Source organism: Pontibacillus yanchengensis Y32 (assembly GCF_000770635.1).
Lineage (GTDB): Bacteria > Bacillota > Bacilli > Bacillales > BH030062 > Pontibacillus > Pontibacillus yanchengensis.
This window is the reverse complement of sequence record NZ_AVBF01000026.1, coordinates 1-52,477: the sequence shown is the minus strand read 5'-3', so window position 1 is coordinate 52,477 and position 52,477 is coordinate 1. Positions and strand designations below refer to the sequence as shown.

Annotated in this window: 42 protein-coding genes and 1 riboswitch; of the genes, 34 read left to right on the top strand and 8 right to left on the bottom strand. The window is 39.6% G+C overall.

Annotation, left to right across the window (positions count from 1 at the left end; all coding sequences use genetic code 11):
* Positions 1-154: 154 nt before the first annotated feature.
* Positions 155-1,678, top strand: coding sequence for a glycine betaine uptake BCCT transporter (locus N782_RS10775; protein ID WP_036819447.1), 1,524 nt, complete (start codon positions 155-157; stop codon positions 1,676-1,678).
* A 304-nt stretch (positions 1,679-1,982) separates the two neighbouring features.
* Here the strand turns inward: N782_RS10775 and N782_RS10770 are convergent, their stop codons facing one another.
* From N782_RS10770 to desA, 3 genes are all read right to left on the bottom strand, one after another.
* The gene (locus N782_RS10770) at positions 1,983-2,582 is read right to left on the bottom strand and encodes a response regulator transcription factor (protein WP_036819444.1); all 600 of its coding nucleotides are present in this window, start codon (positions 2,580-2,582) and stop codon (positions 1,983-1,985) included.
* Positions 2,579-3,715 (bottom strand): sensor histidine kinase, encoded by a 1,137-nt coding sequence (locus N782_RS10765; RefSeq protein ID WP_036819440.1) that lies wholly within the window; start codon positions 3,713-3,715, stop codon positions 2,579-2,581. Before N782_RS10765 ends, N782_RS10770 begins: the two co-directional genes overlap by 4 nt.
* Positions 3,716-3,858: 143 nt before the next feature.
* Complete coding sequence (gene desA, locus N782_RS10760; RefSeq protein ID WP_036819438.1) at positions 3,859-4,923, bottom strand: Delta(5) desaturase DesA; 1,065 nt, start codon at positions 4,921-4,923, stop codon at positions 3,859-3,861.
* Positions 4,924-5,230: 307 nt separating this feature from the next.
* Between desA and N782_RS10755 the strand changes: the two genes are divergently transcribed.
* From N782_RS10755 to arcC, 6 genes are all read left to right on the top strand, one after another.
* Positions 5,231-5,935, top strand: a complete 705-nt coding sequence (locus N782_RS10755) for a Dps family protein (RefSeq protein ID WP_036819435.1) — start codon at positions 5,231-5,233, stop codon at positions 5,933-5,935.
* 293 nt (positions 5,936-6,228) lie between these two features.
* Complete coding sequence (gene arcA / locus N782_RS10750; protein WP_036819430.1) at positions 6,229-7,461, top strand: arginine deiminase; 1,233 nt, start codon at positions 6,229-6,231, stop codon at positions 7,459-7,461.
* A gap of 19 nt (positions 7,462-7,480) precedes the next feature.
* Positions 7,481-8,518, top strand: coding sequence for an ornithine carbamoyltransferase (argF, locus tag N782_RS10745; RefSeq protein WP_036819428.1), 1,038 nt, complete (start codon positions 7,481-7,483; stop codon positions 8,516-8,518).
* Positions 8,478-9,833, top strand: a complete 1,356-nt coding sequence (locus N782_RS10740; RefSeq protein WP_036819425.1) for a M20 family metallopeptidase — start codon at positions 8,478-8,480, stop codon at positions 9,831-9,833. Before argF ends, N782_RS10740 begins: the two co-directional genes overlap by 41 nt.
* Positions 9,834-9,855: 22 nt before the next feature.
* The gene (locus N782_RS10735; RefSeq protein WP_036819423.1) at positions 9,856-11,337 is read left to right on the top strand and encodes a YfcC family protein; all 1,482 of its coding nucleotides are present in this window, start codon (positions 9,856-9,858) and stop codon (positions 11,335-11,337) included.
* Between the two features lie 72 nt (positions 11,338-11,409).
* A complete protein-coding gene (gene arcC, locus N782_RS10730) occupies positions 11,410-12,372 on the top strand; it encodes a carbamate kinase (protein ID WP_036819421.1) in 963 nt (320 codons plus the stop codon).
* A gap of 33 nt (positions 12,373-12,405) precedes the next feature.
* Here arcC and N782_RS10725 read toward each other — a convergent pair whose 3' ends face one another.
* A complete protein-coding gene (locus N782_RS10725) occupies positions 12,406-13,104 on the bottom strand; it encodes a Crp/Fnr family transcriptional regulator (RefSeq protein WP_036819417.1) in 699 nt (232 codons plus the stop codon).
* Positions 13,105-13,378: 274 nt separating this feature from the next.
* On the opposite strand from N782_RS10725, the gene N782_RS10720 reads away from it, so the two are divergent.
* From N782_RS10720 to N782_RS10705, 4 genes are all read left to right on the top strand, one after another.
* Positions 13,379-15,748: an immune inhibitor A domain-containing protein gene (locus tag N782_RS10720; RefSeq protein ID WP_036819469.1), complete on the top strand. Its 2,370-nt coding sequence runs from the start codon at positions 13,379-13,381 to the stop codon at positions 15,746-15,748.
* A gap of 259 nt (positions 15,749-16,007) precedes the next feature.
* Positions 16,008-16,310: a hypothetical protein gene (locus N782_RS10715; RefSeq protein WP_036819416.1), complete on the top strand. Its 303-nt coding sequence runs from the start codon at positions 16,008-16,010 to the stop codon at positions 16,308-16,310.
* A gap of 545 nt (positions 16,311-16,855) precedes the next feature.
* Complete coding sequence (locus tag N782_RS10710) at positions 16,856-17,449, top strand: hypothetical protein (protein WP_036819415.1); 594 nt, start codon at positions 16,856-16,858, stop codon at positions 17,447-17,449.
* A 16-nt stretch (positions 17,450-17,465) separates the two neighbouring features.
* Positions 17,466-18,047, top strand: a complete 582-nt coding sequence (locus tag N782_RS10705) for a hypothetical protein (RefSeq protein ID WP_036819414.1) — start codon at positions 17,466-17,468, stop codon at positions 18,045-18,047.
* A gap of 36 nt (positions 18,048-18,083) precedes the next feature.
* Here N782_RS10705 and N782_RS21040 read toward each other — a convergent pair whose 3' ends face one another.
* Together N782_RS21040 and N782_RS10700 are read right to left on the bottom strand one after the other, a co-directional pair.
* The gene (locus N782_RS21040) at positions 18,084-18,212 is read right to left on the bottom strand and encodes a DUF4023 family protein (protein WP_084103059.1); all 129 of its coding nucleotides are present in this window, start codon (positions 18,210-18,212) and stop codon (positions 18,084-18,086) included.
* A 272-nt stretch (positions 18,213-18,484) separates the two neighbouring features.
* Positions 18,485-18,979, bottom strand: a complete 495-nt coding sequence (locus tag N782_RS10700; RefSeq protein ID WP_237582644.1) for a VC0807 family protein — start codon at positions 18,977-18,979, stop codon at positions 18,485-18,487.
* Positions 18,980-19,136: 157 nt separating this feature from the next.
* On the opposite strand from N782_RS10700, the gene N782_RS10695 reads away from it, so the two are divergent.
* The 11 genes from N782_RS10695 (at position 19,137) to N782_RS10645 (ending at position 35,260) form a co-directional block, all read left to right on the top strand.
* A complete protein-coding gene (locus N782_RS10695) occupies positions 19,137-20,492 on the top strand; it encodes a dipeptidase (protein ID WP_084103058.1) in 1,356 nt (451 codons plus the stop codon).
* Positions 20,493-21,194: 702 nt separating this feature from the next.
* The gene (gene glgB, locus N782_RS10690) at positions 21,195-23,108 is read left to right on the top strand and encodes a 1,4-alpha-glucan branching protein GlgB (RefSeq protein ID WP_036819410.1); all 1,914 of its coding nucleotides are present in this window, start codon (positions 21,195-21,197) and stop codon (positions 23,106-23,108) included.
* Positions 23,105-24,265, top strand: coding sequence for a glucose-1-phosphate adenylyltransferase (locus N782_RS10685; RefSeq protein ID WP_036819408.1), 1,161 nt, complete (start codon positions 23,105-23,107; stop codon positions 24,263-24,265). Before glgB ends, N782_RS10685 begins: the two co-directional genes overlap by 4 nt.
* A 13-nt stretch (positions 24,266-24,278) precedes the next feature.
* Positions 24,279-25,385 carry a glucose-1-phosphate adenylyltransferase subunit GlgD gene (gene glgD, locus N782_RS10680; protein WP_036819406.1) on the top strand — a complete coding sequence of 369 codons (1,107 nt, stop codon included), beginning with the start codon at positions 24,279-24,281 and terminating at the stop codon, positions 25,383-25,385.
* 85 nt (positions 25,386-25,470) lie between these two features.
* Entirely contained in the window at positions 25,471-26,925 is a 1,455-nt protein-coding gene (gene glgA / locus N782_RS10675) for a glycogen synthase GlgA (RefSeq protein ID WP_036819403.1), read from the top strand.
* A 28-nt stretch (positions 26,926-26,953) separates the two neighbouring features.
* Positions 26,954-29,392, top strand: coding sequence for a glycogen/starch/alpha-glucan phosphorylase (locus N782_RS10670; RefSeq protein ID WP_036819465.1), 2,439 nt, complete (start codon positions 26,954-26,956; stop codon positions 29,390-29,392).
* Between the two features lie 22 nt (positions 29,393-29,414).
* Complete coding sequence (locus tag N782_RS10665; protein ID WP_052111297.1) at positions 29,415-31,331, top strand: glycoside hydrolase family 13 protein; 1,917 nt, start codon at positions 29,415-29,417, stop codon at positions 31,329-31,331.
* Between the two features lie 231 nt (positions 31,332-31,562).
* A complete protein-coding gene (locus N782_RS20730) occupies positions 31,563-32,000 on the top strand; it encodes a type IV pilus modification PilV family protein (protein WP_052111296.1) in 438 nt (145 codons plus the stop codon).
* The gene (locus tag N782_RS10655) at positions 32,001-32,420 is read left to right on the top strand and encodes a PilW family protein (protein ID WP_036819402.1); all 420 of its coding nucleotides are present in this window, start codon (positions 32,001-32,003) and stop codon (positions 32,418-32,420) included.
* A 6-nt stretch (positions 32,421-32,426) separates the two neighbouring features.
* Positions 32,427-33,914 carry a DUF7305 domain-containing protein gene (locus N782_RS10650; RefSeq protein ID WP_036819400.1) on the top strand — a complete coding sequence of 496 codons (1,488 nt, stop codon included), beginning with the start codon at positions 32,427-32,429 and terminating at the stop codon, positions 33,912-33,914.
* A gap of 119 nt (positions 33,915-34,033) precedes the next feature.
* Positions 34,034-35,260, top strand: coding sequence for a CHAD domain-containing protein (locus N782_RS10645; protein ID WP_036819399.1), 1,227 nt, complete (start codon positions 34,034-34,036; stop codon positions 35,258-35,260).
* A gap of 55 nt (positions 35,261-35,315) precedes the next feature.
* Here N782_RS10645 and N782_RS10640 read toward each other — a convergent pair whose 3' ends face one another.
* Positions 35,316-36,488, bottom strand: a complete 1,173-nt coding sequence (locus tag N782_RS10640) for a DUF2515 family protein (RefSeq protein WP_237582643.1) — start codon at positions 36,486-36,488, stop codon at positions 35,316-35,318.
* A 312-nt stretch (positions 36,489-36,800) separates the two neighbouring features.
* Between N782_RS10640 and N782_RS10635 the strand changes: the two genes are divergently transcribed.
* The 10 genes from N782_RS10635 to N782_RS10585 all read left to right on the top strand — a co-directional run bounded on the left by N782_RS10635 (position 36,801) and on the right by N782_RS10585 (position 47,345).
* A complete protein-coding gene (locus N782_RS10635) occupies positions 36,801-37,712 on the top strand; it encodes an AEC family transporter (protein WP_036819393.1) in 912 nt (303 codons plus the stop codon).
* Positions 37,713-38,719: 1,007 nt separating this feature from the next.
* Positions 38,720-38,827: riboswitch (SAM riboswitch) on the top strand.
* Between the two features lie 96 nt (positions 38,828-38,923).
* Positions 38,924-39,643: a phosphoadenylyl-sulfate reductase gene (locus tag N782_RS10625; RefSeq protein WP_036819390.1), complete on the top strand. Its 720-nt coding sequence runs from the start codon at positions 38,924-38,926 to the stop codon at positions 39,641-39,643.
* Positions 39,644-39,666: 23 nt separating this feature from the next.
* Positions 39,667-40,740: an inorganic phosphate transporter gene (locus N782_RS10620; protein WP_036819388.1), complete on the top strand. Its 1,074-nt coding sequence runs from the start codon at positions 39,667-39,669 to the stop codon at positions 40,738-40,740.
* Positions 40,741-40,761: 21 nt separating this feature from the next.
* Entirely contained in the window at positions 40,762-41,922 is a 1,161-nt protein-coding gene (sat, locus tag N782_RS10615) for a sulfate adenylyltransferase (protein WP_036819386.1), read from the top strand.
* Entirely contained in the window at positions 41,922-42,521 is a 600-nt protein-coding gene (gene cysC / locus N782_RS10610; protein ID WP_036819385.1) for an adenylyl-sulfate kinase, read from the top strand. The genes sat and cysC overlap by 1 nt, the downstream gene beginning before the upstream one ends.
* Positions 42,522-42,554: 33 nt before the next feature.
* The gene (cobA, locus tag N782_RS10605; RefSeq protein WP_036819383.1) at positions 42,555-43,340 is read left to right on the top strand and encodes a uroporphyrinogen-III C-methyltransferase; all 786 of its coding nucleotides are present in this window, start codon (positions 42,555-42,557) and stop codon (positions 43,338-43,340) included.
* A gap of 13 nt (positions 43,341-43,353) precedes the next feature.
* Positions 43,354-44,085 carry a sirohydrochlorin chelatase gene (locus N782_RS10600; protein ID WP_036819381.1) on the top strand — a complete coding sequence of 244 codons (732 nt, stop codon included), beginning with the start codon at positions 43,354-43,356 and terminating at the stop codon, positions 44,083-44,085.
* The gene (locus N782_RS10595) at positions 44,082-44,708 is read left to right on the top strand and encodes an NAD(P)-binding protein (RefSeq protein ID WP_036819379.1); all 627 of its coding nucleotides are present in this window, start codon (positions 44,082-44,084) and stop codon (positions 44,706-44,708) included. Before N782_RS10600 ends, N782_RS10595 begins: the two co-directional genes overlap by 4 nt.
* Positions 44,709-45,292: 584 nt before the next feature.
* On the top strand, positions 45,293-45,727 hold the full coding sequence (locus N782_RS10590; protein ID WP_052111295.1) for a MarR family winged helix-turn-helix transcriptional regulator: 435 nt from the start codon (positions 45,293-45,295) through the stop codon (positions 45,725-45,727).
* A 1-nt stretch (position 45,728) separates the two neighbouring features.
* Positions 45,729-47,345: an MDR family MFS transporter gene (locus tag N782_RS10585; protein ID WP_036819371.1), complete on the top strand. Its 1,617-nt coding sequence runs from the start codon at positions 45,729-45,731 to the stop codon at positions 47,343-47,345.
* 102 nt (positions 47,346-47,447) lie between these two features.
* On the opposite strand, the gene N782_RS10580 is transcribed toward N782_RS10585, so the two are convergent.
* Positions 47,448-48,188: a Cof-type HAD-IIB family hydrolase gene (locus N782_RS10580; RefSeq protein ID WP_036819369.1), complete on the bottom strand. Its 741-nt coding sequence runs from the start codon at positions 48,186-48,188 to the stop codon at positions 47,448-47,450.
* A gap of 182 nt (positions 48,189-48,370) precedes the next feature.
* Between N782_RS10580 and N782_RS10575 the strand changes: the two genes are divergently transcribed.
* Positions 48,371-50,098 carry a nitrilase-related carbon-nitrogen hydrolase gene (locus N782_RS10575; RefSeq protein WP_036819367.1) on the top strand — a complete coding sequence of 576 codons (1,728 nt, stop codon included), beginning with the start codon at positions 48,371-48,373 and terminating at the stop codon, positions 50,096-50,098.
* A 134-nt stretch (positions 50,099-50,232) separates the two neighbouring features.
* Positions 50,233-52,056 (top strand): alkaline phosphatase, encoded by a 1,824-nt coding sequence (locus N782_RS10570; RefSeq protein ID WP_084103056.1) that lies wholly within the window; start codon positions 50,233-50,235, stop codon positions 52,054-52,056.
* The last annotated feature ends 421 nt before the right edge of the window (positions 52,057-52,477 follow it).

Below are 52,477 nucleotides of genomic sequence, written 5' to 3'. Positions count from 1 at the left end.
AACATAAAACTATCTCTTTATATAACAACAACAAACTTTAACACAGCCTTATTCTAAGCCACAGCAACTCCGTTGAATAAGAACCCACCTTCTAAAGGATAATAAAGTTAATGTAAAAGACTTTATTCGTCTGAAGGAAGGAGGTCTGTCCGTAATGCTCAAGAAATTTACTCCGGTATTCAAAATATCAGCAGGTATTATGTTAGTTCTTGTTGTGATAGGAGTCGTTTGGCCGGATGGATTAGAACGTATTACAACGAATGTTCAAGCCTTTATAGCAAGTAAACTAGGGTGGTACTACCTTATTGTGACCACTATCTTTGTTCTTGTTGCGTTGGTCTTTTTATTTACACCAGTTGGAAAGATCAAACTAGGTAAACCAGGGGAGAAACCTGAATTTTCACGGCCTACGTGGATTGCTATGTTGTTTAGTGCTGGTATGGGAATTGGACTCGTATTCTGGGGAACAGCTGAACCTATTAGTCACTATGCAGTCAGTTCGCCTACTGGTGAAACAGGTACAGATCAAGCCATAAAAGATGCGATGCGATTTACGTATTTTCATTGGGGCATCCACGCCTGGGGGATTTATGGAATAGTCGCTCTTGTACTGGCTTATTTTAATTACCGACACGACAAGCCTGGCCTTATTAGCGCTACGCTTGAGCCCGTGATTGGAGATAAAGCAAATGGCACTACTGGAAAAGTGATTGATATTTTTTCGGTCATTGCTACGGTAATTGGGGTTGCTACAACACTTGGGTTTGGAGCAGTACAAATAAATGGGGGCTTGGCATATTTATTTGATATCCCTAGTAACTTTTTTATGCAACTGATCATTATTATAATTGTTACCGTTCTATTCATGATTTCAGCATGGACGGGATTAGGAAAAGGAATTAAAATTTTAAGCAATGCAAACATGGGATTAGCAGCACTACTGTTTCTGTTAATTTTCTCATTAGGACCTACAATGTTCATATTAAACATGTTCACCAATTCGATTGGTACTTATATTCAACAGTTGCCTGCCATGAGTTTTCGTATCGCGCCGCTCAATGAGGAAACAAGAGAATGGATTAAATCATGGACAATCTTTTATTGGGCATGGTGGATTGCCTGGTCTCCGTTTGTTGGAATCTTTATTGCTCGAGTTTCAAAGGGGCGTAGCATTCGGGAATTCGTATTTACGGTATTACTTGTTCCTTCCGTTATTGGTTTCTTATGGTTCGCGACTTTTGGTGGCACAGCGATTCATCTTGAACATACTGGTGTGGACACGATTTCGAAGCTTGCTACAGAAGAATCACTGTTTGGTGTATTGGCAAATTACCCATTAGGAATTGTGGCTTCTATTGTAGCCATTACCCTTATCAGTACGTTCTTTATTACATCTGCCGATTCAGGTACATTTGTATTAGGATTAATGACAACTGGGGGTACTGGTGATCCCAGTCAAACCATTAAATTAACCTGGGGAGTACTACTCTCCGCAACAGCACTTGCTTTATTATACACCGGGGGTCTGCAGGCCCTACAAAACACGATGATTATTGCAGCCTTTCCTTTCTCGGTTATTATGCTGCTTATGTCGATGAGCTTTGTTAAGTCAGTATATCAAGAGGGGAAAAAGCTAGGGATTAGCAAAATTAATCAATCAGGTGAAGAATCGGAATAGAACTAGTAAAATCCCGAATCCAAAATGGATGCGGGATTTTTGTTCTCGTCCAGGGAATTATAAAATTCAATGCTTGTGTATAACTGAAAAAGTGATGCGGCCACGTCCAGCTCCAGCGCCCAGCGACTAGCAAACTTCCGGCGCCTCCTTACGATAAGTCAACATCGAATCGCTTTCGCTCTTCGTGTTTCCTTTCGGCCCACACGACGTGGGTTGGTTCGATGTTGCTGCGTGAGGCAGCGGTCTTAATCGAACTTCCTTACGACAGTTTGTACGTCGCTAAACGGGCGCCCCGAGCTTTTGTTTATTTATTCCAACCTTTTTCCTTAAAACGAGAAATGGCTTCTATACGATTTGTAACCTCAAGCTTATCAAGGATAACAGAGATATAGTTTCGGACTGTTCCAGGGGTGATGTAAAGCTCACTGGAAATGTCTTTGGTATTTTTACCATCAGCCATGAGTTGAATGACTTGCTTTTCGCGTTCAGTTAGAGGATTTTCGTTTCCAAACGCGAGATCCACCAGTTCAGGAGCGAAGATACGCTGTCCATCCATGATTTTGCGGATGGAGGTAGCTAATTCTTCACTTGGACTGTCTTTTAATAAATAGCCACTGACACCAGCTTTTTGAGCTCGCTCAAAGTATCCAGCCCTGGCGAAAGTCGTTAAGATGATGATTTTACAAGATTCATCCTTCAATTCTTCCGCTGCATCAAGTCCGCTTTTTACGGGCATTTCAATATCCATGATGCATATATCAGGTTGAAGGGTCTTAACAAGGTTGCAGGCCTCTTCACCATTACTTGCTTGACCTACGACTTCCATACCTTCTTCTAAATCAAGTAAGGAACCAAGTGCACCTAGTAACATACGCTGGTCTTCTGCAATGACAATGCGAATCATACAGATTCCTCCTGTTCGGTTTGTTGAATGACATTAGGTACGCGAATGTTTAATGTTGTTCCCTGATCTGAAAGAATCTCTAAATTTCCGTTCACAAACTCTAAGCGTTCACGCATTCCTTGTAGTCCATGTCCTTGATACGATTGGGTATCATCTGAAATGCCAATACCGTCGTCTTTTATTTGGATGTGTACGTCCGTTTCCGATTGCTCAATCGAAACGTAACACCAGGAAGCCCCACTATGTTTTACAATATTTGTCGCAGCTTCTTTCAAGCACATGCTCAACACGTTTTCCACTAATAATGGTGTGTTAGTGAGAGTAGTGTCTCCGTCAAATTGAAATTCCATTTCTGCAGCTTCTATGATTTGTTGCACCCGTGTAATTTCATCTTCCAGTTTTGCCCCTCTCATATTGGAAACCATTTCTCGTACTTCTTTTAGGGCTGTCCTGGCGGTTTGTCTTATGTCGTGAATTTCATTAATGGCATTCTCAGGCTTTACTGGTACCAATTTGCCTGCTAAATCACTTTTAAGCCCAATCAATGAAAGCTTATGACCAAGTGTGTCATGTAAATCACGAGCAATACGCTCTCGTTCTTCTAATACCATCAGTTGTGAAATTCGTTCATTTGCATCCTGAAGCTGCCCCTCTAGTTTCTGTTGCTTGTTGCGATAACGAATCGTGAAAGGTAATAAAATGACTCCTATAATGCTAATGATAATAAATGGTAGTTGTGGAAATAAAGACTCATTTTGTGTGAATAAAACGATTGTAACCGCTGCAACAGTTGTCGATAGGTGCACGATATATAACGAGAGAAAGCCACCCTTATGGTGTATATTCCCAATAAAGAATGCAAGGAAAAGGGAAAAGTATATATAGCCAAATAACATGGTCATGATTAAGCTTATCGCCATTTCAATGCTAACCCATAAATAAACGAGACGGCTATTCGAGATGAAGGAGAGTCGGTAAGATAAAAAGAAAACTAACGTCATACCGATGCCAATTAAAATCTCCGTCATCGAAGAGGATCGAAATATAAAGAAAAAAGGAAGTAAGCAAAATATAATCCATACGTAGGAGCTAAGTCCTGTGTTTTTGGGGATAATGTGATACCACGTCTGCATAGGTTCTCCTTTCTGACACGTCTCTAGTATAGGTATAGCATATCCTATAAGAATAGAACCTGTCACGATTTCACAATGATTGTTTCATATGTAACAAAGGAAAAACCCATTCCTTGATGAATAGAATGGGTTTTTCATTACTATTATTTGTCCTGAAAGCTCGGTCGCTTCCCATTTATCATGGCTTTTGCTCGAGCAACTGCTTCCGAATTCTTCAGAAGTGGTTTTACCTCTTTGAAGCTGACAAAGGTTTTATTTTTCGTATCGTAAAGACGGAACCGAAGAGATTCTAAGCTTGATTTCAATGTGATTGTCGTTACTTTTTGTAACGGTGGTGTTGATTCATGCGCCTCTTCCAAGTTATAGTTCGGAACTCTAGGGCTTAAATGGTGAACGTGATGGTAGCCAATACTTCCGGAGATCCATTGGAGAATCTTCGGTAGCTTATAATAGGAACTTCCATCAACAGCTGCTTTTACAAAGTCCCATTCTTCTTCATTTTCGAAATAGGAATCTTCAAATTGGTGCTGTACATAGAATAACCAAATACCCAAGATGCCAGAAACGTAAAGAATAGGCAGTTGAATGATGAGAAATGCTTGCCAGCCAATTGCCCATAAAAGCACGGCGTAAATGGCTATAATAGAAATAGTTGTTACATGTGTATTCAAGCGTTCTTTTTGTTTTGCATCGCTACGATTGAAGCGGTTTGAAACTAAAAATAAATATAACGGACCTAATCCAAACATGACGATAGGATTACGGTATAGACGATAAGCTAGCTTGCCCCAGAAGGAAGCAGCAAGGTATTCGTCAACGGTCATAACCCATATATCTCCCGTTCCTCGTTTATCTAGATTCCCGCTTGTAGCGTGGTGGATAGAATGCTCTCTTTTCCACTTTTCAAACGGAAACAGTGTAATAATGCCGGTGATTGTCCCAATAATTCGGTTTGCTTTCTTGCTTTTCAAGAATGACTGGTGGGTACAATCATGAAAGATAATAAAGACACGAACAACAAAACCTCCTGCTAGCATAGCTAGAGGCACAGCTATCCATGCGGAGATAGCTAGGCTTTGATAAGCAAGGTACCAAAGTAGTAAAAAAGGCAATAGGGTATTGATTAACTGTCTTACCCCTGCGGCTGTACTAGGCTTTGCATATGGTGACACACTCTTTTTTAGTTCTTTTTGTTTTTGTTTATCCATATTTATTACTCCTTTACACAGGCATATCTCGACCAACTTACAGTCTTATCATAGATGATATGGCGTTGGTTTATAAGACATAAACGTCAGGTGACATATATGATATTTGTCATGGGTGTTTGTACAAACGTGCTAGAAAAGTCTTTTTTAGTTTGTAGTACCAAACTTTTTTTATGCGTAATTTTTGTTAGCTGCAGAATCTTATTAGGATAGATGAATGTATAGAGAAGAAATAAATATCGATATAAATAATATGTAACCTTCCAACCATAATAAAGATGAACTTTATTTTGAAAGAGGGTAAAACATGCAAACACATGATAATCAAGGATTTTCCCACGATGAATTTAAGCTAAATAAATCAGGGTTTGATACTACCATGCCAGGACACACATCAAACCATCCTGAAAAAATGATTCTACGTCAGGAACCTAGAACGGCTCGTCATGAAGGCTCTGGAATTAGCCTGCCTTATGATACTCGTTTAGAGTTAGGGTTGATGCTAGATGAGCATAACTGTGCACTATCTGTGGCGCTAAACCAATACACGAAGCACCATTGGCTCACGGAAGGTGCAGAGTCATTTGGAAGCTTGCACCACATTTTAGAAGAACACATCACGGTGACGCAGGAACACATTGATAAGATCGGTGAAAGGGTAGCCCGTTTAGGCGTTGTTCCAACGGCTCACCCGGTGACCCAGCATGAGCTTTCCTACATCAAGCACGAAGTCGAAGGGCGTTATACGATGCGTGATTTTCTTCGTAACGATCTAGAGCATGAGATTAAAATTCAAGGAATGCTTCGCAAGACCATTAACCGCGCCCATCAATTGCATGATTACGGTACAGTGGAAGTATGTGAGCAGGTACTCTTGAAAAGAGAGGACTTCGGGTATCACCTATGGAGTCTGTTAGAAGATGACACCTTAGTTAGAGGCATGTCTCATCTATTAGATGGAAATCTTGATATTGCTACATCTAGACATTTAAATGATAATCTCCCGCAGTAAGGAAAAGGCGAGCGAAGGTAGCGCTCGCCTTTTTGTATGGGATTGTAAATAGTCAGAATATATAAACTTTTCTTCGTAGATAATCTAGTTATACTCCGTTTATTCATTAGGTCAAAAGTAACAATCGTATAAAATGTAAAATAAGTGAATGTTTATGCACGAACCTACATGTTCAATCGGATTTATTGTGAAATTCATCACAATCCAGCTGTCCTAGTCATCACATCAAGCGCTTACAAAACCGGATAAGATGAAGGTGTAAACAAGAAAACTTGCTCGAGGAGGGATGAACAATGAAATATCCATTACATGTTACATCAGAAATAGGTGAATTAAAGACTGTTATTTTACATCGTCCTGGAAGAGAGGTAGAAAATTTAACACCTGAATATTTACACCGTTTACTGTTTGACGACATTCCGTTTCTCCCCGCTATACAAAAAGAGCACGATTATTTTGCTAATGCACTTCGTAACCAAGGAGTTGAAGTGCTATATCTAGAGAGATTATTAGAAGAGTCCCTGCATTCAAAAGCAATTCAAGAACAATTCGTAGATCAAATTCTTGAAGAAAGTAAATCAAATATTAATGGAGCAAGGCACAATGTGAAGGAATATTTATTACATGGTTCCGTTCAAGACTTAGTAGAAAAAGTTATGTCAGGAGTTTTGAAGACAGACATTGAACAAGAGAAAAAAGTACATCTATATGAACTAATGGCTGATCATTATCCATTCTATTTAGATCCGATGCCAAATCTCTATTTTACAAGAGACCCAGCGGCCGTGATTGGAAAAGGAATTTCTATCAATAAGATGAACGAGGGTGCTAGGGAAAGAGAATCAATCTTTATGGATTACATTATGAAATATCATCCACGTTTTGCAAAACACAACATACCAACATGGTTCACCCGTGACTCCAAATTCTCAATGGAGGGTGGCGACCAGCTCATTTTAAATAAGCATACAGTAGCAGTCGGGGTAAGCTCACGCTCTACACCGCAGGCGATTGAAAAAATGGCTATTAATCTATTTAAGCATCAAAAAGAAATCACGAAAGTCGTTGCTGTAGAAATACCAAAATCTAGAGCGTTCATGCACTTAGATACAGTTTTTACAATGGTAGATTACGATAAATTTACGATTCATCCTGCGATTGAAGGGCCAGATGGAGACATGAGAATTTTCATCCTTGAAAAAGGTGAAGAAGAAAACCGTGTCACCATCAAACAAAGAAATAACCTAGCAGAAACCCTTAAAGAAGTCTTGGAATTAAAGGATATTGTTCTTATCCCATGTGGAGGCGGGGACCCTATCGCAGCAGCTCGTGAGCAGTGGAACGATGGTTCGAACACATTAGCTATTGCTCCAGGTGTAGTGATGACGTATGACCGTAACTACGTCTCTAACAAGCTATTAAGGCAACACGGATTAGAGGTTATTGAAATCCCGAGCTCTGAACTTTCAAGAGGTCGTGGAGGACCACGATGCATGAGCATGCCAGTGTACAGAGAAGATATCTAACGAATAGGAGAGGATATACATGAACTTACTCAATCGTCACTTATTAACCCTGAAGGATTATACTCCAGAGGAAATAGAATATTTGGTAGATACAGCCATCCATTTTAAACGTCTAAAAAACGAAGGAATACCTCATAGAGTGCTAGATGGGAAAAATATAGCCCTATTATTTGAAAAGCCATCGACCAGGACTCGTTGTGCATTTGTGGTAGCTTGCGTGGATCTAGGAGCTCATCCAGAGTACCTTGGCAAAAACGATATTCAATTTGGTAAAAAAGAGTCGGTAGAAGACACAGCCATTGTGCTTGGAAGGATGTTTGATGGTATTGAATTTAGAGGCTTCAAGCATGAGACGGTGGAAGGGCTGGCTAAGTTCGCTGGCGTTCCCGTTTGGAATGGGCTAACCGATCTCTATCATCCAACGCAAATCTTAGCTGACTTTATGACAATCAAAGAAAAGCTTGGTCATTTAAAAGGGGTGACCTTCTCTTATCTCGGTGATGCAAGAAATAACATGGGTAATTCCTTGCTTATCGGAGCCGCTAAGATGGGGATGAACTTCAGAGCAGTAGCACCGAAGGAATTATTCCCTTCTGATGACATTGTTTCCTATGCACGAAAAATTGCTGCACAAACGGGGGCTACCATCACACTGACAGAGGATGTGCAAGAAGGTGTAAAAGATGCAGATGTCATTTATACCGACGTATGGGTTTCTATGGGGGAAGAAGACCAATATGAACAGCGTATTCAAATGTTGAAACCATATCAAGTTAATCAACAAATGATGAAGATGACAGGAAAGGATTATACACTGTTCATGCACTGCTTACCTTCTTTTCATGATTTAGAAACCATGATTGGAAGAGAGATGTATGAAAAATTTGGACTATCAGAATTGGAGGTCACCGATGACGTATTTCGTAGTAAGAATTCTGTTGTCTTTGATGAAGCAGAAAACCGTATGCATACCATAAAAGCGGTCATGGCTGCTACGTTAACGGAGGGTGATGTGAATGAACGTATTAAACGAAGAGAATCTGTTCGCTCAACTTAAACAAGAGGAGCCGAATCTTCTTGATAGTCTGAAGAAACTTGTACGTATTCCAAGTGTTCTGACGGAAGATAAGACTCCATATCCATTTGGTGCACCTATACAGGAAGCATTGGAAACGACAGTACGTCTTTGTGAGGAGTTAGGCTTTCGAGTTTATATAGATCCAGATGGGTATTATGGCTATGCCGAAATAGGGGAAGGCAATGAAATGGTGGGGGTACTAGGGCATCTGGATGTTGTGCCCCCAGGAAGTCTTGAGAATTGGGAAACGCATCCTTTTGAACCTGTCATGAAAACAGGAAAAATGTATGGCCGTGGTACACAGGACGATAAGGGTCCTACCCTTGCTGCACTATTTGCGGCAAAAGCACTAATGAATATGGGAGTGACTTTCCCAAAACGATTACGATTTATCTTTGGTACCGATGAAGAAACATTATGGCGTTGCATGAACAAATATACACAACAAGAAGAGATGCCATCGTATGGATTTGTTCCAGATTCCTCCTTCCCGCTTACTTACGCAGAAAAGGGTCTTCTACAACTGCAGCTCGAAGCAGATAATGAAACAGCTTTGAGCATTGAAGGAGGGAGTGCCTTTAATGCCGTACCGGATTCGATTGTGTATCAAGGTGAGGATCAGGAGTTATTAGTAGATGCTTTACAGGAGTTGTCGTTTCCGTTTGAGGAAGCAGAAAATGGAGTGAAGATTCTTGGTAAATCTGCTCATGCACAAGTAACAGAACAAGGAATCAACGCAATTAGTCTACTAGCCATTGCGCTTCATCATATCGGTAAATCAACGAAGTCAATTGATTTTATTGCAAATGAAATTGGTGAGGATCCATATGCAACAAGCATTTTTGGCAACTGCGAGGATGAAGTAAGTGGAAAGCTCAAATGCAACATCGGGATGATTGATATAGGACAACGTGAAACCATTTCTATCGACATACGCATTCCAGTAACGGTAGATAAAGAAGAGGTTGTTCAATCATTAATCAATGTAGCAGATAACTATTCTTTACACTATAAAGAAGTCGATTGGTTAAAATCGATTTATATTCCGAAGGATCACTTTATCGTAAAAAATTTAATGGAAGTGTATCAAGAGGAAACTGGAGATACCGTATCAGAACCTATTTCAGCTGGAGGAGCAACCTATGCAAGGGCTATAGAAAATGCGGTTGCATTTGGAGCCGTATTTCCGAATCGTCCTAAGGTTGAACACCGACCGAATGAATACATCGACTTAACCGATTTGTTCTCCGCTATGAAAATTTATGCTAAGGCTATCTATCAATTAACCCGATAGTTTACGAAACGGAGGGTTTACGATGAAAAAATTTAAAATGCCTACTGCGTTTACGATTTTATTTCTCATTATTTTAGTGGTAGCGGTGATGACGTGGATTGTACCTGCAGGACAGTATGATTATGTGGATCCTGAAGCTTCTACACTTGAGCCAATACCAGGCACATATAGTTCAGCAGAACAAAATCCACAAGGTCTATGGGAAGTTCTTTATGCTCCAATAAAAGGCTTTTTTGATGCACAAGACATTGCCTTGTTTGTCATTGTGATTGGTGGTTTCTTAGGAGTAGTTATGAAAACGGGAGCCATTGATGCTGGAATTGGAAATGTTGTTAGGAAGCTTGAGGGTCGAGAAAGAGTCATGATTCCAATTCTTATGATCTTATTTGCTCTAGGTGGAACAACATATGGTATGGCCGAAGAAACGATAGCGTTCTATCCGTTAATCATCCCTATTATTATTGCAGCTGGATACGATGCCATAACGGCCGTATTGATTATTGCTGTTGGTGCTGGGGTGGGCGTATTAGGTTCCACCGTTAACCCATTTGCTACAGGCATCGCATCAGGTTTTGCGGGAGTGTCCATTGGAGATGGCATTATAGTCAGGGTATTGATCCTAGTCGTTTCTCTAGCTATAGCAATCTTTTACGTCATGCGATATGCCGACAAAGTGAAGAATGACCCTAGTAAATCCTTAGTATCTCATCTAGCTATTCAACATAAGGAAGATTTTCTAAAAGGAAATGACACTATTGAAGTTGTGGAGTTAACTAAAAGAAGAAAAGTCGTGTTATGGATATTCGGTTTAACGTTCTTCATTATGATACTTGGTGTTATTCCTTGGGCTTGGAAGTTTAACATTACACTATTTGAGGATATCAATAATGCGATTCTAGGTATTCCTGGTGTAGGTAGTGTGTTAGGCAACATCCTTCCGCTTGGTGATTGGTGGTTTGGAGAGTTAGCTCTATTATTCTTAGTGGCTTCCATTATTATTGGTTTGATTTACAAAATGCCAGAAGAAGAACTTACCGGTTCTTTTGTAGACGGTGCGAAAGATTTATTGGGCGTAGCTTTAATCATCGGTGTTTCCCGAGGAATTACCGTTGTCATGAATGATGGAGGAATGTCAGCAACTGTACTTCATTGGGGTGAGAATTTACTAGCTGAATTAGGTCCAATTACATTCGCTAATATTTCGTTCCTATTCTTTTTACCATTATCCTTCTTAGTTCCATCTACATCGGGGTTAGCTACACTGTCTATGCCAATTATGGCTCCACTAGCAGACTTTGCTGGAGTAGATCGTGCTATTGTCATCACAGCGTATCAATCAGCTTCTGGCATCATAAATCTAATCACGCCGACATCAGCTGTTATCATGGGAGCATTGGCCATCGCTAAAGTTCCATACGATATTTACTTTAAATTCATGTGGAAGCTGTTAATTGTGCTTACCCTTCTCGTCATGACTGTGTTGAGCATTGCAGTATTTGTATAAACGATTCAACGTAGGAGGCGAGCATTTTAAGCTCGCCTCCCACTTAATAGGCATGGAGAGGAGTCATATACAATGAACAAACAAAAGATTGTCATTGCTTTAGGTGGGAATGCCATACAAATGGGAAATGGAGCTACAGCAGAGGATCAAAAGCAGGCGTGCTATCAAACCGCAAAACAGCTGGCTCAAATTTCGAAATCAGGTCATGATATCGTCATCACCCATGGGAATGGACCACAAGTGGGGAATATCGTTCTTCAACAGCAACTCAATCAAAGTGAGAAGCTACCTGCTATGCCACTAGATACATGCGGAGCAATGAGTCAGGGGATGATTGGGTATTGGTTACAAAATGCATTGTATGAAGTGTTTCAACAAGAAGGTGTTACGCGTACGGCAGCTACTACCCTCACACAAGTAGTTGTTGATCAGAATGACCCAGCCTTTCAACATCCAACTAAACCAATTGGTTCTTTTTATAATGAAGCAGAAGCTAAAGAATTAACGGAGACAAAAGGATACACCATGAAAGAAGATGCAGGTCGAGGGTATCGAAGATTAGTACCTTCCCCAAAACCAATCGATATCATTGAAAAAGCCACGATTCAATCCCTGATAGACAACGAGTTTGTAGTCATTGCTGGTGGAGGGGGCGGAATACCTGTAGCGAAACGGGATGGAAAGCTAGTTGGGGTGGAAGCGGTTATTGATAAAGATCTTACAACCGAAAAATTAGCTGAGCTGATTGATGCAGACACGCTATTAATTTTAACAGCTGTTGAAAAAATCTCCCTTCATTTTGGTTCACAACAGCAGCAAGATTTAGAGCAACTAACATATGAGCAAACCGTAACATATAAAGATCAAGGGCATTTTGCGCCAGGAAGTATGTTACCTAAAGTAGAAGCTGCGTTAGCGTTTGTGGATTCGAAACCTGGTAGAAAAGCCATCATTACATCTCTAGACAAAGCGTATGATGCTATTTTAGGAAAAGCAGGAACGACCATCTTGTCCAAAGAAGCTTGTCTATCCTAGAAAGAGGTTCTCTCGAATGGAGAGAACCTCTTTTTATTCAATCGTAGATAAGAAATGGATAGGGTCTTTTAGGATAAGGTGTTTGTTCTTTTGGATGACAAGTTTATCGTCTTTTTTAAGAGAGCTAAACACATGACTAACGGTTTCTCGGGATGTCCCTGTTAGCCTTGCTGCCTCTACTGTTGTAATGGGGCAAGGGATAACCAATTCACCGTCTCTTTCTTCTCCAAGATCCTCTGCCAGGTATCCTATTAATTGGATGATACGTTTACTAGCACTAGAATTTGTCATACTTAGCAACCTATGTTCTAACATGACAATCTTATTGGTTAAACATCTGACTAAGTTTATTAATAACTTCTTGTTCCGCTTTAATAATCCCTCAAAGTAATACGTAGGGATGTATAGGAGCTCTACATCCGTAAAAGCCTCTGCACTATAGGAATAATTCTCATCATAAAATAACCCCTCGTATGGAAAGAAAGAAGATGGCTTCAAAAAAGCATCAAAACGAGTCGTCCCACTAGTGTTTGTTTTTTCTAAGCGAACGTATCCCTTCACAACCATATAAAATCTCTCTCTTGGATCACCCTCCATAAACAACAGTTGCCCTTTTTTATAATGCCGGAAATAAGCATGAGCTTCGATATCCTTTAGTTCCTTGGGAGTTAAAATAGACAAAACATCGGAATGTTGAATTGCTTCTGTTGGGAACACCTTTTTCACCGTCATGCAGAACACCTCCATCTACATTAAGTGTACGGTACAGCATGCACGTAAACGCTTCAAAAATATTACAAATTCTTGAATAATTAAGGCAGTATATATGACCTATGCGATGAAAATTGATAGGTACAAAGAACGTGACACTGATGTCGTTTTAACGTGAATAGTCACTTCTTTTGTAGAATCGATTGATTATTCTGAAAGTAACAGTATATTAAGAATAACGGCCGATTATTCATCATTTTTTTGAGGGAGGAAACAGATAGTGAAGAAAAGTAAAATGTTGATGTCTGCATTAGCACTTACCTTAATGGTAGGACCATTAAGCACAAGTGCAATGGAAAAAACGGTAGAAAGTGTGGAGGACCTACATAAGCATCACTCACATGAGGGTTCACCGTTCGACTTGGGAATTGCCAATGATGAAAAACTAATCGAAATGCTAAAGAAGGACGGTAAGATTGCGAAAGATGCAACACCAGCTGAAGCGGAAAAAGGGTTGAATAAGTTTCTGAAAGCAAAGGCTGAATCTGCTGACAAAGCAGCGGGAGAGTTGTCCGAGGAAGCTGGAGATTCTAAAGCGAAGTTGCAAGAAGCGATGGAGAACGGTAGCTTAACAAACGGAAAGGGTAATAAGCTTGGACAAGCTAAAAAGAATAAACCAGAAGGAGTAACAAAAGAGGTATATGATGGTGAAATGCGTACGGATAAAGTACTTGTCCTGCTTGTCGATTATCCAGACAAGCCACATAACTCAATGACAGCTGATGAAACAGATATGTATTACGAAGGCGATGATGCATACTCCAGTGAGCACTATCAGGATATGTTATTTGGTGAAAGTGGCTGGACAGGTCCAGACGGTAAAAACTATGTTTCTATGAAACAATATTATGAACAGCAATCTGGTGGAAGTTATTCTGTAGAAGGGGAGGTTGCTGGATGGTACACAGCAAGTCAGCCTGCAGCCTTTTATGGTGGAAACTATCCAAAAGAAGATGATAGTGATGTGAATGCTCGTGGTCTTGTGAAGGAAGCTCTTGAAGCTGCTGCAGCAGATCCAACTGTAGATATTGCAGATTATGATCAGTGGGATCGTTATGACCTTGATGGTGACGGTGATTATTTAGAACCAGATGGCCTTGTGGACCACTTAATGGTTATTCACTCTGGCGTAGGGGAGGAAGCTGGTGGTGGATCACTAGGATCTGATGCGATTTGGTCGCACCGTTGGAATCTTGGTGGGGTAACACCGATTTCTGGTACTGAAGCAACTGTTCCTTATTGGGGTGGCGAAATGGCAGCTTATGACTACACCATTGAGCCAGAAGACGGTGCCGTTGGTGTAATGGCACATGAATTCGGACATGACCTTGGTCTTCCAGATGAATATGATACACAGTACACAGGTGCAGGTGAGCCTGTAAGCTACTGGTCGATTATGTCTAGTGGTAGCTGGGCTGGAGATGTTCCAGGAACGATGCCTACTGGATTTAGTCCTTACATGAAGGAAATGTTACAGACTTCAGCTGTAGTGGACAATGAGGGAACGAAAGGGAACTGGCTTTCAGGATCTGAATTGAATCTTGAAGATATCAATGGAAAAGGGACAGAAGTATTACTGGATGAAGCAGTAACTAAAGGTACGAATAATGATGTTGTGAAAATAAATCTTCCTCAAAAGGAAACGGTTATTAATGAACCTGCTAGCGGAGAGTATTCATATTTCTCTGGTAGTGCAGATGATTTACACCACTACCTTACTACAACAGTTGATTTAACAAATGCAACAAGTGCCGAGTTCAATTTCAAAGCCTGGTATGACATTGAAAAGGATTGGGATTATGCATATGTAACGGTAAATGGTGAGCCAATAGCTAGTGATATTACTACTAATGAGGATCCGTACGGAAGTAACTTAGGAAATGGTATCACAGGTTCTTCTGATGGCTGGATTGATGCTTCCTTTGATTTGTCTGCTTATGCAGGTCAAGAAGTGGAAGTAGCGATTGAGTACGTCACAGATGGAGCGGTATCGAACCCTGGTTTCTACGCTGATGATCTGTCTATCGTAGTAGATGGAGAAGAAGTCGTGTTTGATGATGCTGAAGGTGATGCTAAGTTTAATTTAGATGGCTTTACTAAGAACGATGGTATCAAACGTTCTGATCACTACTACCTACTAGAATGGCGTAGTCACAATGGTGTGGATGAAGGACTTACTAACATTCGTCGTGGTGATAGCTTAATGACATTTGATGATGGTCTTGTTGTTTGGTATGTCGATCAGAAGTATAGCGAAAACTGGACTGGTATTCATCCTGGAGATGGTTTTGTAGGTGTTGTAGATGCGGATCAACACACCGTCAATTATAGCAACAAAGAGGTAGCGACCACTCGTTTCCAAGTACACGATGCAGCTTTCAGTCTTGATAAGTCTGAAAAAATGTTCATTGATTATACAGATTTCTATGGTTATACATTAAAAGATAACTTCACAAAACGTAATCCACTATTCGATGACAGTGCAGATTACTCTAATAAAGGTCTAGTAGACGCTGGACGTAATGTTCCAGAATACGGGCTTAAATTCCGTGTAACAGGCCAAAGTGACGATGGAACAGTAGGGAAGGTGCTAATCTTTAAATAATATGGAACGCTTGCAACAAATCATGATTCTTTAGGTAAGGTAAAACCCCAAAATAACTTCAGCGGTAGTAGTTCCCATTCGAATTGCTACCGCATTTTTTTACCTTTTTGTAATGCGTTTGTTGTCGGTATGACTGCCTTCTATGTCGTATTACTAGAAGCTTTCACTAGTTTTGTTGAATCGATTGATTTTTCTGAAAATACCAGTATATTAATAGATACAAGCTTTTATTCGTAAATTTTGAAAGGGGACTTGTCTAATGAAAAAGGGAAACATGTTGTCTGCTATTTTTGCTTTGATGTGTACGATTGTAAGTTTGCAATGGAATGTTGTTGAAAAGTTGGGCAATCGATTTGCTACGCATTTGGATAGAGGCGCGATGTTTACTTTTGGCATTGGCATGGTTCCAAACGTGAATGTAATGGTGAAGCATATCAATAAAAATGATCTGCTTCCTGAATGGAAGAATTGGTTGAGGGCTATCATGAAAGAAACTGTAACTAGATATAGACAAAATCACTTCAATCGGCGAGCCAGGGGAAGTCCGATTTACGTAACATAAAAAAATCTATTAAATCATTTTCATATAGAGGGCATGAATACTACGTACGTATAACATGTAGAGCGGTAAAAAAAGAATGGGAGGTTTTGCGATACGATATACCTTTTTAAAAGTCTAAGGAAAGCTGAATAAAAGACTTAATTGCAATGTAATTTTCATAGGAGATGGGGGCGATATAGAAAACGTAAGAACTAGTTTTACTATTAATCTCGGGCGAAATACCAAGAGAGGGAGGGGACACCAGGCAAAAGCTGATTATAATAGACATTTTAAAGGCATGAGCTCTCATTCGAGCCCATGCCTTCTTTTTATTACCGGGGAAATACTATATTAATATGATGTTACTTGTTTGATTTGATTTTAAAGGGATTTTTCTTTTGGGTCTGTTTTAAAATCTTTTTAATCTCTTTCTTACTCTTCATTGTAAAACACCGCCTCTATGAAAAATGTTTCTATTATTTTGACCAAATAAGAATAGTTTTATACATAACTCTAGTAACTCTCTCATATCTTCTAGTAAAACGAACAAAAGTAGGTGCGTTCTTATGAGAGTATATAGCAAGCACGATATTCTTGGACAAGTATTAAACTTACCGAGAGTATCGAAACACAGCAAAAGTTTCTATCACCATGTTTTAAGAATAATCTCTTCTTTTTCAACGATGGTAGATGTACAAGTTACAGTTCCGTCGTTTGTGTACCTTCGGGCTAATATTTTGTGTGAACATATCGAAGAAGAATATGAAATGACATTTAAATTAAATGATCTCGTGTGGATTTTGTATAAAGATTTCATGAGGCATTCCTTTCATAAAGCGGATTTATACCAGTTATATAAAACCTTTCAAGAGCGAATGGATGATTCCATCGAGGTGTATCATTATGGACAATTAGTTGAGAGATTTCAGCATAAGTCCACTCAACTTAACAATATAATAGTAATGAAAGTACCTAAAAAAGAAGTTCGCAATGGGGAAGCATTATTAGCTGAAATGGATACATTATATCCAAATGCACTTATGTTTGAGGATATAATTTCACAGCTACTCATCCATTTTATAGAACAGTATAAGCATTCCTCGTCTAAAGATATGATTCATTCCCTGGTAAAAAAAGCAGAAAGGTACATGGGACGATAAGGAAGGGTGGGATTGTATGAGTGTTGATAAGGAAAAAGCGGAGCAATTAGAGAAGCTACTGACTTGTCTAACAATGGTTCAGGCAGAAAAGGAAGAAGACAACCATAAACAAAAACAAAACCTTCGTGGGATTACGAGTGAAGTTCTAAGAAAAAGTAAGAGCTTTTTCGATCGGGTGATAGTTAGAAAATCACTTGTATTAGCCATGATTATAAGCTTATTTGTGTTTGCGTCCGCTCCTATTCAAGTATTGATTGCTTATAGTTATACATTTCGTGTACCTATCTACATAGTGTCTAGTGTAGCTGTCGTCCTATATATGATTGGAAGAGGTGCGGATTGGTATCGGTGGTCATTGAATGTATGCTTCCCGTTCTTTGTCACAACGTTTTTTGCTCAACTGTCTAGTCTTGCTTATAGTATGCCGTACAAGGAATGGCTTTTGGAGGGAACTACAAATACTGGAACCATGATGATGGCCTCTTTTGGATACGCGGTGCTATTACTGGCTACGATCTTGTTGTTTCCTAAGCTTTCGAAGCGTATGGCAGTGTACCTTCAAAAACCAAGACATGTTCAACAACCTGAAAAAACATAACTAAAGAAGCCCCAGGGAATCAGGGGCTTACATATTTTATTTATGAGTTTTACTAGGTAATTTTTTTGCGTGATTTGCTTTACCTTGTCGCTGTTTGTTTTGCTCATCTTGTTTTTGCTTTGCTTGAAAATCCTCTACAAAATCATGTGTACTCTTCTTATCCATCTCATGTCCCTCCTTTTTTTATAACATTTCATACTGTAACCATTTCATATGAAAAGCATGCAAAGGAAAAGAGGAGAGATTAAATGCTAACTTTCCTGTGCGATTGAATTGTTTTCTTTTTCATCTTCAACCTCTTTGGATGCTGATTTTACTAAATCGGGCGAGTCATTAATAACTTTTCCTACATATAGATACCCACCTATTATTGGGATTGTCAGTCCCCAGTTTACAACTTGCCTAATTATAATTCCTTCATCAAACGCTTCTACTCCTTATTTAGTGATGAGCCAAGCTTTAATGCTGGCTAAGATAATATTTTGTAAGGCAAATGCAACTACGATCCAGTTAAATATGTAATATATTTTCTTGTGGAAGAAGAGCTTTTTATTGATTTGGCGATCGAAGCCTTGGAGTTCGGTGAAATCTAGAGCAAAATAGAGCGCAATAGGTTTCTTTATGATAATCGTAAACAGAAATAAACCTGCCACAGCATAGGCATAATAAACATTATTCCAAAGCAGATTAATGGCAGAACCTGATAACACATCAATAAGGGTGCCAATTATAAGATTGGAAATCATATAAATACCAAACACATTGACTTTCTTCAGTGCCTTGAAACGATAAACTGTATAAATGATGCCAGGTACAGAGGACAAAAGCATTGCATAGTAATCCCCAATAACGTCTCGAAGCATGTGCCAGATTACTAAAGGGAAAATGACATAGCAGATAATATCCAGCAGGACAAATTTGTTATTATTCAACAGATAGTCTCCTTATTTTTTTGTTTAGGAAGATTATATCACTCCATTATAGGTAAAGACATTTAATCTTGAATATTTTCCCTACATCACTCCGAAACGGAATTCCATTCTATTCCTTGTTATAATGGTAGTAAGTTTTTATATAGGAGGTGCGATGATGAAACAAACCATCGCTTCACAAAAGGACCGTTACATAGAAGAACTTAAGGATTTTTTGAAAATACCTAGCATATCTGCCTTAAGTGAGCATAAGCAGGATGTTGTTTCTGCAGCGAAGTGGCTGGAAGGGTCTCTTCAGAAGATTGGTATGGAAAATATCGAAATCATTGAGACAGAGGGACATCCAGTCGTTTATGCAGATTGGTTACACGCCGAAGGTAAGCCTACGGTATTAATCTATGGTCATTATGATGTACAGCCAGCAGATCCATTAGATTTATGGGAGACACCACCGTTTGAGCCTGTCATTCGTGATGAGAAGTTATTTGCACGAGGGGCAACAGATGATAAAGGCCAGCTGTTTATACATGTGAAAGCGCTGGAAGCCATCATGAATCAAGATGGGGAGCTACCTGTAAATGTTAAGTTTTGCATTGAAGGGGAAGAGGAACTAGCAAGCCCGAATCTCCCACCTTTTATTGATCAGCATCAGGACAAACTTGCTGCAGACGCAGTAGTTATATCAGATACATCCTTCATTGAACAAGGCCAACCTGCTATCTGTACTTCCTTGCGTGGGGCACTAGCTATGGAATTAACAGTGAAAACAGCTAACTCTGACTTACATTCAGGTGTATATGGTGGCGGCGTTCCGAACGCCGTGCATAGCCTTGTGCGTTTATTGGATTCCCTTCATTATCAAAATGGACAAGTAGCTGTAGAGGGTTTTTATGAAGGGGTACCAGAACCAACCGACGAGCTTAAACAAGAAGTAGCTCAAGTTCCTTTTAATGAAGAGAAAACCAAACAGGACCTTGGACTGGACGCGCTATATGGAGAAGAAGGTTTCACTTTCCAAGAACGTACAGGCATACGCCCAACCCTTGAAATAAATGGTGTGACCGGAGGATTTCAAGGAGAAGGAATCAAGACCATCGTGCCATCTGAAGCAAGTGCCAAAATAAGCTGCCGTCTGGTAGGAGAGCAAGACCCTCAACAGGTGTATGAAGCGATTCAGCAACATATCCATAACCATCAACCTGAAGGTGCGAAAACAGAGATGAAGCAGTTCATTAAAGCTAATCCTGTTTCGCTTGATTCTCAGAATGACATGATCCAAAAAGCTGCTGACGCCTATGAAAGCGTGTATGGGGTACGCCCGCTTTATCCTAAAGAAGGTGGGTCTATTCCAATTGTTGAAGTTTTTTCACGCGTATTAAGCGCCCCGGTAGTTCTAATGGGCTTTGGTTTGCCTTCAGAAAACTTACATGCACCCAATGAGCATTTTCATTTAGAGAATTTTACAAAAGGTATTGAAACGGTAACAGAATATTTGTATTCGTTAGGAAAATAATTTTAAAAACACATCTCGATGAGGTGTGTTTTTTATCGTCCAGCGTACTATGAAATTCAATGCTTGTGTATTACTAAAAAAGTGAAATGGCCACGTCCAGCTCCAGCGCCCAGCGACTAGCAAACTTCCTGCACCTCCTTACGATAAGTCAACATCGAATCGCTTGCGCTCTTCGTGTTTCCTTTCGGCCTACACGACGTAGGATGGTTCGATGTTGCTGCGTGAGGCAGCGGTTTTAATCGAACTTCCACATAGATAGGACAGTTCAATTTCATAATCTCTACTGAAAATAGAGAGGACATACGATGCGCTATTAGCTATATTTATCTCTTTTTTAAGATTGAAGCGGACATATGGTACCTTATTTCACCTATACAGACGATAAAAAGCTCTGAAATTATAAAATAGCGTACCAGATGTCCGCCAAATCTATAATAAGACACTTTTTTTCATATATAAGGCATCCTATGTCCGCCCAAACCAATTTCCACCAATATTTTAGTAGACTCACCTAAAAAATCCCCGCTAAATCAACAATCATCTAGAATTATCACAGTTGAACGACGTATTACGACGAAATACGACATTATTTTTCAGAAATTTGCGAAGAAAATAAATTGTTATCGTATCGCGGTAATTTTATAATGAAAGTATGTACAAGAGTAACGTATTAAATTTTGATAGACGAGAAGGAGTGTCGGTGTGGTAGTTAATACAGCATTTGAGCATGATGTTTATTTATTTCACCAAGGTAATCTTCGTTACAGCTATCAGCTTCTCGGAGCACACGCAGTAACTCAAAATGGAGTAGAGGGAATTCGTTTTGCTGTTTGGGCGCCAAACGCTGTTCAGGTAAGTGTTGTCGGAATCTTTAACAATTGGGATGGTCGCGAACATCAAATGGTCAAGCTTAATGACAATGGGATATGGTACACCTTTATTCCAGGGTTAGAAAAAGGAACCATTTATAAGTATGAGATATTAACTGCGCATGGACATTTATCACTGAAAGCAGATCCTTATGCATTTTCTAGTGAACTACGTCCAAATACTGCTTCGGTCGTTTATCCTCTTGAATCCTATGACTGGGGAGACGGGGAATGGATGAAGCATAGACAAGAAACCAATCTCTATGAATCTCCTATGTCTATCTATGAGCTTCATCTAGGGTCATGGAAGTATATTGAAGAAGAAGTGTTCTATACATATCGGGAGTATGCGGATATGGTCATTCCATACGTAAAGGAGCTTGGCTATACGCACATTGAACTCCTACCGTTGACGGAGCATCCCTTTGATCGCTCATGGGGATATCAAGCCACTGGCTATTTTGCTGTAACATCTCGTTACGGAACACCTGATGACTTTCGCTATTTTGTAGATCAGTGTCATCAAAATGGAATTGGGGTCATTCTAGATTGGGTTCCAGGTCATTTTTGTAAAGATCAGCACGGTTTGAGACGATTTGATGGAGAACCCCTATATGAATATTCCAACCCCAGCAAAGCGGAGAAGACGCAGTGGGGTACGTTGACGTTTGATTTTGGTAGAAATGAAGTGCAAAGCTTTCTAATATCAAATGCCATTTATTGGTTGAAGGAATATCACTTAGATGGCTTGCGTGTCGATGCGGTAGCAAGCATGTTATACCTTGACTTTGGTAAAGAAGAAGGCGAATGGGAACTCAATGAGTATGGTGGCCGAGAGAACATTGAAGCAGTAGCTTTTATCAAAAAGATGAACGAAGCTATTTTTGAAGAGCTACCAAATGTATTAATGATGGCAGAGGAATCCACTTCATGGCCTTTAGTAAGTGCTCCTACCTATATAGGGGGACTTGGTTTCAACTATAAATGGAACATGGGTTGGATGAATGACATGCTGAAATACATCGAGATGGACCCAATCCATCGTAAATACCATCATAATTTAATTACATTTTCTCTATTTTATGCATTTTCCGAGAACTTTGTATTACCGATTTCCCATGATGAAGTGGTTCATGGTAAGAAATCGTTATTAAATAAAATGCCAGGTGATTATTGGCAGAAGTTTGCAAATTTACGAGCGTTCCTTGCTTTTATGTATGCTCATCCTGGGAAGAAGCTTTTATTCATGGGAAGTGAATTTGGACAGTTTGATGAGTGGAAGGACATGGAGGATTTAGACTGGGAGCTATTAGACTATGACTCTCATGCCTCTACACTAGAATTTATGAAGCAGATTCATAAATTATACAAGGATATGCCAGCATTATGGGAGCTAGACCACGAACAAGAAGGTTTTGAATGGATTGATCCTCATAATTACGAACAGAGTGTCATATCATTCGTTCGTAATAGTCGTTCTTCTAATGATCAATTAGTGGTTGTGTGTAATTTCACACCTCAGGTACATCATGATTACAAAGTAGGCGTGCCTAAGGTGGGTTCATATAAAGAAGTATTCACAAGTGATGCAACGCATTTCGGTGGCTCTGGGCAAACCAATGGACGTTTGTTAGAAACAATTCCTGAACCATGGCAGGGACAAAACCAGCATGTATCGATGACCATTCCACCACTTGCAGTTAGCTTCTTAAAGCGAACTTCTACACCAAAGGAGGAAAATGCATGAAACAAAAAGAATGTGTAGCTATGCTTTTAGCAGGCGGGCAAGGAACTAGACTTAAATCTTTAACAAAGCAAATTGCCAAACCGGCAGTTTATTTTGGAGGGAAGTATCGAATTATCGATTTCCCCTTAAGTAATTGCACTAATTCAGGCATTGATACAGTTGGTGTATTAACGCAGTATGAGCCGTTAATTTTGAATGATTACATTGGCATAGGCTCTTCTTGGGATCTTGATCGTAAATTTGGTGGTGTATCGGTCCTTCCTCCATATATGCAAGCTGATGGTGGAGATTGGTACACAGGGACTGCAAATGCTATTTATCGAAACATTAAGTTCCTAAACCAATATGAACCAGAGCATGTGCTGATTCTATCTGGTGATCATATTTACAAAATGGATTATGAAGAGATGCTAGATTATCATAAAGCAACAGAAGCGGATGCGACCATTTCTGTGTTAGAGGTACCTTGGGAAGATGCAAGCCGCTTTGGAATCATGAATACGAACGAAAGCGGTCGAATTGTTGATTTTGATGAAAAGCCAGCTTATCCATTAAATAACCTCGCTTCTATGGGAGTGTATATTTTTAAATGGGATGTATTGAAGCAGTATTTAATCGAAGATGAGCAAAAGCCAAATTCCTCTCATGACTTTGGAAAAGATATTATCCCTGCTTTCTTAAATGACGACCGTCGTATGATGGCGTACACATTCAAGGGATATTGGAAGGATGTTGGAACAGTCGATAGTCTTTGGGAAGCAAATATGGATTTACTAAGTGAAAATCCTGAGCTTAATCTGAATGACTACTCCTGGCAGATTTATTCAAAAAATCCAAATCAGCCAGCTCAATATATTGCACCCACCGCGCATGTAAGGAATGCATTGATAAATGAGGGGTGTCGAGTACATGGAACAGTCGACACGTCTGTTATCTTCTACGGAGTCCACATTGAAGATAGTGCACTAGTGAAAGATTCCGTTATTATGCCAAATGTGAAGATTGGGAAGAACGTGAAAATTTATCGCTCTCTTATTGCAGAAGGTAGTGTTATTGAAGACAACACTGTTATTGGAAATCCTGAACCAGACAGTGATATTACGTTACATGCAGAAGAAGGTAGCGTTATGGCAACGAACTATGCTGTTACGAATTAATAAGGAGGATATTATGGATCGTATCGCTGGAATTATAAATTTAGATCATGAGCAGGATTTGCTAGATGAATTGACGTATTTCAGGTGTGGGGCAGCAGTTCCGTTTGCAGGACGCTATCGAATGATCGATTTTGCTATATCCAATATGGCTAACTCTAGAATTGAATCCATTGCCGTATTCGCTCGTCGGAAGTACCGCTCATTAATGGATCACCTGGAGCAAGGGAAGGCTTGGGATCTTGACCGAAGAAGTGGAGGGCTATTTATCCTTCCTCCAGATTGGAATGACCCAACGGATATGTCACGTGGTGATCTTCAACATTTTCATAATAATATGGATTTTATTCAACGTGCACGAGCTGATTATATTTTAGTGTCTGGTTCACAAAATATTTGTAACATTAATTTTCAAGATGTACTACAAGAGCATAAGGAAGCAAACGCTGATGTGACGGTTATCTATAAAGAGGTGGATGAATTATACCCAGAGCATCGCCTTGCACACAAGCTTGATATAGATGAACAGAACGAAGTGTTGGATATTAATAACGATCAAAAAAGCACAAAAGTTTATATGGATATGTACTTGATCGAGAAGAATTTCATGAATAAGCTGATTGAAGAAAGTATTGCACATGGTCATTCTCATTTCTTCCTTGAAGGAATCAAAGGCAGATTACAGGAAATGCGTGTCCATGCTTATGAATATAAGGGTACACATGCCCTTGTGAATTCAGTTGAGAGTTATTTCCGTAACAGTAGGAAACTATTGAACCGAGAAGAGCATGATGGTCTTTTCAAAGAAGATTCTCCTATCTTAACGAAAGTCAAGAACGAAGCTCCAGCTAAGTATCTACAAGACTCTGATGTGAAAAATACTCTAGTAGCCAATGGGTGCGTCGTTCATGGTCATGTAGAAGATAGTATTCTATTTCGTGGTGTGAAAATAGGAAAGGGTGCTGTCATTAAGAACTCGATTATTATGCAGCGATGCGAGATTGAGGACAATGCAGTGCTTGAGAATGTCATTATTGATAAAGATTGCAAAATTACAGGAGGTCGCACCTTCATCGGAGCTCCTGAGAAGCCATACGTATTGGCCAAGCGAAAATCAATGTAAGTCATCACAGGACTGTCTGAACCAATATTCTGGCAGTCCTTTTTTTACAATATTAATTAAAAAATTCTTAAGGAGTGACGTACACGTGAAAGTATTAATGGTTGGATCCGAATGTACACCTTTTATTAAATCTGGAGGATTGGCTGATGTATTAGGTTCATTGCCACAAGCTCTTCAAGAGCAAGGTACGGATGTACGTGTTGTATTACCAAAATATGAGGAAATGAAGGATGAGTGGAAAGAGCAACTAATGCATCTTGATGAATTGAACATTCAAATGGGATGGCGAAATCAATATGCCGGCATTGAATATATGGAACATAATGGTGTTATCTTCTATTTCATAGATAATGAATACTATTTTAAACGCTCCAACCTATATGGTTATGGGGACGAAGCAGAACGTTTTGTCTTTTTTAATCGTGCTGTTATGGAGATGATTCGTGCGTTGGAGATGGAATGGATTCCAGATGTTATCCATTGTCATGACTGGCAATCGGGTTTAATTCCTGTGCTATTACATACTCACTATGAAAGCGATGAGTTGTTCCAGGGTATAAAAACTGTATTTACGATTCATAATTTGAAATATCAAGGAATTTTCCCTCAATCCGTATTACATGACTTATTAGACTTAGATGAGGGTATGATGGTAGAAGACGGGATGGAATTTTTCGGTGATATCAACTTTATGAAGGGTGCCCTAAATTACGCTGATACGATTACAACGGTCAGTGAAACCTATGCAAAAGAGATTCAAACTCCTTATTATGGGGAAAACCTAGATGGAGTACTTCGAAAGCGTGCTGATCAGTTAGTCGGGATTGTAAATGGAATCAATGATAAAGATTACAATCCAATGCGGGATGAAGCACTTGAATTTCCATACCGTAGTTCGTTAACGAAAAAGCGCCAAAACAAAATGTGGCTGCAGGAACAGCTTGGATTACCTGTAAATAAAGATGTTCCCATGATTGGTATTGTATCTAGACTAGTAGAACAAAAGGGATTCGATCTTATTGGTAGAGTAATCGATGAATTATTACACGAAGAAGATATTCAGATTGTCTTACTAGGTACAGGTGAATACCAATATGAACAAATGCTGCAATGGGCTCAAGACCGTCACCCGACAAAAATGTCTGCCAATATTCAGTTTTCTGAATCCCTTTCCCGTCAAGTTTACGCAGCAAGTGATTTATTCTTAATGCCTTCTAGATTTGAACCTTGTGGTATTGGCCAATTAATTGCACTTCGTTATCTTACTGTACCAATTGTTCGTGAAACAGGTGGATTAGCAGATACAGTACATGCATTCAACGAGAACACCGAAGAGGGAAATGGCTTTACGTTCACTAATTATAATGCCCACGATATGTTGTTCACGATAAGACGTGCACTAGAAATTTTTCAAGATACGCCTACGTGGCAACAACTGGTGAAGAATATTATTAAAAGCCAATTCTCTTGGAAGTATTCTGCTAGCCAATATATTGATCTATACAATTCAATTCGCGTATATGAATCAATGGAAAAGTAGTGGAGTATGAATGGAGGAAAAAATTATCATGTTCAGCGAAAAAGAGGAGTTTAAGAAAGCTTTTTCAAGAAAGCTACAAGCAGAGCTTGGAGTACATGTAGAAAATGCCACAGAATTTGATGTTTATAGAGCTCTTGGATCGCTGGTACAGGATAAGATAGGGGAAGATTGGCTTCAAACCCAACAGCAGTATAAGAATAAGAAAGAAAAACAAGTATATTATTTTTCCATGGAGTTCCTGATGGGACGTTTGCTTGGAAATAACCTTCTCAACTTGCAAGTACTGCAAATGGTTGAAGAAGGGCTTAGTGATTACGGATTTTCGTTGTCTAGAATTGAAGATCAAGAGCATGACGCAGGTCTGGGCAATGGAGGCTTAGGTCGGTTGGCGGCCTGTTTCTTAGATTCGTTGGCCTCGTTAGAATTACCTGGTCATGGGTGTGGCTTACGCTATCGGTACGGCATGTTCGATCAACGATTTATGAATGGCTACCAAGTGGAGCTGCCAGATAATTGGTTATCTGATCAATTTATTTGGGAAGTGCGTCGACCAGAAGAAGCTATCGAAGTAAAGTTTGGCGGTCATGTATCAACGACTAACAATAAATCAGGTGAGCTTTCGTTCCGTTACAAGGATTATAATACCCTTCGTGCTGTTCCTTATGATGTACCTGTCGTAGGGTATAACAATGAAGTCGTTAATACGTTAAGACTTTGGTCAGCTGAGCCAACAGAGAACGATGTGCTTACTGTGGCAAAGCAACAAAACGATTTTACGAATATGCTGGACCATCAACGCTCGTTGGAGTCGATATCCGACTTTTTATATCCTGATGATTCTACAGAAGAAGGGAAAACACTGCGCTTGAAGCAGGAGTATTTTCTAGTTTCTGCTGGTGTGCAGAGTGCTGTCCGTCAGTTCGAGCAGTTAGAATTACCTTGGTCTTCGTTCTCAAATCAAGTTGCCCTTCATATTAATGATACACATCCAGCGTTAGTGATTCCTGAACTCATGCGTATTCTTCTTGATGAGAAGGAACTAGGCTGGGAGGAAGCATGGGAAATTACACAATCAACTGTCTCCTATACCAACCATACAACGTTAAGTGAGGCACTTGAAACGTGGCCCGTTGATTTAGTTCGTAACCTACTACCGAGAATATTTATGATTATTGAAGAAATGAATGAACGGTTTTGCCAATCCCTATGGAAGACCTATCCTGGAGATTTTGACCGTATTGCCAGCTTGGCCATTATTGCAGATGGGCAAGTGAAAATGGCTCATTTATCTATTGTGGGTAGCCATAGCATTAATGGGGTGGCAAAACTTCACACCGAAATATTGAAAAAACGAGAAATGAAAACGTTCTATGAGACATTCCCAAACCGTTTCACCAATAAAACCAATGGTATTACGCACCGCCGTTGGTTGATGCACGCCAATAGACCTCTATCTCAACTCATCTCAGATCAAATTGGTGAACAATGGAAAGAAGATCCAGAGCAATTAACAAATCTACTAACCAAACAAGAAGATACCTCCCTCTTAGATAGTCTATATGATGTAAAACAACAAAAGAAAGATGCCTTCGCAGATTGGGTACACAAAGAAACGGGGATTATGGTTGATCCATCCTCTATATTTGATGTTCATATCAAGCGACTTCATGGATACAAACGCCAATTACTCAATGCGCTCCATATCATGCATTTATACAATGAGATTAAATCAGGCCATGCGAAAAATATGGTGCCGAGAACATTTTTCTTTGGTGCCAAAGCAGCACCTGGATATCATTTTGCTAAGAAAGTCATTAAGCTCATTAACCGTATTTCCGATGTCGTTAATAATGATTCCGATGTTAATGACAAGTTGAATGTAGTCTTTTTAGAAAATTATTCTGTGTCTCTGGCTGAACGAATCATACCAGCAGCCAATATTAGTGAACAAATTTCAACTGCAAGCAAAGAAGCGTCCGGAACAGGTAATATGAAGCTGATGATGAACGGTGCATTAACATTAGGTACGTTAGATGGAGCTAATATTGAGATTAATGAAGTTGTTGGAGACGAGAATATGTACACCTTTGGACTAAGGTCGAATGAAGTACTTCGCTTTTATAAAGAAGGTGGGTATTCATCCAAAGAGGTATATGACGCCGATGCACGTATTCGTCATACGCTAGACCAACTGATTCATTATAGTCCTTTTTCAAAAGGGGAGACGGAGTTTAGAGATTTATATGACGCCCTTCTCACCTATAATGATGAGTTTTTTGTACTCAAGGATTTTGCTAGCTATGTAGAAGCACAGCAGCAGATCAATGAAGATTACAAGCAAACAAGAGAATGGAGTAAGAGAAGCTTGATTAATATTGCTCACTCTGGAAAATTCTCAAGTGATCAGACCATTCAGTCCTATGCATCAGACATATGGCGTTTACAGCCAGTGAAGACGTTAAGGTGATTGCAATAAAGGAGGACGTTATGTGAAACAGCATGACATGTATCATAATAGCTTTGAACAGTCTTATAGAGAGCCTTTCGGTGCTGCACCGAAGGGCTCAAACGTTTCATTAACGATTGATGTTCATAATCATCACCAGGTCCAAAAGGTTGTTGTTCATTACATTTATGATAAATCAGATGAAGAACAAACAAAGGAAATGGATTTATATAGTGAAAAGCATTACTACAACAGCTTCGAAGCGACCATTAAAATGCCAGATGTACCTCAGTTGGTATGGTATTATTTTGAGATTGTATTAGAAGATAACACGTTTTTCTATGGACGTATATCGATTGAAGAAAGTGGAGAAGGAGTGATGTATGAACACGTTCCGCCTTCTTGGCAAATAACCGTATATGATCCAGAATACGAGACACCTAAATGGTGGAAGAATGCGACCATGTATCAAATTTTTCCTGATCGATTCCATGTAGAAGGAGATCCAGAGCTAGAGAAAGCACCAAAATCGAGCTTAATGCATACGCATTGGGAAAATGACCCTTACTACATTCGAGATGAGAATGGAGGAGTCGTTCGATGGGATTTTTTCGGTGGGAACATCCAAGGCATCATACATAAATTAGACTATATCAAATCACTAGGGGTTACCGTTATTTACTTGAACCCTATATTTGAAGCCGAAAGCAACCATCGATATGATACAGGTGATTACCACAAGATAGATCCATTACTAGGAACTAAAGAAGATTTTGAAAAGCTTATCGCTGAAGCGAAAGATCGTGACATTGAAATTATGTTAGATGGTGTATTTAGCCATACAGGGAGTAATAGTATTTATTTTAATCAACGAAATGAGTACGATTCTCTAGGTGCATATCAATCCAAATCATCCCCCTATTATGACTGGTATATTTTCCATGACTGGCCTGATGAGTATGAGGCTTGGTGGGGAGTAGGGACATTGCCTACACTAAACAAGGAAGTAGAAAGCTATCAACAATTTCTCGTTCATAACGAAGATAGCGTTATTAAAACATGGCAACAATCCGGTATGAACCATTGGCGCTTGGATGTTGCAGATGAATTAACGGATGACTTGATTAGACAAATCTATCAACAGCTGAAAACAGAGAATCAATCTAGTGTTCTATTAGGTGAGGTGTGGGAAGACGCCTCGAATAAATCAGCATATGGAAAAAGGAGAGAGTATTTCCTTGGTGGTGTGCTCGACTCCGTGATGAACTATCCACTTCGAGAGCTCATGCTAGACTTTATCAAAGGAGAAGTGGATGCTTACTTCCTTGATCGTCGTTTGCAGACGTTACGAGAGCACTATCCTAGAGAGTATTTTTATGCCTTAATGAACATGCTGTCTAGTCATGACGTAGAACGAGTCAAAACGATGCTTGATGAATTTTTGCCTGATGACCTATCAGATGAGGATCGAAGGAACATTATCCAGCAACAAATCAAAGCCTTGAGCTTATGGCTTTATACATTTCCAGGTATCCCATCTTTATATTACGGAGATGAAGCGGGCCTGACAGGTGGAAAAGACCCTGATAACCGTAAGCCATTCCCTTGGGGTAGAGAAGAGAAAGAGCTCGTTCATTGGTACACCAAGATCGGTCAATGGCGGCACAACCATGCAGCTCTTCGAACAGGGAGCTTTAAACCTCATGCCTTACACGATGATGTGTATGGATTCGAGCGCTGGGTGAAAAATGGTGTTGATGAATTTGGTAAGAAAGCCAACAACGAACACATGCTATACCTCATCAACCGTAATTATCATGAGGAAATAGAAGTAACCTTGTCCATTAGAAAGGGCAGATGGCAGCATATGCTTGATCACCGTATGTACCGAACTAAGAAGGGAAAGCTTACGATTACGTTAGCTCCTTGTGAGAGTATGTTGTTAAGACATATACATTAAGATAATCCCTTGGCGTACATTGTTTCGTCAAGGGTTTTTACATACGTAAACATAATTGAACATATTTAAATGAAATATATAATCTGTTTTCTACTCAAAAATATTTAAACCGTGCATTTGTAAGAAGTTTTTGTAAGTTTTATATGTTACTATAATTATAAAGATGCTACTAAATACATGATTCTAATTACATATCAACTAATGAATTATATAAGGGAGAGTGACTTGAGATTGGATAATAAATGGAAGTTGTTATTTTCAAATAGAGGGTTAACTTTAATTGAAGTCTTAGCCTCCATAACTATATTATCTATTATTATCGTTACATTCCTTTCTGTATTCACACAAACAGCAAGAACTAACCAATATTCTGAGACTATAATGGATGCTACTTATGTAGCACAAACACATATGGAGAATGTTTATAATGTTAGTACAACAAACACTTTTGAATATGGAATGAAAACCTTGAAGCAAATTGGCTATACACAAGAATCAACATCTGAGAATCGGTTTACTTTTTCAAAGAACAGCAAGAAATATTTTGTTGTTATTACTGTAGAGGATAAAGGAGACCTAACAGATGTTAAGGTGGAAGTTTTTAATGACAGTTCACTCAGTGATATAGAAGCACAGATGCAAACGCTCTTAACATGGGAGGAAGCGTAATTGATAAAGTTGTTACAAAACCAAAGAGGAGTCACTCTAGTTGAATTGCTAGCAGCTATAACATTACTCTCGATTGTACTACTTCTAATTGGTAATGTGCATATATCTGGACAAAAGCAATATATTAAACAATCTGAGCAAGTCGAGAAACAATCTACTGTTCGGTATGCCACTAATGTTATTACAAGAAATATCAGACGTTCTAACAACATAACAGTATCTGAGAATGAACTTTCAATTGATTCCGATAAATACAAGCTGGTTAAGGAAAAAATTATGAAGAATAATCATATATTTGTTGAAGATATTAAAACATTTAATGTGGAGAAAAAAGATAAAAAAATTACCCTTACAATAACAAGTGCTTCAAATCAAAAAAACCCTCCATCATTATCAACGGTTATTTATGTTAGGGAGTAGAGGGATATGAAGAATAAGTTTTTATTACAAATCAAAATGAATAATGAAAAAGGATTTGCTCTAGTAATAGTTATGTTAGTTCTATCAGTTTTATCTTTATTAGGATTGGGATTATTAGGACTAGTTATGAATAATGTTAAAATGAGTTCTGGAGAAAGGGACTTTCAATCAAGCTATTATATTGCTGAAGCAGGTGTTAATCAAGGAACCGTAGATATAAAAAAATTATCTCAAGAATCTTATAAAAAAACAGAAACAGAAATAGAATTTTATCAAAACCTAAATTCTTCCATTAATAATTATAATAAGTCTTCAAAATCAACAATCCAACAATTTGAAACGTCATTTGGGGAGAAACCAGTGGCTAATATAGAGATAAAAGAACTCTCAAAAAAGGGTTCATATGAAATTTTATCTACTGGAACGATTGATCAAAGAACCAGAAAGGTAAAGAGAGTTATTAATGTTAGCTGGGTTTCTAAATCAACACTCAATATCCCAAATGATATTGCAGTCTACGCTGAAAATAATATCTCTTTAAAAGGCGGAGCAAATATTAATGGTAATATTGGTACAAGTTCTGAAGAAGCTAATTCAATTGAATTAAAAGGTGGTTCATCAATAAATGGTGATGTTTACGTCCCTTTAGGAGCGGAAAACATTGCAGTTGACGCACCTCATTATATGAATGTTCCTAAACCAAAGTCAGTAGAATCTCCCAAGAAATTTGAACTACCACCGTTTCCCAGCTACCCTAATCCTCCCCTTTATCCCAATCAGACTGTTAAAAAAAGCGAGTGGAATCAATATGAAGTCGTCAAGGATGGAGATTTAAGAATAGATAATTGGATGGTGAATGATTACACTCTATCTTTGGAAAAAGATGTTAAGTTTAATGAAATTAGGTTAACAAGTAACAATTCACTAACAGTTAATATCGGTGATCAGCATCGTTCAATAGTTGTTGAACACTTGAATATAAGCAATGGAACTCTCGATATAAAAGGTACTGGTTCATTAACGATTTATGTAAAAGAGGAGATCACTATGGGATCCGGCAGTATATTAAATGGAAGTGAAGAAGTAAAAAAACTTAATATTTTCTTAGCAGATTCACAGAAGACAAAAAAGTTCAAGGTTTCAGGTGATCAAAAAATATATGGCTCTATTTATGTAGAAAAAGCAGACATTGATATAAGTGGTGGAGGAGAATTCAGAGGACATATATTTACTGGTGGTGATAATTTCAAAGTAAGTGGAGGTGCATTAGCTGCAGCCCCTTCACTTCTATATGCACCAAACGCAAGTTTTGTACTTTCTGGTGGAGGAAAAGTTTACGGGTCAATTATTTCTAAAGATTTCAGTGGAGTTGGTGGCACTAATGTTTGGTTTGATGGTGATTTAGACCTCAGTTATCTTCCTTTTATCCCTAGTGGTGATTCTGAACTTCCTGAAAATATGATTACAAAAGAACCTGTAAGAGAAGTATCTTAATGTATCTGCAGGTTTATAGTATCTATTGACAAAGGTATCTCAATGAGTGAAAGATGTTAATTGATTGCAAGATTAGGGAAATGAATATTGTATAAATAAGCGAAGAGCGGGGTGAATACATGGAGCATACATCGCTAACCCTACAAATCGACGGAATGGGACGCTTTGTGATTCCGAAAGAAATGCGTGATGCGTTAGGTTTTGAAAATCAAGGGCTTGTTATCGACTCTCTATCTAAACGAAGAGGGATTTCGATTTCAAAGGCTCCAGCTAATACGGCTAAGAAGAACACTAAACGACTAGATGTAGATGGTCGGTTGTTAATACCTGCTCAATTCAGAAAAGAGCTTGATTGGGCGAAGGGAAAAGAGCTTGAGTTAGAAATAGAAAAAGATTATGCTGTGCTACAGGAAAGCCCTAGTCGATGTACCATTTGTGGGAATAAAAGACAGTTACTTGAAGTGAAAGAATCATTCTTATGTGAGGATTGTTTATCTACCGGGAATACCGTTTATATTGAACAGTGGCAAAAAGGGTTGGACAAGCTAGTCCATCAATATAAGTCCTATTGTGAAAAAGCGGTATCTTTTGAAGATGTTGAGGACGTCCATCAAGCACGAGTGAAGGGAAGACGCCTTGAAACTATCCTATTTTTCATTGGTGTAGGAAAAGGCCACGGGCTAATTGAACGAATTCAAGAAGCGCATGATCGTCTTGGCAAGGTACGTGAAGGTGATGTGTTCATAGATTCCTTTAAGGAAAGAGCAGAACAAGAGGAAGATTCAGACCGAGCACAAGTTTACCTTCAATATAGTGAACTTCGAGAAGATAAACGCGAAAAGCAACAAAAGAAGCTAGCAAAAAATTTACCCGAAATCATTGATGATGGATTTATGGAAATGTGGGAACAGTTCAAAACACAAGAATTACGCAATTATCTCTTACCATTAAAGATAGATGAGAGACTTAACGAGTACGAACGTACCTTTGAAGAATTAATCCAAACATTTAATAACGAAGTAGCCGAGAATGGAAAAAATGATAAATCATCATTAAAAGCCCTCCATTCAGTCCGCATTGAAGCGAAAGCACTGCGTTATATTTGTAAATACCTTGGTGATATGTATGGAAAACCTTATAAAAAGAAAGCCAAACAATATAAGGAAGTACAACGCAACCTCGGGGATATTAATGATTTACGTGATTTCTTAAAGGAAATCAAACAAAATCAGAAAAAGGTAGATGTAAGCAAACAACAAATCCAACAAGTAAAAGATCAGTTGAACCAGGAGCTTGAAGACTTATTGGAAAGTGTTGAAGTAAAAGAGCTTACGACCACAACGTAGGGATATTGTTTCACGTGAAACATTTTCGTAATGCAGAAAAAATCGGCAAACTATTTTAGTTTGCCGATTTTTTATCTTCTCCTACCCTTAAAAAAGTCTTCTTCATAAGGGCTGCAAGTTCGAGTTTTGTAATGGTTTCGCAGTATGTGGATTTGATCTTTCCAGACGTTAAGGTTTTTGGTTTGGCTAAGAAATTTATTCGATCCCAATCATCGAACCAGTCACCGATACTAGCATCTTGATGGCTGACTTCCTGCCAGACGTTCTGTAATCTTGGGCTATACAATAATGGAGCTCCTGGCTTCAACTTGCACTGGTAGGTTTTTAAACGTAACGGGTAAGCGGAAGTATCTCTAGTATGATGAAACAAGTGCGGCCAATAATCCATACGAGATCCAGTATGAGGATGTTGGGAGGTCCAGGATAATACCTGTTTTAGTCTTCTTTTGTCTTTGAATAAAAGGTGGTACAACCGTTTGCCCAGCTCAATTCGTTTATGGATGGAAGCGAAATGATGGACGGTTTCTCCCATTAACATGATTTCAGTACCTTTTTGATATGGAAATAGAATATGATTTAAACTTAATAGCTCTTGAAGCTTAAATTCAATCGTCCCTAGCACGTTTTTCTGAGCTTGTTGAGAGTCTACCAATCTATGTTCTATATAATGTTGCTCATTTGTAATTAAAGCGTAGGTTAGTAACGTTTTGGATTGATGGTTCCAATAGTAATGCCAATTTGTTTCCATGAAGGACGAAATGTTCATAACTGGCAAAAGATGAAATAATGGTTTTTGTTGCTTTTGACTTTCTTCATACAGCAGTAATTGAGGGTAGGCATCTTGAAAAATTAACCAATTACCTCTCTCTAGGAACATAAAAAAGTCGATTTGTTCCTGTTCGGATAGTAAGTGAGGTAGGCATTCACCCTTTAAGTCAGTCATATTCCAACCCGAATTTCTAGATACTAAATGAGCTAACAAAGCCCATTCAATCTCTGGATACTCTTGATAAAAATTCAGATATGCTTCTGTCCGAGTTACATTGTCTTTATTGTATTGATGGGTTTTATGTGTAATACGATTGATAATCGCTTGCTCTTCCGTTGATAGAGATGATGGAGGGGTAGGGATGACGTTTTCTTTTACATTCTTCCCCTTCATTTCTTCCTTCATCTCCTGAATCATTTGGTAGTGTTGCTTTTTTTGTTTGAACGAAATGGCGCTCACTTCCCTCCTGCGGTAAAGAGGCATTGTTTGTAGATTGTATGATGTCCGAGGATAAAACATGAAGGTAGTTCTTTTTTGCTTTCAAGATGAAGTGTGAAACTTAACCTAATAAGTCATCCACATTATGCCTCTTTTCCTGAAAAAACTTTTCTGTCACAAAATACTGAATCACTCCCCTATATAAAAGGGCGCGTTGTCATTTGTTGTACATTCATCCTAGTAAACAACCCTGAAATTACAAAAATATGATATGGTAATGCATAGGAAATTTCATAGGTAAGAGAAGTTTATATACAGTTAGGGGACGTTTACATGGACAGCTTTAATAGTCAGTTTTTATATTCCGTTTTAATCATCGCACTTGGATACATCTTAAAACGAACCAATTTAATTAAAGAGCAAGATGGGGAAGGTTTAGCCAGGATTATCTTTAATCTGACGCTGCCATCGTTATTAATCGTCACCTTTCATGATATTGAAATCGATTCCTCCTTAATCCTATTAATTGTAATAGCAATTGTTTATGGATTAATTCAAGCGGCGTTGGGTTTATTTCTTTTTAAAAACGAAGAAAAGCGGACAAAAGGCATGCTATCGATGATGGCACCTGGTTTTAATATAGGACTGTTTGCCTTTCCGCTCGTTGAGGCCATTTGGGGGAAAGAAGGATTAAAGTACTTTGGAATGTTTGATTTTGGAAATGCGCTGATTGTATTTGGTGTTATTTATGTGATTGGTAGCATTTATTCTGATGCAGGTGAGCGTAAAGATTTGAAGCATGTAGTAGGGAAAGTAACTAAATCTGTTCCACTAATTACATACGTGACAGTGTGTACGTTGAATTTTACAGGGGTTACTATTCCTTCTGTTATCCTCCAAGTTTCAGAAACAATATCTGTTGCTAATATGCCGTTATCTTTATTGCTTCTTGGAATCTATTTGAACTTCTCTTTTGCGAAAGGATCTAGTAGGCAGATTATTAAACTGCTATCACTAAGATACGTAGTTGGACTAGGAATCGGTATTTTGTTGTTTATGTTTTTGCCATTTGAGAGTATGTTCAAATATACAGTTCTCATCGCACTAATTCTTCCTATGTCAGCTTCTGTATTGCCTTATGCAGTTGAATTTGATTATGATCGTAAATTTGTTGGTACTGTCTCTAACATTACCATTATCGTAAGTTTCTTTCTTCTTTGGGGAGTTGGGACCTTACTAATATAAAGGCTCTGTTAAAGTTTGGTGTTGATTTTGGATTCAACTAATCTAAATAGTTTTATTCAAGATAAGAAGCATAATATGGAATAAGGGCTTTTGGTGCTTAGTGGTTGAATCGTTGGGAATTCACTCGCTTTCCGCGGACAATCGGTGAAGCCTCCTCGTTCGGCATTCGCCTCTCTGCGGGGTCTTCACACGATCGTTTTTTCGCAGGAGTCTCGCAAATTCCCAACGATTCAACGCTATGTATTGTAGTACTTATCTAGGAAGGTATTTGCCTTTTAATTGGATTAAGGGGAAAGCTTCAACACTATTAACGCATATATTCAGGGTGGTAAGACATGCTAAAACCCATTTGATATCAAGGAGTTTAGGACAATCTGTTAACATCATTATACTCAACCTAGCACTAACTACGTTGGATCCGTTATCACTCATACCGATGGGCGGAGGGAAATGGTGAGACTCCTGCGGAAGAAGGGGCAATGCGAGACCCCACAGAGAGGCGTAGCCGAACGAGGAGGCTTGCATGTTCCTCCGCGGAAAGCGAACCATTTCACCGCAGCCCCTTCCTCATAAAAGTAACGGGTCCAGCTTCATAAGTTATTATTTAAGATTATGGTGCTTATATGGAAGAACATAAAACTGTTTCATTCTTATATCAACAATAAACTGTAACACAGCCAATATAAAAAAGCAGTTACTAGGCATTTTTACCTAGTAACTGCTTTTTTTATAGATCATCATTACAAATTGGTACTTGGAATTAGCGAGGCGTTTGCACATTTCTTCATTTTTTACATGTACTATATTGACATCTCTTATGAAATGCTTTAAAGTTACGAGTATTCAAAAAATTATAATTAAACACGTATAGAACCTATTGCTTTTATCATATAGTTGAAAGAATACTAAAGATGAAAAGGCGATTTTTTTTACCCGTAAAACCTACAATCCCGATAAATAAACTAGGGATATAGGTGAGCCTTTTATTTTTACCATGTAGAACATACCTCTTATCAGGAGTGACGGAGGGAACTGGCCCGCAGATGTCCGGCAACCTGCTTGTGGAAGCAAGGTGCTAATTCCAGCAAAATGACCATCATTTTGGAAGATAAGGCAACGTTGAATGTTAATCTGCCTTTCCAAAATGGGGAGGCAGATTTATTTGTGTAGAGGATTATTTTTATCATGATCAATCGAAGGAGGTTGATGGAATGACAACAACAGTTACGCATGAAAATTGGGAGAGTAGTGAGAAGCCTGTTTTCGATATTATGACTCCCACAAAGGGAGCGCAAGAGGTGTTGGAATGGTCTTATCATCATTACGGTGATGATATCGTATATGCTTGTAGCTTTGGTGTAGAAGGAATGGTCATGATTGATTTGATTGCCAGAGTGAAGCCGACTGCAAGAATCATTTTCTTAGATACAGAAATCCACTTCAAAGAGACATATGAACTGATTGATCGAGTGAAAGAGCGTTATCCTGAACTACAAATCAAAATGGTGAAACCTCACCTTACACTTGATGAACAGGCAGAAGAACATGGAGATGCTTTGTGGGAAAGAAATCCGAATAAGTGCTGTAACATAAGGAAAATCATCCCATTGGAGAAGGAGTTATCTCAAGAGGAAGCATGGATTTCTGGTTTGCGGAGAGAGCAGTCTCCTTCTAGAGCATCTACGGATTTTCTAAATAAAGATGACAAATTTAAAGCCGTTAAAGTTTGTCCGTTAATTCATTGGACGTGGCAGGATATCTGGAATTATGTGCGCAAAGAGGATCTGCCATATAATCCACTTCATGAGCAAGGATATCCAAGTATAGGCTGTTCTGTATGTACGGCTAAAGTAACCGATTCTGGTGACTCACGAGCTGGGAGGTGGGCAAATACAGACAAAACGGAATGTGGTCTTCATTCCGATTCTTAGAGTAATAGATAAGGAGATTATCCATGACAGTATTGGCGATTGCGGTAGCACTGTTTTTTGCAATGAACATAGGGGCAAGCGGCGCAGCAGCAGCAATGGGGACCACATTTGGTTCTGGTGCCATTGAGAAAAAAAGAATGGCGCTAATTCTTTGTAGTGTCGGTGTATTATTGGGAGCTTCTTTTGGTGGTCAGGAAGTTGCAGAAACAATCGGAAGTGGCGTTATTCCTTCTTCCATTATCAATTTGAAAGTTGTTTTGATTATTCTTTTTTCAGCCACCATGTCCCTATTTATCGCCAATATGCTAGGCATACCATTATCGACTAGTGAAGTAACAGTCGGAGCTGTCATTGGAGTCGGTATTGCCAGTCAAATTCTATTCGTTGAAAAACTGCTCTTCCTGTTATTGATTTGGATTTTGGTCCCAATCTGTGCTTTCTTGTTAGCTCTTTTTGCTGCAAAAGGTATAAAGCTTCTGGAGAACCATTCTTCTGCCATTCATCAGCCCAATTGGCAAAAACGATTCACGTACCTCCTGATTGGGGCAGGTTTTCTGGAAGCCGTGGCAGCGGGGATGAATAACGTCGGAAACGCGGTAGGCCCACTCATTGGTGCAGGGGTGCTTTCCATGAATACAGGTACTGTTATTGGTGGTGTTTTTGTAGCACTTGGTGTGTTGTTGTTTGGGGGAAAGGTACTGGAAACAAACGGCAAACGAATCACACGTTTTTCCTTGATAGAAGGATGTTCCATCACAAGTATTGGTGCTGGACTTGTTATAGCGGCATCTATTTTAGGAATTCCTGTTCCGCTAACACAAATTACGACATCCGCCATTATGGGAGTAGGAGCAGGAAAGAGTGGTCAGATCCTTTTCAAGAAACGTATTATCAAGAGAATGTTAATGGTGTGGGCTGTGTCCCCTGTATTCTCCTTAGTCTTTTCTTACGGATTAGTAAAATTGTTTTTAGAAAGTGATATGTATTCCCTTGTAGCCATTGGAAGCATGTTCTTGGCCACAGTAGGGTCGCTGTACCTCATTAAAACAGTACGAGAAGAAAAAGCAATGATTAATGAACAAGGTAGTGGCATCTAACTAATTATTGGAGGGTTACAAATGACAAAGAGCGTACCGCATGGAGGAACATTAATTAATCGATGGGATGCAGACTTTTCTTATTCCCATATCCAAACAGAGGTTGAACTTGATGCGATTGCATTAAGTGATTTGGAGCTTATTGGTATTGGTGGGTATAGCCCATTAACTGGCTTTCTAGAAGAAGCAGACTATCAATCTGTGGTGGAGAATATGAAGTTAGAGAATGGGCTTCCTTGGAGTATCCCGATTACACTTCCGGTTACAGAAGAGAAGGCAAATACGTTGAGCACTGGAGATGAAATCCGTCTTGTCTATCAAGGGGATGTCTATGGTGTGCTGACCGTGAATTCTATCTTTTCACCGGATAAGTCGAAAGAAGCACAATATGTGTATCAAACAACAGACGCTGCCCACCCTGGTGTGAAAAAGGTGTATGACCGTCCTGATTATTATGTTGGTGGTCCGATTACGTTAATCAAACGAACACCGAAGGGGCGTTTTACGCAATATTATAAAGACCCTGTCGAGACGAGGAATTACTTCACGAAACAGGGGTGGGAGAACATCGTTGGATTCCAAACAAGAAATCCTGTCCATCGTGCCCATGAATACATTCAAAAGACCGCACTTGAAATCGTCGATGGTCTATTTTTAAATCCATTGGTAGGCGAAACGAAGTCTGATGATATCCCTGCTGATGTTCGGATGGAAAGTTATGAAGTCATCCTGGAAAACTATTATCCTAAAGATCGAGTGTTCTTAAGTGCCTTCCCTGCAGCGATGCGTTATGCAGGTCCAAGAGAAGCTGTCTTCCATGCATTGGTGCGTAAGAACTTTGGCTGCACCCACTTCATAGTTGGGCGAGATCATGCAGGTGTAGGCGATTATTACGGAACCTATGACGCGCAAAAAATATTCTCAAACTTTACAGAAGAAGAATTAGGTATTAAGACGTTGTTCTTTGAACATAGCTTCTATTGCAAAAAGTGTGATGGAATGGCCTCTAACAAAACATGCCCACACGATAAAGAGCATCATATGATTCTGTCCGGTACAAAAGTGAGAGAGAAGCTACAGCGTGGTGAAAAATTACCTTCAGAGTTCAGTAGACCAGAGGTAGTCGAAACATTAATCAAAGGGATGAAACAGGATACGGTCCAAACAGGAGGAAAAGAGTAATGAGCGAACAACGAAATTTAACTTGGCATGCATCTACTATCACGAAAGATCTCCGTCATCGGAAAAATGGACATAAAAGTGCCATCCTTTGGTTTACAGGCCTTTCTGGGGCAGGTAAATCCTCTATTGCTAATGCTGTTTCTTTAAAGCTATTTGATGAATCTATTCAACATTTTGTCCTCGATGGTGACAATGTACGCCATGGCTTGAATAAGGATCTTGGCTTCAGTGAAGAGGATCGCAAAGAAAACATTAGAAGAATAGGTGAAGTAGCCAAACTATTTATTGATAGTGGTCAATTTGCCATTACAGCCTTTATCTCTCCTTTTCAAGAAGATCGAAATGCGGTGCGTGAGCTTGTTGGAGAAGATGAATTCATCGAGATTCATGTGAAATGCTCGTTAGCTGAATGCGAAAAGCGTGATCCAAAAGGACTTTATAAGAAAGTGAAACAAGGGGAAATCAAAAACTTCACTGGTATTGATTCTCCTTATGAAGCACCGGAATCACCTGAGATTGTAGTAGATGCGGAGAACGACTCCGTGGAAGCATGCAGTGACCAAATTATTGCATATTTACATGACCAGCAATATATCTAATAAGTAAAAGCAAATCATAAAGGGGGCCATTAGATGGGGAAGGTATATCTTGTAGGTGCTGGACCTGGGGATGCAGATCTTATTACCGTGAAGGGACTAAAATGCATTCAGCAGGCAGATGTTATTTTATACGATCGCCTTATTAATACAGAGTTATTGGAACATGCCAAAGAAGATGTGGAGCTAATCTATTGTGGGAAGCTTCCGAATCATCATGCATTACAACAAGATACGATTAATCACTTCCTGGTGAAGCATGCTCGTAAAGGTAAGGTGGTTACGAGATTAAAAGGAGGCGACCCATTTGTTTATGGACGTGGCGGCGAAGAAGCGGAAGCCCTAGCCAAAAACGGTGTTACTTTTGAAGTCGTTCCTGGCATTACATCTGGAATCGCAGCACCTGCTTACGCTGGTATCCCAGTAACCCATCGTGAACTTGGCTCTACATTTGCATTTGTTACCGGTCATCAGAAAGAAGGAGAGGACGAAGAGCTGCGCTGGGAAAGTTTGGCGAAAGGAATTGATACGTTAGCCATTTATATGGGAGTAAAGAATCTTCCTTATATCGTTGAAAAACTAACCAAGTACGGACGTAGCTTTTCAACCCCTGTAGCGCTCATTCATTGGGGTACCACCCACGAGCAAAAGGTGACGACAGGAACTTTAGCCACCATTGCTGAAGATGCAAAACGAGACGAAGTCAAAAATCCAAGTATGATTATTGTTGGAGAAGTTGTAAGATTCCGTGATAGCATTAGCTGGTATGAGAAGCTACTAGAGGAGCAGGATGAACAAGCGATAGTGGCAAATGTAAACTAAGGAGAGGTTGGCAATGCAAGCTGTACTTTATGTGTGCCACGGAAGTCGAGTGGCAGAGGGAAGACGACAAGCTGTATCCTTCATTGAGCAGTGCATGGAAACCGTTGATGAACCAATACAAGAGGTATGCTTTTTGGAGCTAGCTCATCCTACGATTGAAGAAGGGGTACAAACGTGTATCAATAAAGGCGCGACAAAGGTTGCGGTAATACCGATACTATTACTTTCTGCTAATCACGCCAAGCACGATATTCCAGAGGAGCTTGAGCCTATAAAGCAGTCTAACCCTTCGATACAATTTCAGTATGGCGCACCATTTGGTGTACATGAGCGCATTGTTGATATTTTACTAGAACGTATCCATGAGCAGGATAGTGAGCTTAGTGAAGAGGATATGATTCTACTTGTAGGTAGGGGTAGTAGTGATGAAGCGGTTAAGGAAAACTTTCGAGAGATTGAATCCTATGTGAAAGAAAAGACCAAGATACATAAGGTGGAAACCTGCTACCTTGCTGCGGCTCATCCTACCTTTGCAGAAGGGCTAGAACAAGCTAAAGCTTCAGAGGCTAAACGTGTATTTGTTGTTCCTTATTTGCTATTCACGGGGGTTCTCATGCAAGAAATGACAGAAGCGATAGAAAAGCTATCCTCTCCACAGCCTTTTATCCTATGTAACTACCTTGGCTATCACCCCAACCTTCGTGAAGTTTTACGAGATCGGGTGTACGAGGCGATAAGTACATGAGTTCCTATCCAGTTATGTTGAATCTTACGAACAAAAAAGTTCTCGTTGTAGGTGGTGGAGCCATTGCCTATAGAAAGATTGCTGGCTTACAAGATACAGGCGCGAGGATTCAGGTTGTTGCCTCGACAGTGGATTCAGACATTGAAGCGCTGGAACGTGTAGATGCTATTAGCGTTGAACGAAAGACTTTTGAGCCGAGTGATTTGGAGGGGGCTTTTTTGGTGATTGCGGCGACAGACAGCAAGGAAGTCAATGATTGGATTAGCAAGGAAGCAGCAGATCATCAGTTAGTCAATCGAGCAGATGAATCTGCCGCTGGAAATACCATCATCCCTTCTAGTATCAAAAGAGGTAAACTGACGATCGCTGTTTCAACAGAAGGCGCAAGTCCAAAGCTTACCAAGCAGATTAAGCAAGAGCTCACACGAAAATATGACGAGTCATATGAAGCGTATGTTGACTTTTTACATGACGTCCGCCGTCATCTTCAACATTCCAATCTGAATCATGAAACGAAGCATCAACTCCTTGAGCAAGTTCTCGAGGATGAATATCGAACATCTCCCTCCAAGCGTCAACACTTCTTGTACCAACTCGAATTTGAGTATTTGCAGGATGAGTAAGTTGATTTTTAGTATCGGGAAAGGTGGAACCACTCTTTTGTAGAGTGGTTTTTTTATTGCTTAGGAAATTATAAAAATTCAATGCATGTGTATAACTAAAAAAGTGATGTGGCCACGTCCAGCTCCAGCTCCAGCGCCCAGCGACTAGCAAACTTCCTGCTCCTCCTTACGATAAGTCAACATCGAATCGCTACCGCTCTTCGTGTTTCCTTTATCTCATACGGAGCCGTCCAGTTTGTACGTCGCTAGCAGGGCGCTTGCGCTTTTGTTCTGTTTGTTTCTGGCACTGGAGCGAGGTTTCGAGGTATGGGCGAAGAAAGCTGACTTTTGAGCGAGATTTTGAAAATAGGAGCAAGAAAGGCAGAAATCGGAGCAACAATTTCATAATAGGAGCGAGAATGTAAAAACAGGAGCGACTTTTCAAATATTGGAGCGAACGCGCAAACCAGAGTAATTTATCCGAATCTAGAACCATCTGTAACCCGTTTATCAAGCCTTCCCTCTTTTGATATATATTACTTGCAAAAATAGTTAACCAGGTTTACTATTAATGGAGTGAATATATCGAGAAGGGAAGTTTATGATTGGATCAAGAGAAAATGAAGCTGATTTCTGAACTGGAAGTTACCATGCGAATGTTTATTAGAGATTTTCGGAAAGAAATGAATGAGCAGCTTGGTGAAGGATTTACCAATAGTGATGTTGCTTTTTTACGTATGATAAATGAATCAAGTAACGAGAATGTATCGACACTTGCATCTACGTTGAATGTTTCCAAAAGTCACGCTACGTCTGTTACAGATAGGCTCGTTGAGAAGGAACTTATTACACGTGAACGATCAACAAGTGATAGAAGAGTAGTGGTATTGGCTCTTACTGAGAAAGGCAGTGAGGTGCTTACGCATTTGGAGGGTATCCGAGAACAGTATATGCACCAACGTTTTGAACCATTATCAAAAGAGGATCTTACAGAGCTTATTCGCATTTATAAGCTGCTTTTGAATAAGGAGGAGAAGTAACGTGGAGCATCTGGAACATAGACAAAAAGTGACCATCATGATTGCCATCATGGCAGCGATGCTATTTGCAGCGTTGAATCAAACTATAGTTGGAACAGCGTTACCCGTCATTGTAGCGGATATTGGAGGAATGGACTATTTTAGCTGGGTCTTTACGATTTACATGTTAACGACAAGTCTTACAGCTATTCTAGTTGGTAAACTTTCCGATACGTATGGAAGAAAACCGTTTATTCTAGTCGGAATTGGCGTGTTTATTGTAGGAGCATTATTATGCGGAACATCTGTGAATATCTATCAATTAATTATCTACCGCGGCATTCAAGGCTTTGGAGGCGGTATGATTATGTCGACAGCCTTCACAGCTATCGGGGATTTATTCCCTCCACGCGAGCGCGGGCGTTGGCAAGGGCTGATGGCGTCGGTATTTGGACTCTCCAGTGTGTTTGGACCAACATTAGGTGGTTATATTGTTGATACGTTTAAGTGGAATTGGGTATTCTGGGTCTTCCTACCGTTTGGTATTGTTGCATTTATCATGATTTATAAAATGTTCCCGAACATCAAATCAAACGAAAAAACAACGGTTGATTACCTAGGAGCCATTATTTTAGCATCCACCATTACACCGTTGTTATTAGCCTTTTCATGGGCTGGGGAGACGTATGCATGGGATTCTGCAGTAATTATTGGCTTGTTTAGTTGGTCTGTAGTAGCGTTAAGTGTGTTTATTTTTGTGGAACAGAGAGCGAAAAATCCTATCATTCCGCTACACTTGTTTAAGAATAGTATCTTTTCAATCTCAAATGTTAGTGGCCTATTAATGGGGATGGGCATGTTTGGTGCTATTATGTATATGCCGTTCTTTATTCAAGGCGTTATGGGTATTTCAGCTACGAAATCAGGGTTTGTAATGATGTCGATGATGCTTAGTATGGTCATCACAAGTACAGTAGGTGGTCAACTCATTACGAAAACGGGTCGATATAAAATCTTCGCCATTGCTGGTTTACTCATTATGGGAATAGGGATGTTCTCGATGTCACAGATGACCGTGGAGACGACATTAGTTGGCGCGGTGCGTAACTTGATGATTGTCGGATTCGGTTTAGGATTGAGCTTCCCTGTCTTAACGTTAACCGTGCAAAACGCTGTTGATTATAAATATTTGGGTGTAGCTACATCGGCTTCGCAGTTCTTCCGGCAAGCGGGAGGAACGATTGGAGTATCGATCATGGGGGCTATTATGAATCGTATAATGGCTAATGAAATGCAAGACTTATCGATTTCATCTGGCCAAACCGCTCAGTTAGACAACATGAAGGCAATGGAAAATCCTCAAGTATTAATGGATCCAGATAAGATCAATCAGATTAAAGAAACCGTCCCTAGTGAAATGTTACCTGTATTTAACCAGGTCATTGATAAGGTGCAGGTTGTGTTAAGCACTGCATTAGGTGGGTCTTTCCTATTTGGGACGTTTATTTTAGGTGTAGCGTTTGTGCTTATATTATTCCTTAAGGAAATTCCTTTACGAATGACAAATAAAACAGATGAAGAATCGGCTAATGAGAATACTCAAGAAAGAAGTGTTCAAGAGTCTGAAGCTACTGTTTAATATACGAAAAACAAATGGTTTTTTCTATCTACCCAGATTTCAGCAAATAAACAAAGCAGCCCCACTGATGTACTACTACCTTCAGTGGGGCTTTTTAGTGTCTTATTTCAAGATGGCTTCTATAGCTTTTGCTACACCATGCTCTTCATTTGTAGCCGTAACCCAGTTTGCTTCTTCTTTCACAACATCTTGCGCATTGCCCATTGCTACACCATAGCCAGCCTCGTGAATCATCGCGATATCATTTAAGCTGTCTCCAATGGCCATCACGTTTTCCATGGAAAGGTCCAGCCACTTGGACACTTTTCGAAGTGCAGTAGCTTTATTAATTCCTATTGGGTTTACTTCGATATTGGTTAAGCTTGAGTTCGTTACTTCAAATGTACCTTTTTCTTTGATTTCATTCATAACGGTTTCGCGAAGTTCATCATCATGTATCTCAAAACCATATTTAATCCAGTCATACTCCTCTACTGCTTTTTCGAAAGGGAATTTACTACTGAATCGGCCTTGAACTGTTGAGGACCAGAAAGCTACATTGTGGCGATTGGTCAGTTCCCATAAGTGCTGAACATCTTCCATAGGAAGAATATTCCGTTCAACGAGGTTAAAATCCTGGTCGTATATTTCGCCACCATTGATGGTAACAAGGTAGGCAGATTCCCCAAGCGTCGTAATAATATCTTTACAGGTGGACAAGGCTCTACCTGTGCTGATGACGACATGAATGCCTTGTTCTTTCGCTTTATGAATGGCATTTTGATTTTCCTCTGAGATTTCATGATGTTTATTTAATAATGTACCATCCATATCTATGGCAATTAATTTAATATCTTTGTGCATGTGATTCTTGTCCTCCTTTTTGTCCAACAAATGACCACTCTTATTCTAATACAAAAATCTTAATACGGGTAGGGTTAAGAGCAAGAACATGTTTTATGTATTCTATTGTCCTTGAATCTTTTACACCTTTTCCATTCTCCAGTAGTATTAACATAAACGAATGGAAAATGGAGGGAGAAACCATGCCACACCAACAGAGAAAAGTTGCTGCAGTTCAATTCAATCCGAAATTAAACCGTCGAAATGCCAATATTAAGGAGTTAAAAGGGCTAGTTCGGGAGGCAGCGGAACATGGAGCGGATCTGATTGTAACGCCTGAGATGGCTACAACAGGGTATCACTATCTTGATCGTTCTGCTATATCTCCATATGTTGATACAATCCCTGGACTGACTACAGATCAGTTTAGTGAAATCGCTAAAGAATATCATACCTATATTGTCATTGGAATGGCTGAGGTGGATAGTGAAACAGGTCTCTACTATAATTCGGCAGCTTTAGTTGGTCCTGATGGATATATTGGGAAGTATCGAAAAATTCATCAATGGGTCGTCGAGAATTACTGGTCATGCTGGGGAGATATTGGTTGTCCCGTATTTGAAACAGAAATCGGTAATATAGCGATGATTATATGTCAGGACGCTACGTATTTGGAATCTGCTCGTCTTGCGGCAGTGAATGGAGCGGATATCTTATGCTTCCCGACCAACTCTTCAGGGGCTTCTATCTCGATGCTTCAACATTGGGCGGAAATGAATGGCCTATACATTGTGAGCGCGAATCGTTCTGATAAAGAAGAAGATTTTAATATGATAGGGGCCAGTGCTATTTGGGCACCTAGTGGTGAAAAGATTGCAGAAGCCCCGTTTACGAGTGAAGATACGGGAGATTCGCTCTCTATTCTCTATGGAACTATCGGTAAGAGTGACTATCACAATCCTGCTAAAAGTAGAATGCTGGAGCGTAGAATGGATGCGTATAAAGAGCTGATGCTATTTTTAGGTCCATGGGATTATACGAAAAATACACACTCTCGGTCTATTAAAGCAGCTACCATTCAATATGAACCTATCATTGGAGATAAACAAGCTAATCTTAGTAAGGTAAAAAAGCTGGTTAGAGAAAAAGTAGAGGATGACGTCAATTTAATCGTTTTGCCTGAGTTATCACTCCTTGGACCTGTTCAGACATCTAAAAAGCAAGACATTCAACCATTTGCAGAAACCGATGACGGACCTACCATACAGGAGATGAAGCAGCTAGCACGTGAGGTGAAATCCTATATCGTGTTTGGATTTGCTGAACAAGAGACGCCCCACTTTTATAATGCTGCCATTTTAATTAGTCCAGATGGAGAAGTCATCGGCAAACATCGTAAGATTCATTTAAATGAACATGATGATAAGTGGGCTACGCCAGGTAATCGAATCTTTGTGACACCAGTGAATGGATTTGGACGTATCGGGATGATGATTGGATATGATGCTACGTTTCCAGAAGTCGCTTCTGTTTTAGCAGTAAAACGAGCGGATATGATTTGTATCCCAGCAAGTTGGAATGGCGAGCACGGAGTTGAGTTATCTATGAGCCAACAAATTTTCCCCCGCCCCTATCCAAAAGGAACTGTCTCTACATGGGATGCTGTCGCTAAAGGAGCGCAGGCTTATACAATTGTTGCGAATTTCATCGGTACCTCCTATGACTTTAAAGGACGCAGTGCTATCTATAACCTTGATCAAAATTATGTGCACGATCAAACGGTCATTGCTTCTGACAACCAAGAGGAAGTGTTAGTCAATCAATTCCAAACGATGAAGACGGACTGGTGGTTGGATCAGGAAAAATTAATTTTAACGAGGCGAACTTCCTATTATAAGCCGCTTGTTACGAAAGTCCCTCCCTTCTTATAGAGAGTGGGACAATCGTGCTGACAATATTTTCTCAAATTTTACAATGTTACACATAATTTACGGAAAATTAAAACATTTAAAGCGCTATCATGTTATTCTTACAACTGTATTCAAAATATGGGAGGGGAATTTCATTGCGAAAAAATAAGCTATCCTTGAAAGTATTGTCAATTGTTGCGGCAACATCAATGGTACTTAGCGGATTTACGGGAGTATCATCTGTAAGTGCAGATGATCATAAGGACAAAAAACATAAGGAGAACAAACAACATAAGATTGAAAATGTTATCTTTTTGATTGGTGACGGAATGGGACCTTCTTATACAACGGCATATCGTTACTTAAAAGATGACCCGTCTACGGAAATGATGGAGCCTACTGGTTTTGACCCATACTTAGTTGGAATGCAAAAAACAAATGCGGACGACCCTGAGGAGAATATAACAGACTCTGCAGCAGCAGCGACGTCGATGTCATCAGGCATTAAAACGTATAATGGTGCTGTTGCGGTTGATAATGATGAATCTGAAGTAGAGACAGTACTAGAGCAGGCGAAAGAAAACGGTAAATCTACGGGACTTGTAGCAACGTCCCATGTCAACCACGCGACACCTGCTTCCTATGGTACACACAATGTTAGTCGTGATAACTACAATGAAATAGCAGATGATTATTATGATGAAATGATTGATGGGGAGCATAAAGTCGATGTGCTCCTTGGAGGCGGAACGAACTATTTTGACCGTGAAGACCGTGATCTTACGGAAGAGTTCCAAGAGGACGGTTATAGCTATGTAACAACAAGTGAAGAGCTAGAAAACGACGACAATGAACAAGTACTTGGTTTATTCGCACCTGTGGGTCTTCCTAAAATGAAAGACCGTACAGAAGGAATTCCATCCCTAGAAGAAATGACAACAAGTGCAATTGAGCGCCTGAAAAAAGACGAAGACGGCTTCTTCCTTATGGTAGAAGGAAGTCAAATTGACTGGGCAGGCCACGGAAACGATATCGTAGGTGCAATGAGCGAAATGGAAGACTTTGAAAAAGCCTTTAATGCAGCGATTGAATTCGCGAAAAAGGACAAGCATACATTAGTTGTTGCTACTGCTGACCACTCAACAGGTGGCTTAAGTATCGGTCGTGGTGGGCCATACAAATTTAATCCGCAGGCAATCAAAGATGTGAAGCGAACTCCAGACTTCTTTGCTGAAAAGATTGAGAATGGCGCAAATGTAAAAGAAATCTTGAACGAATACACAGAATTTGAAATTACCGACGAAGAAGCCCAATCTGTAGAAGAAGCGAAAGATCAATTAGATGAGAATAGTTATGCCGTGTCCGATGCAGTTGCAGAAATCTTTAACGTTCGTGCTCGTGCAGGCTGGACAACTGGCGGCCACACAGGTGTAGACGTACAAGTATATGCATATGGACCAGGCAAAGAAATGTTCATGGGTATGACAGATAATACTGATCAAGCTAAGAGTATCTTCAAGGTGTTAGAAGATGACAAAGCACGTGATGATCATGATAAGGATGACCATGGCAAAGATGATGACGATCACGGTAAGAAAGACCATGTGAAATTCAAAGATTTTGATAAGGACGACTTTGGCTTTGAAGAAGTACAAGATCTAGTCATGAAGGACATCATTCATGGTTTCATGGACAATACATTCAAACCGCAAAATAAAATTACTGTACGCCAAGCGCAAATTCTACTAGAAAATTCTACAGATGAAGAAGTAGAAGTAGAAATGGAAGGCGACTTAACGTTTGGAAAATTAGCGGAACTATTCGTAGACACGCTAGACCTTGGCGAAACTGGTTCTTTTGAAGAGAATGTCGAGACAATGAAAGATGCTGGTATCTTCACAGAAGTGGAATATACAGCAAACGACAACGTACCTCGCGTGAAGTTCTCTATCTTCCTTCATAGAGCTTTGAGTAATTAATTTCATTAACCTGTAAGTTTAGCCTCAGACGATATTGTCTGAGGCTTTTTTAGTTTATGGCTATGTAAAAGATTGGTGTTGATTTTGGAATCAACTAATCTAAATAGTTTTATTCAAGATAAGAAGCATAATTTGGAAGACTTGGATTCGAGATAATTTGGGATGGAGGGATTTTTCCGTTGCTTTAGATGGAATAAAGGTGGCCTGGGAACAACTCGCGTCCTGCCGGCGAGCTGGCAAGCTACCTTCGGGAAGAACGCCCTCAGGGGATCTTGCCTACCTCTTTCTCCGGCGGGAGTCTCGTCGTTCCCAGGCCACCTTTGCTATTGTTGGGAAGAACGGAGATATGGATTGATTTAACGAGCAGGAATGCATAATACGTTATGACAAAGCTTAGCTTGGAATTATGACCTCTCTTTTC

Bases quoted from the DNA above. Each gene is read 5' to 3' on its own strand.
- glgD (WP_036819406.1), top strand. From the start codon at position 24,279: ATGGATCGTATCGCTGGAATTATAAATTTAGATCATGAGCAGGATTTG.
- N782_RS10770 (WP_036819444.1), bottom strand. From the start codon at position 2,582: ATGATTCGCATTGTCATTGCAGAAGACCAGCGTATGTTACTAGGTGCA.
- N782_RS10645 (WP_036819399.1), top strand. From the start codon at position 34,034: ATGGAGCATACATCGCTAACCCTACAAATCGACGGAATGGGACGCTTT.
- N782_RS10735 (WP_036819423.1), top strand. From the start codon at position 9,856: ATGAAAAAATTTAAAATGCCTACTGCGTTTACGATTTTATTTCTCATT.
- N782_RS10695 (WP_084103058.1), top strand. From the start codon at position 19,137: ATGAAACAAACCATCGCTTCACAAAAGGACCGTTACATAGAAGAACTT.
- N782_RS10720 (WP_036819469.1), top strand. From the start codon at position 13,379: ATGTTGATGTCTGCATTAGCACTTACCTTAATGGTAGGACCATTAAGC.
- N782_RS10765 (WP_036819440.1), bottom strand. From the start codon at position 3,715: ATGCAGACGTGGTATCACATTATCCCCAAAAACACAGGACTTAGCTCC.
- N782_RS10580 (WP_036819369.1), bottom strand. From the start codon at position 48,188: ATGCACAAAGATATTAAATTAATTGCCATAGATATGGATGGTACATTA.
- N782_RS10650 (WP_036819400.1), top strand. From the start codon at position 32,427: ATGAAGAATAAGTTTTTATTACAAATCAAAATGAATAATGAAAAAGGA.
- N782_RS21040 (WP_084103059.1), bottom strand. From the start codon at position 18,212: ATGGATAAGAAGAGTACACATGATTTTGTAGAGGATTTTCAAGCAAAG.
- N782_RS10635 (WP_036819393.1), top strand. From the start codon at position 36,801: ATGGACAGCTTTAATAGTCAGTTTTTATATTCCGTTTTAATCATCGCA.
- N782_RS10620 (WP_036819388.1), top strand. From the start codon at position 39,667: ATGACAGTATTGGCGATTGCGGTAGCACTGTTTTTTGCAATGAACATA.
- N782_RS10710 (WP_036819415.1), top strand. From the start codon at position 16,856: ATGAGAGTATATAGCAAGCACGATATTCTTGGACAAGTATTAAACTTA.
- arcA (WP_036819430.1), top strand. From the start codon at position 6,229: ATGAAATATCCATTACATGTTACATCAGAAATAGGTGAATTAAAGACT.
- N782_RS10715 (WP_036819416.1), top strand. From the start codon at position 16,008: ATGAAAAAGGGAAACATGTTGTCTGCTATTTTTGCTTTGATGTGTACG.
- N782_RS10575 (WP_036819367.1), top strand. From the start codon at position 48,371: ATGCCACACCAACAGAGAAAAGTTGCTGCAGTTCAATTCAATCCGAAA.
- N782_RS10595 (WP_036819379.1), top strand. From the start codon at position 44,082: ATGAGTTCCTATCCAGTTATGTTGAATCTTACGAACAAAAAAGTTCTC.
- argF (WP_036819428.1), top strand. From the start codon at position 7,481: ATGAACTTACTCAATCGTCACTTATTAACCCTGAAGGATTATACTCCA.
- N782_RS10625 (WP_036819390.1), top strand. From the start codon at position 38,924: ATGACAACAACAGTTACGCATGAAAATTGGGAGAGTAGTGAGAAGCCT.
- N782_RS10740 (WP_036819425.1), top strand. From the start codon at position 8,478: ATGAACGTATTAAACGAAGAGAATCTGTTCGCTCAACTTAAACAAGAG.
- N782_RS10685 (WP_036819408.1), top strand. From the start codon at position 23,105: ATGAAACAAAAAGAATGTGTAGCTATGCTTTTAGCAGGCGGGCAAGGA.
- arcC (WP_036819421.1), top strand. From the start codon at position 11,410: ATGAACAAACAAAAGATTGTCATTGCTTTAGGTGGGAATGCCATACAA.
- cysC (WP_036819385.1), top strand. From the start codon at position 41,922: ATGAGCGAACAACGAAATTTAACTTGGCATGCATCTACTATCACGAAA.
- cobA (WP_036819383.1), top strand. From the start codon at position 42,555: ATGGGGAAGGTATATCTTGTAGGTGCTGGACCTGGGGATGCAGATCTT.
- sat (WP_036819386.1), top strand. From the start codon at position 40,762: ATGACAAAGAGCGTACCGCATGGAGGAACATTAATTAATCGATGGGAT.
- N782_RS10775 (WP_036819447.1), top strand. From the start codon at position 155: ATGCTCAAGAAATTTACTCCGGTATTCAAAATATCAGCAGGTATTATG.
- desA (WP_036819438.1), bottom strand. From the start codon at position 4,923: ATGGATAAACAAAAACAAAAAGAACTAAAAAAGAGTGTGTCACCATAT.
- N782_RS10600 (WP_036819381.1), top strand. From the start codon at position 43,354: ATGCAAGCTGTACTTTATGTGTGCCACGGAAGTCGAGTGGCAGAGGGA.
- N782_RS10755 (WP_036819435.1), top strand. From the start codon at position 5,231: ATGCAAACACATGATAATCAAGGATTTTCCCACGATGAATTTAAGCTA.
- N782_RS10670 (WP_036819465.1), top strand. From the start codon at position 26,954: ATGTTCAGCGAAAAAGAGGAGTTTAAGAAAGCTTTTTCAAGAAAGCTA.
- N782_RS10705 (WP_036819414.1), top strand. From the start codon at position 17,466: ATGAGTGTTGATAAGGAAAAAGCGGAGCAATTAGAGAAGCTACTGACT.
- N782_RS10725 (WP_036819417.1), bottom strand. From the start codon at position 13,104: ATGACGGTGAAAAAGGTGTTCCCAACAGAAGCAATTCAACATTCCGAT.